This window comes from Candidatus Villigracilis sp. (assembly GCF_057083605.1).
The window spans coordinates 1-47,390 of sequence record NZ_JBXMTI010000005.1; the positions used below are offsets into that span (position 1 = coordinate 1).

A 47,390-nucleotide genomic window follows, 5' to 3' on the forward strand; every position below is an offset into this window, starting at 1 on the left:
TTGCCAAAATGTTGCCAAAGTGTTGTGCGGAACACCAAAAACCAGACGCCTTTCAGCGTTTCTGTCCCACTTTTCAAAAATTATTTTTGAAAAGTGACTTTTTCGACAGTCTCAACGGCTGGCGTTAGCCGCAAGTGGGAGCGCGTGACGAAGGGGATAGCTTTGTCGGGCGTTCTTTTATTGCTAAGACTCCATACCTGAAAATACAACGGAAATTATTTGAGTTCATAATCTCACTTAATCACCTGCATAAAGTGACAAAGCCTTGTCAAATATTGAAGAGGCTATCATTATGCCCAAAGTTACAGGTATGGAGGCAAGAACTGTTTCTCCTAACGAAACCCAAGGAGATGCCATCCCTCCTGTATATGCTGCATCAATGGCTCTCATGTAGATAAGAGTTAAAGGAAATGTGATTACAAGGGTAAAGCAAAAGTCTCTTATAAACATAAAATAGTGAATATGTCCTCGAAAGAAAAGAGATCTGATGTCGTCGCCAAAACGCCGCTCTTCAACTCCAGCCTGCTGTAGTTTACCTCGCCATCTCCTCTTAAATCTTGCACTTAAAAGTCCCAATGTATAAATAGCAGCCACTAATGACCAAACAAAGAACTCTTGATTATTAATGTAAAAGTTTGGAGATTCTTTAGGAGTGTTAGTTGCTCCAAAAAACGTAATAATAGCGATGATATTTGCAATTAACCCCATGCCCTCGAGAAAAACCGTCACGTAAGTTTTGAAGGGAATGCTTCTGAAGAATTCCCCGATTTTATCGAAAAAGTTTCTTGTCAATTTCATGTTTTCCCTATGATTTGCACGGTGAACGCCCAATAATGATTTATACGGAGTGATTCCTTAGAACACCCACAAGGGGATTTTACAGAATTATACGCCAACCCTCTTTACATTTCCCCATTCCACTCGATATCGAAAGTGGAGGCTTCGAGCGCGCTGATCTTATTTTTCCGCGCGAGGTTTAGATAGCTGAAGATGCTGCGGAATTGTAGAAAGTAAGGGAGCAGGTCCTTGAAATCCATGATGACATCGTCACTGGTGAAGAATGTTTTGATCCATTGCATTACGTTCTTTTTCCTGAATGCGGCGGGGAGTCCATAGATCAGCATGGCAGTGGCGAGCATGTGGGAATGATGGTCAATTGGTGTGATGCATTGTAGCTGGGGGTTTGTGAATGCTTCAACGAAGTGCGGATGCGAAGCCAGCAAATGCACGCCGCTGGTCGCGCGCGGGTTACATTCCAATGCGCAGATATGTCCCTCGGGGGTTTCGATGAAATCAAATGCGATCTGCCCGGTGAAGTGATTCTTTTGCACGAAAGTCCTTACCCAATTAAAAATGGCAGAGTGTTCCACATGTTTGAAAACAATGGCCGCGCCCTGTCCTGCCGTGAAATGGGATGGATAAGTCGTGTGTGCGGTGATGTGTCCATTGTGGCAAACGGAGTAAGTGCAAAATTGCTTCCCAACAATATATTCCTGCGCGATCCACGGCAGCTTCGGGCTGATCGCCAGCGTGGATAATGACTTTCGAAGCGGAGGCAGGATGAGGGTCCGCGCGGCGAAGCGTGAATACACAGGTTTCAAAACCAGCTCGCGCCAATGTGCATATGCGTGCAGCAGGTCATCTTGCGAGTTGATCAGCATCGTCTCAGGCGCATACAGATCATGCTCGATGGCGTTGATCACGAAATGCCATTTGTTATGAAGCTGATTTAATTTATTGATCGATTCAGAAAATATGGTGCATGGAATTTCATTCCGACCCTTCGAAATGTGGAAGATTTCCTCGCAGGTGGGAATCAGCAAGTCGATTTGATTCTCCGCCACGATATTTTTCAACGCGAGCAGAAACGCCTCTTTTTCCTGACGTGGAGCTGGCACCACAAAATTAGCCTTCACCGCATTGGACGGCTGACTCAAATGTCCGCGCAAACTCTCCGCCATGAAGACGTTATGCCCAGCGCTATGGAATGCGCGGGCCAGGTCAAGCGTTGCGGGAGCTCGCCCGCCAGTGAGGAGGATATTCATATTGTAATTATGTCATTGCGAGGAGGGTGCTCTCCCCGACGAAGCAATCTCATGGTTAAAGTTGGAGATTGCTTCGGGCAAGAACAAGAGCGCCCTCGCAATGACATGCTAGTAAGTTAACACCAAACCGCCGATGGACAATCCCGCGCCGGTACCAACCAGTAAAACCTTGTGACCGCGTTCGATCCTTCCATCGCGCACACCTTGATACAGTGTAGCAGGTATTGAGGCTGCCACGCAATTGCCAAGTGTTTCAATTGTCTTGATGATCCTGTCTTCGGGCCAGCCGAAACGCTCCAGCATCATCAAGCCGACCTTGCTAGCCTGGTGCGGAACGATCACATCAATATCCAACATGCCTTTTGAAAGCCCTGGGTACAACTCATCCAAAAATCCATGCGCAATGCCGCGCACCATGCGCAACACAGCAGGGCCGTCCATGTGAAAGAGATCGTCCTCTGGCTTATGCCCCACAAAGCGCGGATGCATCCGCGAGCCGCCACCCATGATCGTGGTGAGGTAAGCCCCGTCTCCATACGTTTTAAAATGTGCGTGATGCACAACAGACTTATCGCCATTATCAGGTCTTGTGACGACAACCGCCGCCGCCGCATCCCCGACCAGTGAAGCAGATTCTGGTTCCTTCGGGTTGATGCCGCAGGAGCCAATGTCACAACTGGTGATGAGAATATTTTTATATCTTCCGTTCTGTAAAAAGTTCGCGGCCACGTCCATGCCTGCCACAAAACTCAAGCAAGTCGTATGCACGGTCATGGCAGGGATGCCCGAATTCCCCAACCCAAGCTGGCGTTGGATCAAAGCGCCCGTATCTGGAATGGCCTGCTCTCCTGTACCGGATGCATTGATGATCAGGTCCAGTTGATTCGGCTTGAGCTTCGCTTCGTCCAACGCTTCACACGCCGCCTCGGCCGACATGAACGATGAGGTTTCATCCGTCACCCACCTGCGCTCACGCACACCATTACGCCGCTCCACCCACCCCGCTGGAACTCCACACAAGGCTTCAAGCTCGGAACTTGGTACGATTCGTTTTGGTAAATATCTTCCTAAACCAATAATTTTGAGAGGTAGGTCAACTTGCATTAATTCTCCAATTTTATGTCGTTGCGAGGAGGGTGCTCTTCCCGACGAAGCAATCTCCAACGATGAAGAGATTGCTTCGTCGCAAAAGCAAAGGCGCTCCTCGCAATGACATGATGTTTAGCTAAAAATCATTCTTCTTAAAATACGGGATCGCCATCTTCGATACCGCCTTGATCAACTTCCACGGCATTTGCCTTTTACGAGGCAGGTGTTTCGAGAATACAGCATTGTACTCAATAACCGACCTTCCGCCGCGCACCTTTTTGAATTTTCCCACTCCGCCGCTTGCATGCACAAGCAAGTTTCGCTGCAAGCCCTCCTGCAAAGTGATGAGCGTCAACAATCGATATAAACCATCTTCCTGCGGCCGGGATGTATCATAACCAAACAAAGGCTGTGTCATCGCGCCATTGCGGATAAAGAATCCCATCATCGCATTTATTTTTCCATCACGCTTCAAAGCACGCAGGTAAAGAATCTCTTCATCTCGCGCAAGTTTCATAAAATCAAAAGTGAATTGCGGGTTGTAATAGGAATATTTTTCAAGATACAACAGGTTGTATAAATGCAAACAGCGCTGCAGGTCGTCATCACTTAAGTCCCTGCCTTCGATCACCTCATAATCATGCTTGCGCAGCACACGCATGTCCTCTTTGTATTGTCGCGTGTGTGCTGCCTCAACAGGGTCCATGTACCAGACTTGACGGCTTAGAACCATTTCGTAATTTAACTTTTCCAATGTCTGGATGATGTGCGGATTCTTGCGCTCATCCACCGAGCGGAATACGATGACTCGATCCGGGAACCAGACTGGCAGCGCTTCGCTCAACGCCGATAACTGGTCGCTGTGTACTGACGGATATAGATTCGTCGAAAGCAGGTAGTTATTGACGTAAACGACCTTGTCCAATTCTGTGCGCCTGAAATACCATGCCACAGAACTCATGAGGAGCTTGATCAATGCTTCAAGCGGCGGATTGTGGAGATGCTTCACTTCTTCATATCCACCATAAGAGACGTAATGGCTATATGGTGAAACCGTGTAAGTGTTCTGTGGGTGAAAATCCGAGATTGTGATGGGAATAATGGTCTCGTCAATTTTTGCGACCATCAGCTTGGTATTGTGGATGTTGCTGATATATCTTTGCGTATCATCCAATATCATCGGCAAAAGATAACGGCGTGCATAATCCCCATCTGGTGTGGATGGCCATTTGATGGTGTGGATGTTTTCTTTGGTAAATAATTCAGGTTTCATAATAATTTCGGTGGTCGAGTAGCCCCGAGTGTTTTTTCGAGGGGCATATCGAGACCACCAATCTGATGTTTACAATTCGTCGTTGGTTTCGATACGCCTTTCGCTGTCGCTCAAGGCTACTCAACCAACAGGGTGCTTTCAAAACTGCGAATCGTCTCATCACAATGAGATGGAATGACATGCGTATCGGGATGGGTAAGATAATACGTGTGTAAGCTACCTAACGTCTCGCGATAAGCTTCGGGGTCTGCAAAAATAAAATTGGCAATTTTATGCGGCGGACGGTTTTCCACGACAGATCGTTTGAGCCAGGCTGCATCTGCCACGAAGAAAAATAACTTTCCATCATCATCCCGTGCGAATAGTCCCATTTGACCGAGGGCATGGCCTGGCAACTCCACACCAATGATTGAGTCGTCACCAAGCAGGTCGTAGCCTGTTTTGAAGGGAGCATATTCTTCTGATAAGAAAACGGGTTTGCTCATATCTACTTCATGTGAACGGGAGTCGAAATCTGAGGGGATGAGTCCGCGCAGGAAGGCGTGTTTCATATCTTCGGATGATGGTGAATTACGGAGATGGCTAAAGGCGTGAGGCATGTATATGAAACGGGACCAACTCAAATCGGGGAGAGAGGCGATGTGGTCCGCGTGGAAGTGGGAGATGAAAACGTGGGAAATATCTTTGGGTTGAAGGTCAAAGGTCAGGAGTTGATTGACGAGCAAATCTTCCTCGTGCAATGTGACTGGGGTCATCCAGCGATAAAAACGTTTGGGGAATTTTTTGGTCTCATCGAAAAAACGATAGGAGTAACCCGTGTCAAACAGCATTGCGCCAAAACGCGGATGCCGCAGCAGCACGAACATGGCAGGGAAATGAATGCTACGCCAGCGCCCACCATGGATGGCGATGTGTTCCGGTGCGGTGCAATATCCCGCGTGGAGGATGTTGATTTTCATGATGTGTATTATGTCATTGCGAGGAGCGCACTTGTTCTTCGCGACGAAGCAATCTCCCAATTGCGTTAGAGATTGCTTTGGGCGGAAAATCATCGCCCTCGCAATGACGGGGGATTTTCCTTCCACCATTGCATGAATTTATCAAAGCCTTCATCCACTGAAACGCGCGGTTGAAAGCCAAGTTCGTTTTTTGCGGCGCTGATATCAAGCGTGGTGCTGTTCGCCATCATGCTGACAGAGATGCGCGTGAGCGGCGGCTCGGGGTGCGTGGGGATGAACGTATAGATCAACTCAAGTGCGCTGGCAAGTACATTTGCGGTTCGATATGAAATCTTTCGCTTCGGGTATGGCAAATCAAGTTCTGTGCAAATCCGTTTAACCAATTTCCAGAGTTTGATGGGCTCTCCATTTGAAATATTATATTTTTTACCAAGCGTATTGGCAGGTGATTCGGCGCATAATAGAAGCGCATCTACAACATTTTCGATGTACGTGATGTCAACGATATTTTCACCGTCACCCAAAATTGGAAGCCTGCCTGATTGCAAGCGCGGAATCAAACGCGGGAAGATGACAGTATCGCCAGGTCCAAAGATCGCACGCGGACGAATGGCTATGGTGGCGAGACCGCGCGCAAAAGCTTCATCTAGTTCCTGCTCGGCCAGAATTTTTGTGGCCGCGTAATTGGTGACAGGCTCAGGCAGGGAGTCTGTTTCTTTTACATTCATACGCGATGCATATCCAAAGTAAAGACTGGGCGTAGAAACATACACGAGTCGTTTTACTTTATACTGCTCGCATCCGCGGATAATATTGCGCGTGCCGATGACGTTGACCTGATAAAACGTCTCGAAATTGCCCCAGGGTGATGGAAGCGCCGCGCAATGAAAAACGATCTCCTGATTTTTACAAGCATCCGCTATTGCAGGTTTATCTTTGAGGTCAAGTTGAAATGTACGAATTCCTTCGCTTTCAAGTTGACCTAATCTGGTTGTGTTGCGTCCAAGTGCAGTGACATCCCAGCTCATGCTGTGAAGCCTGCGAGTGAGTGCGCCGCCGAGGAAACCTGTTGCGCCTGTAACAAGTGCTTTCATCATTAATCCTTTGAACCGCTAAGCTCGCTAAGAGCGCCAAGATTTTTTAAGATTTTCTTTGCGGCCTTTGCGGTTAATTCCTCGCGGATGATTTTTGAGTTATGTCTTACGTCTGTGGGGAATCTTTTCATGAACAGAAATGTTTTTATCTTTGAGGCTTGTGGATGGTCTTTCGCAAGTTTAATTAATTCCTGTTTTATTTTATCCTTCTTTGCGCGCGCACCACGTTCGAGTTCGATCCATAAAACAGGCTCTTGGTTTGCGCCAACCAACGCGGTTCTATACACAGATGGATGCGCGTTGAAGATATTTTCAATTTGTTCGGTAAATAAGACGCCATTCTTCGTTATCACGCGATGCGATTTTCTTCCGCAATACCACAACCGTCCTTCCTCATCGAAATATCCCACGTCTCCCATGCGATGGATGACATCATCTCCGTTTTTGATTTTGGATAAATGATTTGCGTAAGTCGGGTTGTCAATCCAACTTACATAAGACCGCGTCGTGGCCGCACTTTGAACCGTGATCTCGCCAACGACATTTGATTCCACTACAAGCGAATCCTGCCACTCTTCGACTGGTTCATCGGTGATTTTGATGATCCTAACTTTTACACCGTCAACAGGTTTTCCCAAACAGACTCCTGCGCCTTGTTCAGTTTTTTCTTTTATTGAGAATATCTCGCGGCTTTCAACTACGGCAATGGGCAATGTCTCTGTTGCTCCATAGATGCCATAGAGACTGGTCTCATCGCTTAGTAATTTTCGAAAGCGTTGCTGCAATGGAATGGTCGCAGGTGCGCCCGCGGTGATTACTCGTTTGAGACTCTGGAGTCCAGCCGCTCGCTGCTGGCGGGAGCAAGCTCCAGCACTCCAGAATTTTTCGAGAATATCCAATACCACTGGTGAGGCGAACATGTTGGTGACGTTGAATCTTTGAATGGCGTCGATCACTTTTTGAGGGTCCGTCTTGCTTGGAACTGGGAAACTGATATCAGGAATCACAGATGTGACGCCGAGTAGAACATCGATCATGGCGTAGAGCGGGAAGGCGGGCAGGTCGATTTCATCGGACGAGATGTTAAAGGTTTTTTGAAGCATATTCAGTTGAGCGGAAAAATTCTCGCGGGTGTATAAGACGCCTTTAGGAATTCCTGTGCTTCCACTGGTGAAGATGATGGCGGCGGGGGAATGAGAGATTAGAGATTCGAGATTGGAGCCAGGTAATTCGTAATTGGTTCCTTCGACTTTGCTCAGGACAGGAATTCGTAATAATCGATTGATAGTCAAGTTGTGTTTGATGGATGTTTTTCCCCATCCAAAGATGACTCGCAGGATATGTGTGAGCGGATTGCCGATAAAAATATCAGGTTGGGATTCGTTGAGGCAGGCGCTGAGTTTTTTGAGTCCGATGGCAGGGTCAACGATGATGGGGACAATGCCCAACTTGAGAAGTGCGAAAGCCAGAGCAAAGAATTCTGGGGAGGGAGGAGTCATCACAGCGGCGCGAAGGCCCGGGGTTAGCGAGCAGGCTTGAAGTCCAAGAATGAAACGGTGGATTGAATCCAGCAATTGTCCGTAGGTAAAAACATCCCATCCTTTTGTGCGCGAAGAGAAGTAGATAAAGGCGGGTTTAGTGGGTTGGGATTTTGCGGTTTGCTCAAATTTAGCAAAGAGGTTCATGTTGTGATTGTATCTGTGAAATATGACGTTTGTCAGGATTGTATGATTATGTTTAGTACTATATGTTGTGATTTATTTCACTAGTATTGTGGATGAGGGGCATTTCACTTTTACTGCGAATGGACGACCTTGTCGTACCGAGCAGCAACTTTTTTATGGCCTGTTGTTTTGAGAAACCGCAGGTTGGTTGCAGAGCACGGAGGCATTATGCCCCATATGACCGATGAACGAGTTCGAGCGGGTTTGGCCCGTGAGGAAGATTTATCCCTTTTGAATGAAGTCAGCATGAAGACCGCAGGTGTTTCGCATTTGGAGATGTGCATCCAGTGCGGAACTTGTGGGGGCTCCTGCCCCGCCGCGATGGATATGGATCATACACCGCGTATGTTGTTCGCGATGTTAAGGGCAGGCATGCGCGATGAAGTGCTGCGCAGCAATGCTCCGTGGATATGCGTTTCATGCTACCACTGCGTGGTGCGTTGCCCGCAGGAAGTGCATATCGCGGATGTGATGTATACGCTCAAAGGCATGGCGATCAAAGCCAAACTGTACCAGGACTCCACTGCACCGCATTTTTCGCAGACCTTTGTGGGCATGGTGGAAACGTATGGACGCGGCTTTGAGCTTGGCCTAGCCTCACGGCATTACCTGAGATATTTCCCCCTGCGCCTGCCTGGGATGATGCCGATGGGCTTTGGCATGATCACCAAAGGCCGTATGCCGATCACACCGCGCAAGATCAAGCACATGGACCAATTAAAAGCCATTCTCAAACGCGCCAAGGGACTGGAGCTAACCTCATGAACAAATATCTTTTGTATCCCGGTTGTTCACTCGAATCCAGCGCGAAGGCTTACATGGAATCGCTTAATACGATCCTTGAACCTTTGGACATTCAACTCGAAGTAATCGAGGACTGGAACTGCTGCGGCGCGACGGAATATCTCGGCATTAACCTGATCCCTGCGTATTCGTTGATCGCACGCAACCTTGCACTGGCAACGCAACAGATGAACGGCACTCGCACGGTAGTGGCCCCATGCTCGGCTTGTTATCTCAACCTTGCCAAAGCGGATTACTACATGCAGGAGCGGCCTTCGCTGAGTGTGAAGGTGAATGAAGCACTTGAAGCAGGCGGGTTGCAATACAAGCCCGGCACGCTGGATGTGCGTCACCTGATCGATATTCTTGTTTATGATGTTGGGCTGGATGCCATTAAAAGCAAAGTGACCCGCCCATTGACCGGTCTGCGCGTTGCGCCCTACATGGGCTGTATGTTACCCCGGCCTGATTATCAGCATAGATGGTCTGATCATGAACACCCTACAGAATTGGATGACCTGTTACGGGCATTAGGCGCGGAGGTGATCGATTATCCGCTCACGACCAGTTGCTGCGGCGGACACATGACTCAGATCGGACCTGAAACTGCTTTTGAATTAATCCGCCGACTCGTGGCTGACGCGGATGAGCGCGGCGCACACCTGATGGCAACGGTTTGCCCGATGTGCCAGTTGAACATTGACGCCTACCAGGGTGAGATGAATCATTTCTTCGGCACGAGTTATCACATGCCGATCCTGTTCTTCACACAGTTGATGGGGCTTGCTTTTGGCAGGGAACCTAAAGAATTGGGTATTGGCGCGGAACTGGTCAGCTCGCGCAAGGCGCTGGCCGCTTCACGCATCAGTGTGGAAGTTCCCGTTACGCCAGAGCCGACTGCGCGCCAGAAAAAGGATGAAGGCCTGCCCATGCCGCGCCGCTTGACGAATGGCCGTAAGCGCAGGAAGGAGGCGGTGAAATGAGTGACAAGCGAAGCAGTCCTATGGAAAAGAAACAGGAACGCGTTGGTGTTTATGTCTGTCACTGCGGCTCGAATATCGCGGGCACAGTGGATGTTGTGGATGTTGCCAATTGGGCGGCGGAAAAACTTAAGCACCAGGGTGTGGTGATCGCGCGTGAATATAAATTTATGTGCTCCAGCCTCGGGCAGGAGTTGATCGAGAAGGATATCAAAGAGTTGGGGTTAACTCGCGTTGTGGTCGCGGCTTGTTCACCGCATTTACATGAAAAAACATTCCGCACGGCAGCCAAGAACGCTGGGCTGAATCCATATTTGGTGGAATTGGCTTCGATTCGCGAACAAGTCTCGTGGGTGCATTCGGATAAAGCTGTCGCCACGGCAAAATCAAAGGCAGTAGTATCAGGTGCGGTATCCAGAGTGATCGAGAATGTTGCGCTGGATGAGATCAAAGTGCCGATCAATCCAGATACATTGATCGTTGGCGGCGGCATTGCGGGGATCCAATCTGCATTGGAGATTGCGAATGCGGGTTTCCATGTGTATCTGGTGGAGCGCGAACCATCCATCGGCGGACACATGGCGCAGTTCGATAAGACTTTCCCGACCCTGGATTGTTCGGCATGTATTCTCACGCCGCGCATGGTGGAGGCGGGGTCGCATCCGAACATCACTTTACTGACGTGGAGCGATGTGGTGAATGTATCGGGCTATGTGGGCAACTTCCATGTGACGATCAAAAAGAAGGCGCGTTTTATCAATGAAGAACTTTGCACAGGCTGCGGAATCTGCCAGGAAAAGTGCCCGAAGAAAGTGATCGATGAAGTATATGAGGCTGGGCTTGGATATCGCAAGGCGGTGTACACGCCGTTTGCACAAGCCGTGCCGAACTTCCCTGTGATGGATAAGGAAAATTGCACGTACTTCATTAAGGGCACATGCAAGGCCTGCGAAAAATTCTGCCCGACAGGCGCGATTGACTTCAAGCAGGAAGATCAATTGATAAATATAGATGTAGGCAATATTGTGCTTGCAACAGGCTATGACCTGTTCGATGCGCGGCGCGTGAGCAACTATGGTTATGGACGTTTGCCGAATGTGTTCACGAGTTTGGAATTTGAGCGATTGTCCAACGCGGCAGGGCCGACCTCAGGCAATATCGTTTTGCGCGATGGCAAGACCACGCCGAAATCGGTAGGCGTTATTCATTGCGTGGGGTCGCGCGACAAAAACTACAACAATTACTGCTCGGTGATCTGTTGTATGCAGGGCTTGAAGTTTGCACACCTCGTCCACGAGCGGACGGGTGCAACAGTTTACAACTTCTACATTGACATGCGCACGGCTTACAAAGCTTACGATGAGTTTTATCAGCGCGTGCTTGAAGAAGGGACTCTCTTCGTGCGCGGCAAAGTGGCTGAGGTCACAAATGCGGCGCGTTATGAAAGTGAAAAAGGAAAACTCATTATTCAAGTGGAAGATACGCTGGCTGGCAAGCAGCGTCGAATCCCTGTCGATATGGTGATCCTCTCCAGCGGTTTGCAGCCACGAAGTGACTCAAAAGAAGTTGGCAAGATGTTCGGCATTTCGTGTTCCACCGATGGCTGGTTCACGGAGAAACATCCAAAGCTTGACCCTGTCGCGACCATGACCGAAGGTGTTTATATCGTTGGGTGTGCACAAGGGCCCAAGGATATTCCATCCAGTGTGGCACAAGGTGCGGCGGCTTCGGCACGCGTGCTGGATAAGATTTTGCAAAAAGAAGTTGCACTGGAACCGATCAAGGCCAGTGTCAATCAAGAGCTGTGCTCAGGTTGCCGCATTTGCAATGGGCTGTGTCCGTTCAACGCGATTGCCTATATCGAAGATGACAAGGTATCCGATATCAATCCCGCACTATGTCAGGGATGCGGCACTTGTGTGGCTGCCTGCCCTGCGGGTGCGATCAGCGGAACGGGCTTTAGCGATGCACAGATCATTGCACAGATTGATGGACTGTTGCTGAGGAATTTGGAAGAGGTCGTTACTGCGTGACATGTCGTTGCGAGGGCGGTGCGCTGCACGGTCCGCCCGAAGCAATCTCCAATTATGAGGAGATTGCTTCGTCGCAAAGAGAAAGGACGCTCCTCGCAACGACATAGTATGGAGACGAACTATGACCGATAATAACTTTGAACCCACAATTATTGGCTTTACCTGTAACTGGTGCAGTTATCGAGCATCGGATCTGGCGGGGACTGCGCGCATGAAGTATGCGCCAAATGTGCGACTCATCCGCATGATGTGTTCAGGCCGCCTCGACCCGACCTTTGTGCTGCGTGCCCTTTCAGGTGGCGCAGACGGCGTGATGATCACGGGCTGTCATCCGGGTGAATGTCATTACATCGAACAAAATTACAAGGCTCTGCGCCGTTTTCTCTTACTCCGAAGAGTGCTCACAGGTCTGGGCATTGAACCTGAACGTGTCAAGCTGGTTTGGGCCAGCGCGGCGGAAGGGGCAAAGTTTGCGGCGGAAACCACAGCCTTTGTGGAAGAGATAAGGAAACTGGGCCCGCTAAATTGGGGCAAAGCAGACGATAGACCGCAGACCATCCCCAAAGGAGACGCTGTAGACGATGGTCAATCGTCCATAGTCCATGGTCAAGAGTTGGAGGTGGCACTATGACCAGCAACTCCAAACCAAAATTCGCAATGTACTGGGCGGCTTCCTGTGGTGGATGTGAGATCGCTGTACTCAATACGCACGAAAAGATTCTGGATGTGGATGCCAACTTCGATGTCGTCTTCTGGCCCGTTGCAATGGACGCGAAGTACAAAGATGTAGAAGCTATGGAGGATGGCTCGATTCTGCTCACGCTCTTTAACGGCAGTATCCGCAACGACGAGAATGAACACATTGCCAAACTTCTACGCCAGAAATCAAAGCTGCTGGTTGCCTTCGGCTCATGTGCCTGTGAAGGATGTATTCCAGGGTTGGCGAATCTCAGTCCAGTGGGTGATGTTGTCCATACGGCCTTCAATACCATCACAACCGATAACCCGAATGAGATTTATCCGCGCACAACCTTTGATGTACCTGAAGGTGAACTGCATATTCCAACACTGGCAAAAGTTTTGCGTCCGCTCGAACAGGTAGTTGATGTGGATTACTACATGCCGGGCTGCCCACCTGAAAGTCATCAGATCGCGGCGGTGATAGACCTGGTGATCAAAGTAGTCAAAGGTGAAGCGGAACTGCCTCCCAAAGGTTCCGTGATTGGAGTGGGTAATTCAACTGTGTGTGATGAATGTCCACGGGCGCGCAATGTGAAAACAATCAAAGAGTTCAAACGCATTCAGGATATCGCACCGGTTGACCCGACTCTCTGCATCCTCGAACAAGGCATCCCATGCAACGGCCCCGCCACCCGCAGTGGATGTGATGCGCGCTGTCCGCAGGCGGGCGCGCAGTGCATTGGCTGTTATGGCCCCGCCGAGGGTGTGATGGATTACGGCGCGCGGTTGATTACTGCATTTTCATCGGTGATCGATGCGACTACACCTGAAGAGATAGATCGCATTCTGGATGGAATCCCTGACCCCACAGGACAAGTCTATCGTTTTAATTTAGCTGGGTCCCTTCTCAAAGCGAATAAGGAAGCCTGGAGGGTCAAGTAAAAGGATGAAGGCGGAAGGATGAAGGATAAAAAATTTCAAGCAATAAAAATGCTGAAATATTCCTTCTTCATCCGTTATCCTTCATCATTCATCCTTTCCCAAAGGAGGATGACATGACTACGAAAAAGACTGAACAAACTGAACCCGTTGAAGATCGCAATGCGATTTTGGAAAAAGCCCTGATCGAAGAATACCTGCACGAGAAGGGCTATTCATTGGAAACCATAAAGAAACTGCCTGCCGAACTTGCAGAAAAATTGATGAAGGAAGCCTCACAGTATGCTTCGCTCAAAATGGAAGAGGTCGAAGCGCGGGCGCACCTCATCAAGGAATTGCACGACGACGCCTCATCGCTTGAGAAATAAAAGTGTAATGCCTATTACGCATTACGGACTGGAGCTGCCATGCAGAGAATAACAATTGATCCCATTACCCGCCTTGAAGGTCACGGCAAGATCGAGATCTTTCTGGATGACAAAGGCAATGTTGCCAACTCGTATTTCCAGATCCCTGAATTGCGCGGCTTTGAACGATTCTGCGTTGGCCGTCCGGTTGAGGAAATGCCGCTTCTAACGAACCGTATCTGCGGGGTGTGCCCTGAGGCGCATCACATGGCTGCTGCCAAAGCGGCAGATGCGGCCTATCACGTTGACCCGCCGCGTACAGCAAAGATGCTGCGTGAGCTGTTATACAGCGCATTCTATTGCACCGATCACACCACACACTTCTACGCTCTGGGCGGCCCAGATTTTGTGATGGGCCCTGATGCGCCCGTTGCTGAAAGAAATATCCTTGGTGTGATTCATAAAGTGGGTCTGGAAATTGGCGGCAAAGTTATCCAAATGCGAAAGTATGGGCACACCGTGGTCGAGATGATCGGCGGACGCAAGGTGCATCCCTGCACATCGATCCCTGGCGGAATTACGAAAGGTATTACCGAAGAACAGCGTAAAGAGATCGAAGAAATGGGGCGCTGGGCAATTGACTTCGCACAATTCAGCCTCAAGCTTTTCAATGACATTGTGCTTGGCAACAAGGCTTATGTCGATCTTATCCTTGGCGATGTTTACACTCATCATACCTATTACATGGGCCTGATGGATGAGAATAACAAAGTTAACTTCTACGATGGCAAAGTCCGCGTGGTGGACCCGAATGGCAGGGAGTTCGTCAAATATGCGCCGAAAGATTATGCCGAACATATTGCCGAACACGTCGAGCCGTGGACCTATCTCAAGTTCCCATATCTGAAAAAGGTCGGCTGGAAAGGCTTTGTGGATGGCGAAGACTCTGGCATTTACATGGCAACACCGCTTTCACGCCTCAACGCTTCAGATGGCATGGCCACGCCGCTTGCACAGGAGGAATTTGACAGGTTCTACAAGACCCTTGGCGGCAAGCCTGTGCATCAACGCCTCGCCATCCATTGGGCACGCCTGATCGAATTGTTGTACGCGGCAGAACGCTGGGTGGAATTGGTGACTGACCCTGAGATCACATCACCGAACGTACATACCAAGCCGACTGAGACTCCAACGGAAGGGATCGGCATCGTCGAAGCGCCGCGTGGCACTCTCACGCATCATTACTGGACCGATGAACGGGGCGTCGTGACCAAGGTGAATCTCATCGTTGGCACCACCAATAATTATGCGCCGATTCAAATGTCCACCCACAAGGCGGCGACGAGTCTCATCAAAGATGGAAATGTGAATGAAGGCCTGCTCAACATGGTCGAGATGGCCTTCCGCGCCTATGACCCATGCTTTGGGTGTGCAACGCACTCGTTACCCGGCCAGATGCCTTTGCAGATTACCATCCACGATGCAGATGGTAATCCGATTGAAGTGTTGAAGCAGTATTGTTAACTGTTATGTCATTGCGAGGGTCGAGTAGCCCGTGTTCGTCGGGCGTATCGAGACCCGAAGCTATCTCCAACTCATGAGGGGATTGCTTCGTCGGGACGAGCAAGTGCCCTCCTTGCAATGACATAATTCACAAGGAGCCTGACATGATCCCTATTGAACTTTTACACCGCTTCTCTTTTTTCTCCTTTATGGACAATAAAGAGTTAAGGGCCGTTACCAGAATTGCGGATGAATTGCATCTCAATGCTGGCGATGTGCTGTGCGAGGCAAACATGCCTGCCAATGCGCTGTATTTCCTTACCAAGGGGCATCTGCCTTATTACATGGTTGTTAAAACTGAGCATATCCCAGACTATAACAAGGAATACTTCATCGGGTACATCAATCCTGAGGAGATCTTCGGGATCTCGGCCTTGATCGAGCCGTATCAATACACTGCCACCTTGCGTGCCGACAAACCCTGCCGCGTTATAAAAATTGACGCGCCCGCACTGCGTGCCTTGTGTGAAGTGGATTCACATCTATCTGTTGGGTTGATGAATGCGATAGCCAAAGCTGCCATGGAACGGCTGCAAATGACACGCGTTCAACTGATTGCGGAAATGGCAGAAAAATTCAACGAACCAGCCAAGTGAAAACTTGATAGTGCTCTTGTCATTGGATGGCGGCGAAGCGGATTGCCTGAGGCGTCGTATCAGTATTGTTAATCGGGAGCAGGCTTGAGGTGCGAAAAGAAGCGGAACTTTATCCAATGAAAACTTTGGTGGTTGGGCTCGGTAATCCGATCCTCGGCGATGACGGTGTCGGCTGGAAAGTCGCTGAGGAAGTCAAAAAGCAATTGCCCGCAAATACGCTTGTGGATGTGACCTGTCTTTCACTTGGCGGCATCAGTTTAATGGAGAGTCTGATCGGTTATCAACGCGCGATTTTGATCGACGCGTTTGCATTGGATGAACCGCTTGGTTCCATATTGATTTTGAAGTTAAGCGACCTGCCAAATTATTCAGCATTTCATACCACCAACGCGCATGATACCTCCCTGCAAAACGCATTTGAGTTTGGCAGGTCGATGGGCGCGCGGCTTCCAGATGAGGTTGAGATCGTGGGCATCGCCACCCGGCGGGTTTATGATTTCAGCGAAGAGCTTTCGCCGCCTGTTGCAGATGCGGTTCCTTTTGCTGCAAGAGTTGTGCTCGATCTTTTGAAACAGGTAACAAAGTACAAAGAAGAAAATCAGCCGCAGGGGTGACTTTATCCATATTGGATTAAGTTCTCAAAGGGGGTAAGTTTAAAGCACGATGCATGAACTTTCGCTCACCCAAAACCTTCTTGATATCGCGCTGGAGCACGCTGGCGCAAAAAAGATCATTCACGTTAATTTATTGATCGGTGAATTTTCGGATGAGCGTGAAGAATCGATCCAATTCTATTGGAATGACCTTGCAAAAGGCACAAGGGCAGAAAATGCAAAACTGAACTTTCAGCGGGTGGATGCGGAAATGAAGTGCCTTGAATGTGAGGCGGTCTTTCACCCACAAGAGGAAGCATTGTCCTGCCCAAATTGCCAAGGGCATCGTTTGAAATTGATCTGCGGAGATGATGTAAAGCTCGAGAGCATAGACGTGGAATAAAGATAAAGACCATTGGGTCTGGGTTGGCCGCATGGCGCAAAAAATTCACATCACAGGCGTAGTGCAAGGAGTTGGATTCCGCCCGTTCGTTTATGGGCTGGCAGTTCAATTGGGTTTGCGCGGCTGGGTGGTCAACACATCGGGCGGAGTGGATATCCTTGTTGAAGGTAAAACAAGTAACATCGAGCGATTTGTAAAATTGCTATCCTCTGAAAAACCGCTGCTCGCGAAGATCGATTCCATCCAGTTGGAAAATGTTGAACAGGCGGGTGAGAATTTAACAAGTTTCGAGATTCTCGAATCCGAATCAATTATGGGCGAATACCAGCCCATTTCTGTAGATGCAGCCATCTGCCCAGATTGTGAACGGGAATTGTTCGACCCCAATGACAGGCGTTACCTGTATCCTTTTATCAACTGTACCAATTGCGGCCCGCGCTTCACGATCATCAAGGATATTCCGTATGACCGTCCAATGACGACCATGGCGGGTTTTCAACTTTGCGCGCAATGCCGCTCCGAATATGAAAACCCATTGGATAGGCGTTTTCATGCACAGCCAGTCGCATGCCCGCAATGCGGACCGTTCATGGAATTGCGCAAGGCGGGAACTGGCAATCTTGATTCGAAAGTAGATGCTCCAGCAAATGTTTCTCGAATATCAACCATTGACCTTCGCACCTCTGCCATCCTCAAAACCCGCAGACTGCTTCGCGAGGGACATATCGTTGCCATCAAAGGGCTTGGAGGGTTTCACCTCGCTTGCGATGCGGCCAATCCGTATGCGGTGGATGAACTGCGCCGCCGCAAAGGACGCGCAGAGAAACCATTTGCTCTCATGGCTGCGGATTTGTACACAATAAAATCGATCTGTGAAATCAATGATGATGAACACAGTTTATTGACAGGCCATCAAAAGCCGATTGTTCTGCTGGTAAAGAAAGCCCTGAAAGCCTCCGAGTCTCCCAGGGTCTGTGATGCAATTGCCCCGAATATGGATACTCTTGGCATGATGCTTCCATACACACCATTGCATTATCTTTTGTTGAATCAAACAGACCCTGTGCTGAGAAAAGAGCCTGCTCCGCCTGTGCTGGTGATGACGAGCGGAAACTTTAGCGAAGAACCCATTGCAATAGAAAATAAGGATGCGCTTGAACGTCTCGCTCCACTGGCGGATGCATTCCTGCTGCACAACCGCGATATTCATATTCGCTGCGATGATTCGGTGGTGCGCGTTGAACGTCCAACGTTGAACGTCCAACATCAAGCGACCTTCGACGTTCGACCTGAGACGGTGTTTCTGCGTCGTTCACGCGGCTATGCTCCCTACCCTGTTCAACTTCCATTCGAGGCCAAACCCACGCTTGCCGTGGGCGGTGAATTAAAAAATACATTTTGTCTCGCGCGCGATCATTACGCATTCCTCAGCCATTACATTGGCGATATAGAAAATGTTGAAACCTATGAATCTTTTGAGCGGGGTGTTGCACATCTCTCACACATGTTCCGCTGCCAGCCTGAAGTCATCGCGCATGATCTGCACCCAAATTATTTCACCACACACTATGCCAAAAAAATGGACATGCAACGCATCGCCGTCCAGCATCATCACGCGCACATCGCCTCTTGCATGGCAGATAATGGTTTGGATAACAAACAGTTGATCGGCCTCTCCTTCGATGGCACTGGATACGGAACAGACGGCGCGACCTGGGGTGGGGAAGTATTGCTCGCTTCCTATTTAAACTGTGAGCGGTTCGCACATCTTGAATATTTGCCCCTCCCTGGCGGTGACTCTGCCATCCGCCACCCCTGGCGCATCGCCGTTGGATACGCTCATGCCCTCGGCGTGGACATTGGTGATCTGCCATTCCTGAAGAAGATAGGCAAACAGGTCATTAAGGTCGTGCAACAACAGGTGGACAGGAAATTCAACAGCCCACTCACATCTTCGATGGGCCGTTTATTTGATGCAGTTGCCAGTTTAATTGGCATTCGCAATGACGTCACCTACGAAGCCCAGGCCGCCATTGAAATGGAAGTGTTGTCACGGCCCTTTGTTTCGTCGGCGAAGCCATATCCATATTTGATTGAGGCGTGTCACTCTGAGGAAGCGGAGCGACTGACACTTGCACCTGGCGCAAGCGCAGGTGAGAGTCCCTTACTTTCGAGGGAAGAGATCCTTCGCTACGCTCAGGATGACACAAAATTTACTATCCACTTAGAAGAATTGATCAACGCAATTATTGCTGATGTCCGCACGAATAAATCGGCAGGCATGATCGGCGCACGCTTCCATAAAACTATTGCCGCAATCGCAATTGAAGTTTGCAAGCAAGCCCGTATTAAAACAAACCTGAACGAAGTCGCCCTCTCCGGTGGTGTCTGGCAGAACCAGATTCTGCTAAGCCTTGTCCGTGATGGATTGGAGCAAGATGGCTTTGTTGTGTATTTCCATAAACAAGTCCCAACCAATGATGGCGGGCTGGCCTTGGGTCAGGCCGTGATTGCGAACTTTCAGAACATGAACCGCGAAGAGCGCTAAGAACGCGAAGAAAAAAACATCAAAAAGCTTTGCGCTCTTGGTGTGCTTGGCGGTAAGGAGCATTGTATGTGCCTAGCCATTCCAGGAAAAATAACGGAGATCTACCAAAAAGATTCCCTTCGCATGGCAAAAATTGACTTTGGCGGAATCGCCAGGGAAATATGCCTTGCCTACACACCCGAAGCTAAAATTGGAGATTACGCCCTTATTCATGTTGGCTTTGCCATCAGCTTGATGGATGAAGATGAAGCAAAGGAAACCTTGAAGCTGATCAAAGATGTGGAAGAGTTTGAACTATAACCCGCTCTTTCGGGGCTAAGCCCTCGAAAGAGCAGAAACCCATAATATGAAATACCTCGATGAATACCGCGACCCCGCAAAAGTAAAATCTTTGCTGCATGAGATCGAATCCATCGTGACCCGAAACTGGGTCATCATGGAAATCTGCGGCGGGCAGACTCATGCTTTCCTGCATCACGGGCTGGATGCCATGCTTCCGCCACAAATTGAACTCGTGCATGGGCCAGGCTGTCCCGTGTGTGTCACATCACTCGAACAAATTGACCGTGCCATCGCGATTGCATCTCAACCCAACGTCATCTTCACATCTTATGGGGATATGCTGCGTGTGCCGGGTTCATCGAAGGATTTATTCGCTGTCCGTGCGGCGGGCGGGGATGTGCGCGTGGTTTATTCGCCATTGGAAGCTGTTCAAATTGCCGAGGCGAATCCCGATAAGCAGGTTGTCTTCTTTGCAATCGGGTTTGAGACGACTGCGCCTGCGAATGCGATGGCTGTGTTGCAGGCAAAGAATAAAAACATCAAGAATTTTTCAGTGCTGATATCGCACGTCCGTGTGCCGCCTGCGATGGAAGCGATTCTCAGTTCGAAGAAAAACCGTGTGCAGGCTTTTCTTGCGGCGGGTCATGTCTGTGCTGTGATGGGATTCCACGAATACCCGCCAGTTGCAGAGAAATATCATGTGCCGATCATAGTCACTGGCTTTGAGCCGATAGACTTGCTAAATGGTTTATGTGCGGCGGTTAAACAATTGGAATCAGGGAATGCCGTCGCGGAGAATCAGTATCAGCGGGCTGTCAAGCTTGAAGGAAATCAATCAGCTCAAAAGGCGATAAGAAGCGTCTTTGAACCTGTCGATAGAAAGTGGCGTGGTATCGGAGTCATCACACAAAGCGGCTGGGGTTTGAGTCCGCAATTCGCAGAGTTCGATGCAGAAAAAAGATTTGATGTGGAAAATATTTTTACGCAAGAGTCGTCATTGTGTATTGCAGGCGAAATTTTGCAGGGATTGAAAAAGCCTTTGCAATGCCCAGCCTTCGGAAAACAATGCACGCAACAGACGCCGCTCGGTGCGCCGATGGTTTCGGCGGAGGGCGCGTGCGCGGCATATTACAAATATCATCGGGATGTGGTTTATGGATGAGTTTGGTTTTGAAGGATATACCTGCCCGGTGCCGATCAGCCCAACAGAAACGGTAATCCTCGGTCACGGCTCCGGCGGGACATTGAGCCGTGATCTGCTGAATAGATTATTCCTGCCGAAATTGGGAAAAGCCGCTCCACGTGCATTGGATGATTCTGCTGTTGTGATAATGGATGGTCAACGCTATGCGCTCACAACGGACTCGCATGTTGTCTCGCCCTTGTTTTTCCCCGGTGGCGATATTGGACGATTGGCAATTTGTGGAACGGTGAACGATCTGGCAATGGTCGGCGCGACTCCGATTGCCCTTACTTGTGGATTCGTTTTGGAGGAAGGCTTGCCATTCGATGTGTTGCAGCGCGTGGTTAATTCAATGAAAGAAGCCGCAAAAGAAGCAGGGATTTATATCGCGGCAGGCGACACGAAAATTGTGCAAAAAGGCGGCGCGGACAAATTATTCATCAATACATCTGGAATTGGGAAAATAAATGAAGGGGTATGTATCTCTGGCGCAAATGCGAAAGACGGAGATGTAATTATTGTTTCAGGAACTATCGGAGATCATGGTATTGCTGTATTATCCACCCGTGAAAACCTGGGGTTTGAAACGACTCTTGAAAGTGATGTTGCCCCGTTAAACCACCTTGTAACTGCAATGATCGGTGCTGGTGAAACCCATGTTCTGCGTGACCCCACGCGCGGCGGACTCGCTACTTCACTTGTCGAAATTTCAGAGCAATCGAATGTTGTGATTCAAATTGACGAACAGGCTTTGCCGGTGAAGCCTGCTGTAAAAGCCGCCTGCGAAATGCTGGGGTTTGATCCAATGTTTGTGGCGAATGAAGGGAAGTTGGTCGCGTTCGTGAAAGAGGCTGATGCTGAAAAAATTCTGGATGTGATGAAGAAAACAAATTATGGCGGAGATGCCGCCATAATTGGGAGAGTGATCGGGGTCGGAAAATCTCAGGTGAGGATGCGAACTGCAATCGGGGGAACAAGATTGGTAGATATGTTGCCCGGGGAAATGCTGCCGAGAATTTGTTAATTTTCTTACACCACGAATCGTGATTCCCTGAGCGACACTGCGCCGCACTGCGTTTGTTGCAGTGCAGGTGTAGCGAAGGGTCTCTACGATAATGACAGAGATTCTTCGCTATCGCTCAGAATGACACTTCATAAGTTGACTTATTAATTCTCCTTATGCTTGGTCAATTCAACATATTGTGGATTCCTGCGGATATAAGCTGCGGCGTAGGCACACATGGGAATTACACGCAGGGATTTTCCCTTGGCATATTCGAGCGCGAACTGGGTTAGTTTGCCTGCCACACCATGTCCCCTCAAATCAGGGTGGACTCCCACGTGTGTGATGACAAAAGTATCTTCATCTTCAATATAGTCCAGTTTTGAAGGCAGATCGTTTATAAGCGTTTCAAAATGCTTTTCTGCCTCGTTATTTTTAATTTCGAGTCCTTCGAGATCGATTTCCATGATAGACCTTATTTCTGCTTTTCGCGCGCAATGACCGCGATATATTCCATGATGATCTTCAGACCTGCAAAGACTGTGGCTTCAGATGGGTCGAGTGGAGGCGCAATCTCTACAACATCCAAGCCGACCAGCGAAAGCCCTTGCATGGTTTTGAGCAGGGTCAATACGTCACGTGATGTGAGGCCGCCGAATTCAGGGATGCCCGTACCCGGCGCAGCGGATGGGTCGAGGCAGTCAATATCAAGTGAAATATGGATCGCATCGCAATCGTTGAGGATATTGCGAATGCTATCTCCCACTTTTCTCATGCCGCGTTCTGCCACATCTGCGGCGGTGTAAACGTGCACACCACCGTTTTCGATGATGTCAATTTCCTGATCTTCCCATGAGCGCAAGCCGACCATGCAAATGTCGTGAGGTTCGATGCCAAATTCGAGGCCGCGCCGCAATACACAGGCATGTGAAAGTTTTGAGCCGTCAAACGTATTGCACAGGTCGGGGTGGGCATCCACCCACAATACACCCAGGCGCTGGTTTTTGTATCGCTCGCGTTGTCCCTCAAGGATGGGAATGGTGACAGAATGATCGCCGCCCAAAAGAATAGGCATATTGCGTAGAGTCGCTACTCGTTGGCGCACCATGTTGAAGTCCGATTCGGGGCGGGTGATTGGGATATCCCCCAGATCGCAGACAGTTAAATCCTTCAATCGAGTCCTATCCTCGCTAAAAGGAGTCGCATGGCGTGACCAGAATCGCAGGCGCTCAGGGGCCAGGGCCGCACCTTTTCTTGCGCTGGCAAGCCCATCAAAAGGAATGCCGATCACACTGAAATCGGTTTGCTCGGGAGTAAGGTCTGGGCGGTGCAGGTCTCCCCATAATCCGTGAGTGCCTTCAAGGGTCATATTGGTCTCCTGTTTAACCCAATTGTACTCTCGAAAAATAAGCTCATTGACCCGCGTTCCGTTTGCTTTTACAATGATAATATGACCCTAATGTTCGCCGGCTTCTTTCGCCCCGACCATGACCCTCCACACAGGCTTTAGTCCGCGTGTTGTTTAACTTTAATGATTTAACTTTCGGAGGAAAAAACCATGCCTACCCCTATCATTTCCAAGCGTGCGCCGATCTACGCCGATGTTCCCGATGAAAAGTGGAACGATTGGCGTTGGCAGTTAAGCCACCGCTTGAATACTGCTGAAGATATAGAAAAAGTGATCCCGATCACCGACTCGGAACGAAAGGCATTGCAAACACAAGGCTTGTTTCGCGTGGATGTGACGCCCTACTTTATTTCGCTGATTGACCCTGATGACCCAAATGACCCCGTCCGCAAGCAGATCATTCCTGTGGCGGAGGAATTGAATGCCTTCACCGCGATGATGGAAGATTCACTTGCGGAAGACCGTCACTCTCCCGTGCCGGGGCTGGTTCACCGGTATCCTGACAGAGTGCTTATGCTGGTAACGACTCAATGCGCCTCGTACTGCCGTTATTGCACGCGCTCGCGCATCGTCGGTGACCCCGGCCAAACCTTCAACCGCCACGATTTTGAGATGCAGATCGAATATCTCAAACGCACACCGCAAGTACGTGACGTGCTGCTCTCCGGCGGTGACCCGCTGGTGCTGGCTCCAAAAATTCTCGAAGAACTGCTCACTCGTCTGCGCGAGATCCCACATATTGAGATCATACGCATCGGTTCGCGTGTGCCGGTCTTCATGCCCATGCGCATTACACAGGAACTGTGTGACATGCTCGCCAGGTTCCATCCGCTGTGGCTGAATATCCATGTGAACCACCCGAACGAAATTACAAAAGAACTCGCCGAGGCTTGTGACCGCATGAGCCGCGTGGGTATTCCTTTGGGTAACCAATCTGTGCTGCTGGCTGGCGTAAACGACTGTGTGCATATGCAGCGCGAACTTGTCCAGAAGCTGACCCGCATTCGTGTGCGCCCCTATTACTTGTATCAATGTGACCTGGTGGAAGGCTCCGGTCACTTCCGTACACCTGTCGCAAAAGGCATCGAGATCATCGAAGGCTTGCGCGGACATACTTCCGGGTACGCCGTCCCACAATTCATTGTGGATGCGCCCGGCGGAGGTGGTAAGATTCCTGTCATGCCGAACTACCTGTTGAGCATGTCAGACCACAAGGTCATTGTGCGAAACTATGAGGGCTTTGTAACCACTTACGAAGAGCCGACCGAGTACAAATCGCATGACCCGAAGACTTGCAAATTCTGCCAGAGCAAGCGCCCCGAACCTGGCCAGGCTGGTCTCACGGGCATGTTGGATGGCGAGCAGATGTTCATCAAGCCTGAAGGTTTCGATGAGCTTCACGAGCGCGGTGGTCTTCAACACCGTTTGAAAGATGAAAGCAAGTGGAAACCGCTCGGGATCGGCTCCGGCGAAACAGACTAGGATGAAGAGACCTGACAGGTTTCTACGAAGTCCCCGAAGGGGGAAAACCTGTCAGGTCTGCATAAAAAGGAGATTGATATGCGTAAAAATATGATTATTTTGGTCACCCTTGTTTTTCTGCTGACCGCCTGCCTGCCAGGCCAGGGTTCACAAGATCAAGATTTGGAATCACGGGTCAATACGGCCGTGGCGCAGACCATGCAAGCCAACGAGCAGATCGCAAATTCTGTGGAACAAACCGTTGCTGCACAAGCCCCGCTGGCAACACAAACTGCTGTTGATCAGGCAACTGAAACGCCTCTGACACCTCCCCAATTTACATTCACGCCGGTCTCGACTATTACGCCGCTCGTATTAAATCCCACGGCAACTTTCGTTCCTGCCGTCCAGCCATTATATGCCTGTAGCGTGGCTGTTCAGAAGCCTGCCAATTACACCGAAATTAAAAAAGGCGCAAAATTCGACATCAGGTGGACCATTGTCAATGTGGGTCAACGGCCCTGGCCTGCTGGTATTGACGTGAAGTATTCGAGCGGCACAAAAATGACGAACCCCAACCGGGTCGAGATTCCCAAGGAAATATTGCCGGGCCGCAAATATGTGGTCGATGTGGACGCAACTGCCCCAAGCAAGAAAGGCACCTATGCCATGTCCTGGGTTGTAGACGGCCCGATGTGTTACCCATCCGTCATCATTGTTGTCAAATAAAACTCCAGGGGAACGAAGATGATCCGGCGCAATACCAGGATATTTGCCTTTTTGGCGATCACAGCCGTGATGCTTGCATGCGTGCCAACACTTGTGCCTGCCCCTGCGCCTATTCCCACATTCGACCCGAAATCGATCGACACGATGATCGCTCTGACTGCCAATGCGGCGGCCACCCAAACTGCGCTTGTGCTGCCGCCCACGTTTACCCCCACGGTCACATCCCTGCCTACCAATACGCCCACTGGAACCGCCACACCCACCTTCCTCTTCCTGCTGCCCACCATTACAGTCCCACCGACGCTGGTTACACCGGGCAGTTCAGGCTTACAGTATGATTGCCAGGTTACTTCACAGGAACCTCCCAACGACAGCAAGTTCTCATCGAATGAGAAGTTTCAAATGATCTGGCATGTGGTGAACACAGGTACGAGTACCTGGTTTTCATCGGATACAGATTACCGTTATTCAAGCGGCGAAAAATTGCATACCGCATCGATCTATGACCTTCCCTCATCCGTTATATCCGGCGGCAAGGTTGATCTCACTGTCAGTATGGAGGCTCCCAAAGAAGCGGGGGATTATAAGACAAACTGGAGAATAAATATTGGGAAGAACGAGTTCTGCGCTCTCAGGCTGACCATTACCGTAAAATAAAAAAAATTCTCCGAGCAAAACTCGGAGAATTTTTTTCAAAACTACGAAGCAGGCGGAAGCGGTTCGTCGCTGGCTGGTGCAGGTAGGTCGCCTGGTTTCTTGCGGAGCAGGAAAAAGCCAGCCACAACCGGAACGAGGATAATAATAAAAGAAAGACAAAGAAGCGCATATCCTGCCGTTGGGGGCATGGGTTGTTCCACGCCGCCGAACTGGTAAGTTCCGTTTCCGGTGATGCCGCCAAACCCCATGATGCAGGTGAATAAACTGCAACAGGAACACAATAATGCAAGGACAACTGTAATGATCATGCTGGTATTCTTATTCATTCGTTTTTCTCCTTAAAAATTTTACTAGGTATTTCGTCGAAAATAATTTTACAACTTATTCCTGCTCTTTCGGGGGCTTAGCCCCCAAAAAGCCAAAGATACGTCCAAAAACTTTCGACCGACTACTTAGTATACAGAAATAAAAAATGGGACGCAAGTTCAAACCTGCATCCCATTGGTACTAACTTCTTAACTTTGCGCCAACTGTCTGTTCCAGTCGTTTGACGATCTTGTTGCGGATCGCGGCGGCATCGGCGTCGGTCATCGTTTTGTCTGATTGATAGGTGAGACTATACGCCAAAGACTTTTTCCCGGCGCCGATCTGATCACCTTTATAAACATCGAACAAGCGGACATCGGTGACGGTTCCTCCTCCTGTCTGCCTGATGAGGCTTTCAACAGCAGACGCTTCCACTGAATCATCCACGATGATGGCGATGTCCTCGTAAATGGGCGGAGTCTCGGGCACGGATTTAATGCCGTAGGTGGGATTCAATTTGCGCAGCAGGTCGAGGTCAAATTCTGTGACGATGACCGGTGACTCTCCGAACTCGAATTTCTCTTTCACCAGCGGATGCAATTCACCGAATACGCCCACCACTTGTCCGCTCACTTTGACTTGCGCGGCTTTGCCCGGGTGCAGGTATTGAGTGGATTCTGCCGCAGTGTAGGAAATATCAGTGAGGCGCAACCCACTCAAAAGGAGTTCGAGGCGTCCTTTCATATCGAAGAAGTCAAAAGCGGACGAGTCTTTCACGTCCCAGGCCGAGGCGAGACGGGCCCCGCTCATCACAATGGCAAGTTTGCGCGGCTCGAGGGGTAAATCATTTTTGTTGGGTTCAAAGACGGGACCGATTTCATATAGCGCAATAGATTCGGCGCGCGCATTTTTCTCTGCGATCTCAAGCACAGAAGTAAGCAGACTCTTTCGCAGAACACTGCGCTCAGGTGCAATTGGATTTGCAACGCGAACATAATTTTCGCTCGCGTTCAAACGTGCTTCGCGTTCGGGCGAGGTCATGCGATACGTGACAACCTCCTGCAAGCCAACTGCAACCAGCAAGTCACGCAGATGCTCTTCCCATTCATGAACGGGATTGCCGACCTGAGGCGGAAGCGCATCGGCCATAGTGGTGGTGGGAATGTTATCGTAGCCGTAACTGCGCGCGACTTCTTCGAGCACATCGGCCAGGCCGATAACGCCTTCATCGATATCCATGCGGTGAGAGGGAGCGGTAACCCGCAGGCCGTGCTTCATAATTTTGCATTTGAATTCGAGGCGGGTTAAGAGATCGGAGATCTGTTCAAGCGTGAGATCAATGCCAAGTAGTCTCTTAACATCCTGTGACGTAACATCCACAACTGAATCTTTAGGCTTGAGTGGATACTCATCCACTAGTCCGGGCGCGATGCTGCCGCCTGACCATTGAGCCATGTAATACAGGCCGAGCTTTACGCCCTGATCTGCCATGGCAGGATGCACGCCGCGCGAAAAACGGAATGATGCTTCAGATGGAAGATTATGCTGCTTGGCTGTGCGGCGAATGTTTATGAAATTCCACGCCGCGCCTTCGAGCAAAACATTGACCGTGCTCTTTCCACGCATGGTGATTTTTCCAACTGGCGTTTCACCTGGTTTTGTTTCGATGCCCTTCGCATCCAGCACTTCTTTTGAAGCATCGTACACTTCAGATTCAGAGCCGCCCATCACGCCTGCGAGCCCGAGTGACCCTTTTTTATCACTGACGAGGACGTTCATGGAGGTAAGTGTACGGTGGACTCCGTCCAACGTGGTGAGTTTTTCGCTATCTTTTGCGGCACGGGTGATGATTTTGATTTTCGCTTCGCCTGCTCGTTCTTTCAACACATCATAATCAAATGCGTGCAACGGCTCGCCAAGTTCGAGCATGGCATAGTTGGTTGCATCCACAATATTGTTGATGGGGCGTTGACCCGCAAGCTTAAGCCTGAGCTGAATATGATATGGACTAGGCTTGATCTCCACATTTCGAATTAATCCAGCTACGAAACGCGGATTGAGTTCAGGGTTGGTAATTTCGACCTCGACCAAATCTTCAACAGGGTCACCGGTTGTTTTGAGTTTAATGGTCTGCTTCTTTAGTTCGCGGCCTGTAAGCGCTGCTAGCTCACGGGCGATGCCGATCACATTTGCATTGCGTGCCATGTTGGGCAAAATGGAAATATCCAACACCGCGTCACCGATGTAATCGGCAAGCGGCATGCCCACAGGTGCATCGTCATCCAGGATGATGATGCCGTCGCTTTCGTCTGTGATGCCGAGTTCTTTTTCAGAACAGACCATCGAATACGAATCAACGCCGCGAATTTTTGCTCGTTTGAGAGTCATCAATTGCTGTCCCTCGGCGTGACCATCATATAGAGTCGAGCCTTCTTTGGCATAGGCAACCTTGATTGGCTTTTCGAGTTTGCCTGTGCCTTTCAAATGGAAGATATTCGGCGCGCCCGTCAGCACAACCTGCTCCTGTTGACCATCATACAAGTCAAGGAGAGTCAGACGGTCTGCGTTGGGATGCGGCTTCACCTCGCGGATTTCTGCCACGACAATCTTTTCACGATCCCATGCAATGCCGTTCGTTTTAAACTCGTGCTTCTCGCCTTCCTTATAGACAGGCATTTGAAGACCGGCATAAAGAATCTCATCTACTTCCAAGCCAGCTAATGTTAATTTACGAGCTATATCTTCAACAGATATGCCGTCGAGGTCAATGAAATCTTTCATCCATGATAGAGGTATTTTCATATTCGCTTCCTTATAAGAACTTAACCACGAAGAGCACTAAGGTCACAAAGGTTTAATGCTTTGTGTATTTAATGACTTGCTTTTGATTTTCCTTCGTGTACTTTGTGTCCTTTGTGTTTGAAAATCTAGAATTGCTCCAAAAATCTCACATCGTTACCCCAGAAGTAACGGATGTCGTTGATCTTGTTGCGCAGCATCAACTGGCGTTCGGGTCCCATGCCCCAGGCGAAACCTGAATACATTTTGGGGTCGTAACCGCCGTTTTGTAGAACAACGGGATGCACCATGCCGCAACCGAGGATTTCAAGCCAGCCTGAATTCTTGCAGACTTGGCATCCCTTGCCGCCGCAGACGAAACATTCCACGTCCACTTCGGCAGATGGTTCCGTGAATGGGAAGTACGAAGCGCGGAAGCGCAGCCTTGCGCCTTCACCGAACATACGGCGGACAAAGTCTGCAATCGTTCCCTTCAGATCAGCGAAGGTGATGTTCTTGCCAACGGCGAGTCCTTCCACTTGATTGAACTGAATCTCAGAGCGAGCCGTAATCTGTTCGTAACGGAAGCACATACCGGGTAGTGCGATGCGGATCGGCGGCGGGTTCTGCGGATTCGTCGCAGCGTATTCACGCATGGCGCGGATCTGCCCAGGCGATGTATGCGTCCGCATCAAGACCGGGTTATCGCCGCGATCTCCCGCCTCCACGAAAAATGTATCCTGCATATCGCGTGCGGGATGATGCGGCGGGAAATTGAGTAGTTGAAAATTCATCTCGTCAGTTTCAACTTCGCGCGATGTATAAACTTGAAAGCCCATTTCGGCGAGAATATCCAGCACGCGCCGCAACTGCTGCGTGGATGGATGCAGCCTGCCGATATGTTGAGTACGGCCAGGTAAAGTCACATCCAGTTTTTCTTCCTCGAGGGATTTCGCCAACGTGGCATTCTTGATCGCCTCGGCCCGTTCGGCCAAAGCGGATTCCAGCGCCACCTTCACACGGTTCGCTTCCGCGCCGATAACTGGTTTCTCCTCCTTTGAGAGTTTTCCAAACCCGGCAAAGACCTGCATCAATGGCGAACTGCGCCCAACATTTGCCACACGCCAAGCCTCAAGCGCGGCCTGGTCTTTTACGGATTGCAAAGACTCCAAAGCAGATTTTTCGATCTCGTTTAATTTATCTAGCATTCGTGCCTCCAAATTTTCTCGTCATTGCGAGGGCAATGTTCTTTTGCCCGAAGCAATCTCCAACTATGTATGAGATTGCTTCGTCGCGAAAAACAAGAACGCTCCTCGCAATGACGAAATGATACAAACAAAAACCTCCCGTCCACAATTGGGACGAGAGGGAGTTCTCGCGGTACCACCCAAGTTAGTCACACTCACCGTTTAAGGTTTGTGACTCGCTTTGTGCTGACTAGCATCAGCCTCTCGAATAACGTTGAGAAAACGGTTCAGACTAATAGGTTCACATTCACCTGAACGGCTCAAGAGGGAACTTCAACTGATTTCGGTCGAGTGCAATTTCACCATTTGCTTTGCACGTCTCTGGCGGCTTCTGCCAGCCTACTTTCCTCTGTCACTGCCTTTAAATTTGATTACCATAATTATCTGCGGAATCGGGGCGATGTCAAGGCTTGGATTCTATTCGAGTTGGCGCATCAGTTTTCAGATTAAGCAGGATGCGTTACTCAGCCTTAACGAGTTGATAAGACCAGTAAATCCGCTCGCCACTTACGAAGCTGTTGTAAATGCTGGTTCCCTCCACGGCAGCGAAAGTTTCCATCATGCGATGAAGAATTTTTGGAACCAATTTGTGCGCCAGGCTTCGATAACGTGCGCTGGTTTTTTGAAGAGCGCGGAGGACATCAGGCGTGATGTTGGTTTTTGATTTGACTTGAAAGCCTGCTTCCGCAATATCGCGGTCAAGTTGAGTGGATTGCGCAGGCGGGCGAAAATCAGCATAAAGCAGATGTCCGCCCGCACGAAGAACGCGATAGACCGATTTAAAGAAAGCATCTTGCCGAGGATAGCAATGAGATGCTTCAACGTTGATAACGGCATCAAAATGATCGTCAGGGAAATCAAGTGCCTGGGCATCGCCAACACGAAAATCGATTCCCAGCACACTATGTGTTTTGCGATTGCTTTCAATGGCCGTTGGGTTTTGGTCGATTGCAGTATATGTTTTGGGATGATGATAACGTTTGACGAATGAAGCACCACCGCCATGCCCGCAACTCACTTCTAGAACATTTTTCCCAGTTAAGTTCGCGCCGCTTGCAACATGATGATAAAGTTGAATGGCAGGGCGGTTGGGCTCATCTTGGGGTTTAAGAAAAATCGTCTCGCCCTCGGGCGGCCAATACCCATAATTCAAAAAGGTGACAGGGTCATTGCCAATACGGCTGCTGATATATTGATACCAAATTTTCCAGAATGTTTGTTGAATGGGTGGCATGATTATCCTCAATTCTAAAGGAGGGGCGCTTCAGCTAATTAACTTAAGTTGCTACCTTGAAATAAAAAGAAACGTGTCACCCTCCCGAAGGACATCGGGAAGATGTGAGGGAGCGTGCTCTTCGCGACTGAAGGGTCTCTTGCTCACGGTCTCAGAGATGCTCACCGCACGGGCGTACGGCGCAAGTGTCGGGGCAAGAGCGCCCCTCAGCATGACACAACGGGAGTATGGTAGCAACTTGGAGTAATTATCTGTGTAAGCTGCATACCGTCAAGTGCGCTGCGAATTGACCTGATTCCCGCCCTGATTCTTGGCTGAATAGAGTGAAAAATCCGCCTCCCGCAGGAGTTCATCCTCATTGTTTGTTGCATCCGAAAGCGATGCTGTTCCTGCGCTTACCCGAATCTTTATGATGTCATCCCCATATTGAAGCGGATTTTGGAGCAATGCATCGAGAATTCGCTCAAGACATTCCAAGGCACGCGGCGCATCCGTTTCGGGAAATAGAAATATAAACTCATCCCCGCCATATCTTGCAAAAACATCCGCCTCGCGAATATTATTCCCGCAGATCTGGCTGACATGCCTGAGGACGGCATCCCCGGCAAGATGTCCATGTCGATCATTGATCTGCTTGAAATCATCGAAATCTATCAAGGCAATCGAAAGCGGATGGTTATGTCGCCGTGCGCGTGAAAACTCCTGGGCCACCCGTTCAAAGAAATGTCTGCGGTTGTAAGCTTGAGTAAGTTCATCCGTGATGGTAAGCTGACGTAGACGCTCCTCAGCCAGGTCCAGTTTGTGAATGAGTTGGAAGTTCCTGCCTGAGAATATTGGCGCCAAGGTGGCCGGGATCAATGCGGCAAGCAGCAAACCGAGCAATGATAGTTCACCTTCTACAACATAAAGAGTGATCGCAGTAATTAAAACGGAAGTCATCACTGCAAGGAGAGTGATAACTCCTGTAACGCTTCGTACCCCATATCGACGGAGCAGGGTGCGCAATACGGGCTTGCCATGGTCGAACATGATGATCCAATTATAGGGTAAAAACGGATAGAATCGAAACCATGAATCGCAAACTCAACCTCCCCTCATTGTTGCTTATCACGGCCCTGTTATTTGGCGCGATCATTCGCTTTTATCCTGTTGCCTCAAACGGCTTCCCCCTCAACGACGGCGGCATGTTCTACACGATGATTCATGACCTGAAAGCCAACGGTTATGCCTTGTCGCAATTCACCACGTATAACCATGCGGATATTCCCTTTGCCTATCCGCCCTTGGGATTTTATATCGCCGCGCTTCTTTCCGCGCTCACACCTGATTCTGATCTATGGGTCTTGCTTTACATCCCAGCCTTGATCAACACCATCTCCATCCTTATCTTTTATCTATTTGCAAAAGAAACTCTAAACTCGCGTATATCCGCTTCACTGGCTGTACTGATCTTTGCGCTTTCGCCGCGTTCTTTTCTTTGGCAGGTAATGGGTGGAGGGATCACGCGTTCATTCGGCGCGTTGTTCATGATGCTTTTCTTTTATAAAGCCATACAATTATTTAAAAACTATAGCCACAAGGAACTTATCCTTACTATCCTCTTTGGCGCAGGCGCAGTGACGAGTCATCCGCAGACCGCTTTGCACGCGGCTCTGGGTGGCTTGCTGATCTTCATTTTTTACGGCTTCAACAAACGTGGATTCATTTCCGCTTTATTGTTAGGCCTGGGTGTGGCCTTAATCACCGCCCCCTGGTGGCTGACTGTGCTAACCCGTCACGGCTTGGATCCATTTATTTCTGCAGGCCAAACCAGCCAGCGGACACTTGCATCATATCTCGGCCTCCTTTATTTTGATGGGCTTGGAGATTACCTTTTTCTCCCCGTATTATTGCTTGCATTCATTGGTATATTCATCTCACTCAGAAAACGCGAATTCTTTTTGGTCACATGGATTGTGCTGGCCTATCTAATCGACCCGCGCGGTGGCGATGGCATTGCTTTGCTCGCGCTATCTATTCTGGCGGGTGCAGGCTTGCTAAAACTATCAGCATGGATTGGACGCTTGGACGGCGACCAGGCTGAAGTGGCGTTTATGAAGCCCGGTGTTCAAATCTTGTTATTTGTATTGACCATTTACTTCATCCTGACTGCCAGCATTTTTGATTTTCAACTGGTCAACACAAGTTTGAAAGCGGATGATCTTGCGATGATCGAGTGGGTGAATAAGAATGTGGAAATAGATAAGACTTTTTTGCTTGCAACAGGTCGCGAGTTTTCCATGTCTGACCCGCTGCAAGAATGGTTCCCCGCGTTGACGGGTCAATACAGCGTGACAACTATGCAGGGTTTGGAATGGACTCTGGGCGAAAACTTTTTCCCCTGGTATGCGCAATTGGTAAAGTTTCAACATTGCGCGGATATGAATTGTGTAAGTGAATGGTCAGCCCGCAATGGAGTGAACTATGACTATTTGGTTGTGATGATTCCCGCAGAAAATGATAATGGTGCATTGGCAAAGTCATTAAGAGACCTCGGCGTTTCCGTCCGTAGTTCGGCTTTGCATTTGTTAGTGTATGAGACCGAACGAGTATTGGTGTTTGAATTAAAGAGGTAATTATGTCGTTGCGAGGCGGCGCATTTCCGCCGAAGCAATCCCCTCATTGTTGAGGGTTGCTTCGGACAAAAACAGGAACGCCCTCGCAACGACATTTACTTAATTCCCTTCCCATTCATTCATAAATTGATCTAAAAATTTAACCATCACTTCGTGCCGTTGCTCCGCAATTCGTTTTGCGTTTTTTGTATTCATCATGTCTTTTAACAAAAGCAGTTTTTCATAAAAGTGATTGATGGTGGTGCTTTTGCTATTTTTATATTCTTCAAAGCTGGCGTGCATTTTGGGCGGCGAGTCTGGGTCGTACATCATCCTGTTTTGGTAGCCGCCATAAGCGAAAGCACGCGCGATACCAATGGCGCCGATAGCGTCGAGTCTATCTGCATCCTGCACGATGAAGCCTTCTATTGAATCCATTTTGTTTTCCACACCTGCACCTTTGTATGAGATGTGCATGATGATCTCGCAGACGGCGTCAGCGATGGGAATGTCTACGGAGCAGGATTCAAGCCAGGCACGCGCGCGACGCGGAGTCTCATCTTCGACCTCGTTGAATTTCCAGTCGTCAAGATCGTGCAGCAGCGCAGCAAGTTGAACGATGAACATATCCGCCCGCCCCGCGTCATGTTCGCAGATAGTGATGGCATTCTTCCACACGCGATAGATGTGCCACCAATCGTGCCCCGAGGAATCGTCTGAAAATTCCTGCTTGATGTATTCGGCTGTTTTTTGGATGATTTCTTGTTGATTCATTCCCCTATTTTCCCACAAAATAATTCAGGCATCTCGCATTTTTCAAAGGGTGTTTTTCAACAGGACTTTACGCAGTTCTTCTTCCAAACGCCTGCGCGCACGGATCGCAATTGGCGCATGTAGAAACCTGCGGAGTGTGGACTCATCCTTCTCTTTCTCATACCAATATCGAAATATCTCGATTACGCCCGCATTATTTCCGAGTCGTTGAACTGCCACTACATCCCCGGCTTTGATCTCCCCTTCAGCGAGGACACGACAATAAAAGCCTGGCCGTTCCGCATCACGATACTTTTTAACGAACTGTGGATCACCCATACGCGCCGCCAAAGTTCCACACGGGATGCGCGGCGCGGTCACTTCAAGGATTACATTGCCGATCTGTAATCGATCGCCGATGTTGAAGTCTGCGCTTTCAAGATCAGAAATGGTGATATTTTCTCCAAATGTGCCGGGCGTCAATTCATATCCCAATTCATTTGACCACCAGGCATAATCCGCCGCGCCGAAGACGTACACAGCCTGGTCGGGTCCACCATGATGTTTCTTGCTGTGGATGACATCATCCTTCAAGCCAAGCGTTGAAACATGAACTGCATTCTGAACAGGTGACTTGTAAATGCCTGTTTTGTCCAGCGAGTTTGCAGTTTGCAACTCGCGTTCCACGCCAATGTTTACACTGATAATTTTCATAAGCATATTAAGTAATCGGTCGAAAGGTTTTTAAGCATATCTTTGGCTTTTCGGGGGCTGCCCTAAAGGGTGCTTCGCGAAGCCCCCGAAGGAGCAGGAATGTTTACACTGATGATGTTCATGAGAATAACAATGCCACGTTTCTATTGATTCAACAACCCGAGTAATTTTGTTGTATCCGCAAGGATCGCATTCGCGCCCATTTTCTTTAACTCGGGTTCTTCGCCGAAGCCACAAAGTACCCCCACAGTTTGCGTGCCAGCCGATTTGCCCGCGCGGATATCCACTGTGGTATCGCCGATCATCAGGCAGTTTTCAGGAGCGGTATTCATTTTTTGCGCGGCGAGCAAAACTGGATCGGGATATGGTTTTGTATATTTGGCCGATAAACCGGTAACAACTACGTCAAAATATTTCAGCAGATCGAATTTCTCAAGGAAAGCCAGTGTACCGCGTTCATCCCTGGCACTGACAACCGACATCGGATAACGCCCATGCAGTTGTTTGAGCATTTCATCCACGCCGGGGATAAGCAGAAATTCTTTTGAGGAGTAGTTGCGATGACGGGACATCCAATTGATGATAGCCACCATCTCATCGTCGATGCCCGCTGTATCAGCCAGGCCGAGCAGGGCATTGCCGGGGGCCTCGACCCACATCACAAAACGGCGGGCAAAATGATCGGGGTCTTCAAAGAGGAATCTCGGAATAAAACGCGAAATTTTTCGTGCGTACAGGTCATCTGTGTCACTGAGTGTGCCGTCCACATCAAAACACAGGGCTTTTACTTGGGTAATTTCAAAGGACATGGATTAATTGTACCAAAAGGGCTATACTTAACTCTGTACCGACCATGGCTGAAGAAACCCGCGCACGCTCCCTCCTTGAACTATTAATCAGCGTTAGCCGTGAGGTTGCCACAGCATTAGACCTTCGCACTGTTTTGCAACGCCTGCTCTTTGCCGCCATTCAAAACGTGGGCGGAGAGCGCGGCAGCATTGTTGTGATGGATGATCTTGGCAAGCCGGTGGATGCCACCATTGTTTACGGCAGGCAGTTCCATGAGCATACCACGCAGCAGCTTCGTGATACTGTGGAGCGTGGTCTGGCCGGATGGGTGGTACAGCATCGCAAATCGGCGCTGCTTCCAGATACCAGTAAGGATGAACGTTGGTTGCGCCGCGCAGATGATGCCATTGAAAAGACCGGTGCCAAGTCTGCGATTTGCGTGCCGTTGATGGCGCGAGAGCGTTTGGTGGGGGTATTGACGCTGGTCCATTCGGTTCCACATGCATTTACAGATGAACATTTGGAATTAATGCAAGCCATTGCTGACCAGGCCAGTGTGGCAGTTTTGAATGCACGCCTATACACCGAGAGCCAGCGGACTGCGCGCGTGATGACCGCCCTGGCAGAGGGTGCGGCAGCTATTAATACCTCGCTCGAAATGGCGGATGTATGGCGGCGCATCCTTAACCAGACCATGCAGGCGCTCCAGGTGGAGACCGTGGCTCTGGCTTTGATAGACCATACCAGCAATGACTTGATCTTCCACGCCGCTGCCGGGCATAACTCCGGGAATATTCCAGGCCGGCACATTCCCGCCGGGCAGGGGCTTGCAGGCTTAGTGATCGGTGATGGGCACGGGCTGGTGGTACCAGACGTCAAACAGGATTCGCGTTATAGCGAAGTGGACAGGTTCGGAGGAATCGAGATGCGGGCTGTTGCCATTGCTCCGATCCAGTCACAGGGAAGAGTGATCGGCGTGCTGGAGGCGATCAATCCCGTCTCCGGTTCGTTCGACCCGGATGCGATGGTGGTGATGACTGGCCTGGGAAGCCTGGCAGGCACGACCATCCAAAACGCGGAACTTTTTGATCGTTTGCAAAAAGCACACAAACATTATCGTGAGTTGTTCGAAGACAGTGTGGATACAATCCTGATCACAGACTGGGATGGTAAGGTGTTGGAAGCGAACCGCCAAGCTGTAAAATTGAGCGGCTATAATGTTGAGCAGTTGCATTCGATGAGCATTGAACAACTGCATGAAGTCAATTGGAATAAAACAGGTTTAAGTTTTGAATCGCTCAAGCGCGACCAGGAATGCGATTATGAATCCAACCTGCATCGGCAGGATGGCCGCGCAACGCCCATCGAAGTATATGCGCGCCGTGTGGAATTTGAAGAGACCGACTCGATCCAATGGATCTTGAGGGACATCACCGAACGCAAAGAGCTGGATGCCTTGCGTGAGGATATGACATCCATGATCTATCATGACCTGCGCTCACCGCTTGGAAATATTGTTTCAAGCCTTGAGATGATGAGTGGTTTGATGCCTGTGGATGATACGCTGAACACCATGTTTAATATCGCGCGGAATTCCACTGCCCGCATTCAGCGCCTGGTGAATTCACTGCTGGATATCAACCGTCTTGAATCCGGGCAGCCGATTGCAGACCAGGATGCAGTGGACCCGATGGCTTTGATCCGTGAATCCATCCGTGATGTGGAACCAACCGCAGCCGGACGGCAGCAAACGATTGAGAATAAAACAAATACCGTGCTCCCACTCATTTGGGTGGATGTGGATATGATCCACCGTGTCATCATTAATCTGCTGGAAAATGCGATCAAATTTACGCCGGTGAATGGTCACATTGAGGTCGGTGCGCAAACCTCCGATGGCGTTTTTGTAAAATTCTGGATTCGTGATAACGGCCCTGGCATTTCAAAACCAGACCAGGATCGTATTTTTGATAAATTCACTCGTTTGCGCGGCAAGGACCGGCCCACCGGACTGGGGGTCGGCCTTGCGTTTTGTCGGCTGGCAGTGCTTGGGCATGGCGGCGAGATCTGGGTGGAAAGCGAGCCCGGAAAAGGTACAACTTTCTGTCTTACTTTACCTGTGGCGCAAAAGAAACCAACAGGCGAACTTAAACGGCAAACCGGTAAATTGGTTATGAAACAACCCAGGCCATAATTTTCCATCCATTCATAAATTGATTTTTTTTATTTCTTTTTTTCCAGGAGTAACATGCAGGAAGTAGCAAAAAACATTCTGATCGAAGACCAGTTTCCCGGCGTCACCCTTGGCGTGATTGCCACACAGCGCGGATTGATTCAAATAGATGCGCCACCCTCCCCTGAAGATGCCCGTTCATGGCGCGCAGCATTGATGAACCTGGGCGGCGGCATGGAACGTGTTCTGGTCAATCTGGATGCGCATCCAGACCGAACCCTCGGCGCGCGTGCCATGGATTGCACAGTCATTGCACATGAAAAAACAGCCAATACCTTTCGCACACGTCCCAGCACTTTCAAAGCACAAGGCGAGGAAACAGGCGCAGATTGGGAATCAATTGCCGGGCTCGGCAGTGTGCGCTGGTCTCCTCCTGAAATCTCTTTTACAGATCAAATGACCCTGCATTGGAGCGAGTCACCTGTGTATCTTGAGCATCACCCCGGCCCATCCAATGGCTCCATTTGGGTGCACCTGCCGCAGGAAAAGGTTTTGTTCATTGGTGACGCCGTGTTAAAGAACCAGCCGCCTTTCCTGGCAGGTTCAAACCTCAGAGCCTGGCTTGACTCATTGAATGCGCTGCTTGACCCGTCCTTTAAAGGATATACATTTATTAGCAGCCGCGGCGGCATCGTAAATGCGAGTGCGATAAAAACACAACACGATTTTCTCAAGCACGTCAACGACAAGCTGGATAAGATCACAGCCAAAAAGCCGAATCCCGCTGCGACCGAGAAACTGGTCACCTCACTATTGACCTGGTACAAGGCCCCGGCTGCCCGCCAAAAACAATTCGCCCAGCGCCTGCGCTATGGTCTGCTTCACTACAATTCGCGCCATCACCATGCTTCCACCCAGCCTTATGAGGATTAATGACTCTCGCACAACCCATCCTTGAGCTGACTCGCGGCTCGATCATTGAATCCACTCACTTTGGCTCCATCGCAATCGTGGATTCAAGCGGAAAACTCCTGCACTCCCACGGCGACCCTCACACGGTCGCCTTTTTGCGCTCATCCGCCAAGCCTTTCCAGGCTATTCCCTTCGTTGAACATGGTGGCGTGGAACATTTCGGGTTCACACAAAAGGAACTTTCCATTTCCTGTGCCTCGCATGAAACATCACAGATGCATCTTAATACCGTTGCAGGAATGCAGAAAAAGGTTGGGATTCAGGAAAGTCATCTGCAATGCGGCGGACATTTACCCGGCGATCCGAACAAATTGAAACAGGTCATTAAAGAAGATATTAAACCAACCTCTAATTTCAATAACTGCTCAGGCAAACATACTGCCATGCTGGCCTATGCCAAAATGCGCGGACTGCCTCTCGAAAATTATCTGGCCTTTGATCATCCCATCCAAAAAGCGATATTGAAAACTTTCTCTGAAATGTGCGGCATTGAAACGGGTAAGATCGAACTCGGCATCGACGGTTGCTCTGCGCCCAATTTTGCCATTCCATTAATCAATGCCGCCCTCGGCATGGCGCGGATTTGTGATCCACGTGACTTGAATGAAACACGTGTCATTGCATGCAAGAAGATAACAACCGCCATGACCACACATCCCGAAATGATCAGTAATTACGGTGAGTTCGATTGTGAGCTTATGAAAGTTGGCGAAGGTAGAATCATCACAAAACGCGGCGCGGAGGGATTCCAGATCATCGGCCTCATGCCCGGCGTATATACCCAAAACGGCGTAGGCATTGCCTTCAAAGTAATGGATGGCGATAAAGCCTCGATGAATGACAAACTTGAAACAAGCACACGTGTAAGACCCGCTGTTACGCTTGAAATTCTGCGCCAACTGCATGTGTTGAATGAGAAGCAATTACAATCCCTCGCGAACTTTGGTCCCGAAAAAATATTGAAGAATTATGCAGGGCTTGATACTGGGAAGTCACAGCCTGTTTTCAAACTTGCATGAAATGAATCTTCTTGAAGACCCTTTGATCCAAAATCTTGTCGCCCGGTTGAATCAGCCGGGCGTTGTTGGCCTTGCTCTCGTAGGCAGTTATGCACGTGGGCAGAACACACCGCACAGCGATGTGGATGTGGATATCTTCGTTGAAACTCTTCCATCCGAACCCTATATACTGCGCCATCTCGATGGTCACTTGATTAGCTTGAAATTCATAACAATTGAAAAAGAATACGAATCCCTCGCACAGCCTGAAAAAGCGGTTTGGGCTGTTCCAGGATTAAAACAAATGGCAATTCTTGTCGATGATTTTGGTCGTTTGGCTGGTCTGAAGCAGGCAGCCCGGGATTTCAACTGGCAAAGCCTGCAATCCGTCGCGGATGAATACGCCATGGAGGAATTAATGGGGTGTGCCGAAGAAGCGCAGAAGATCATCAATGGTTTGCTGCACAGTAATGAATCAAAGGTGTTGTATGCGGTCTTGGGCCTGTTCAATGGGCTGGCAAATGCGGTGGCTGTTCAACGCGGATTAATGATGGAGAGCGAAAATCGTTATTTCGAGATCATCCAGGAAAGCGTGGGCCGATCTCATGCATGGACGCAGGCATTTCGCCTTACGCTGGGCGCAGATCCAGGTGATGTAAAAATCCCTGCCTACATAACACGCGGACAGGCTGCGCTTGCGCTATATCAACAGACTGCGCAATTATTCAAAAACATCATCACTGAGAAACATTATGATGTCATTGAGAATACGCTACAATTGGTTAAACAATATGAAGAATCTGAAAACACGCGCACTCAAGATCCATCAAACACTGATTGAAGCCTTTGGCGAACCAACCTGGCGCAACCCTTTGCCTGCCATTGACGAACTCATTTCAACCATCCTTTCACAAAACACAAACGACATCAACCGTGACCGCGCTTTCAATTCCTTGCGTGCCAAATTTCCAACATGGGAAGCAGTGCGCGACGCCATGCAAGAGGATGTGATCAATGCGATTAGACCGGCAGGACTCGCGAATCAAAAGGGACCGCGCATGCAACAAGTCTTGCGCGCCATCACGGAGGAACGCGGCTCGCTCAATCTGGACTTTTTAGCTGGTCTGCCCATCGAAGAAGCGCGCACCTGGCTGACAAAGTTCAACGGCGTGGGACCCAAGACTGCTGCCATCGTTCTATGTTTTTCATTGAACATGCCCGCCTTCCCGGTCGATACGCATGTATACCGCGTCACTGGACGTATCGGCCTCCGCCCCGAGAAGATGACCGTGGAACAAGCACACACGCATCTCGAATCGATCTTCCCACCTGAGACGTATTACGCAGCGCATTTGAATTTGATCCGTTTGGGGCGGGAGGTTTGCAATGCTAGAAAACCGAAATGTCCGCAGTGTCCAATAAATGAGTTATGTGATTACAAGGATAAAACGAAGTAGCATGTCATTGCGAGGAAGCGGAGCGACGAAGCAATCTCAGTCACAGCGCAAGAGATTGCTTCGGGCGTACAAACACTGCCCTCGCAATGACCGGAAAGCAACATGAACGAAACCCCTCCCGTCAGTATTGCCCTTGAAAAGATAGGCATACCGCATAAAGTCTTTCGTCACGAGAATCCTGTCGCCTCGTTTGAGCAGGCCGCGAGTGACCGTGGACAGCGTCCCTCGCAGGTGGTGCGGAGTATTTTGTTCCGCATCGCGGAGGATGAATTTATAATGGCTCTTGTAGCTGGGCCTGACCAGATCTCGTGGAAGACCTTGCGGAAATATCTTGGGCGTTCGCGCGTTTCGATGGCAACGGAAGATGAAGTCCTGGCCGTGACGGGATATCGAATCGGGACGGTGGGGCCTTTCGGATTGCATCGCCAACTCAAAGTCCTGATCGAAGCGGGTGTGATGAAAGAGGAAGAAGTGTCCATCGGGTCGGGGATGCGAAATACCGCGGTCATCTTGAAGAGTGATGATTTGCGTCGCGCTTTGAAGGATGCAGAGATTGTTGAATTGATCATGGAGAATTGATGTCGGACTACAAGCAACGTACCCTGGATTTTCTTGAAATTGAATGGGCAACATACATTGAGCGAATCAACCGCTTGCCTGTGGATGAAGGTATCAAGCGCGTGAACAAGCAAGGCTATGAGCGGTTTCGCGATATGCTGGCACATATACTGGCCTGGTGGGAGGAGGCGATGCCGATCATCATGGCAATTGCCGAGGGACGCGAATATGAACGCAAAAAATATGATTTTGCCGTTTTCAACGCCGCGGCGGTTGCAGAATATAAAAGCTGGGATGAAGCTGAATTTCTGGCCCATTTTGAGAAAACGCGTCAGAAAGCCGGGGCAGAACTAAGGTCCATGAATGAAGCGGCCTGGGAGAATCGGCGTGTGCGCGCGTGGATCAACGGAGTCTTTATCGAGCACGCGCGCGAGCATCTGGTCGCGTTGGATCGTTTTCTTGTTTTGGACACACTTCAACATGAATGGAATACGTACATCGAGAGATTTGCGAAGATCGAAGATAAGGAAGCGTTCCTGAAAAAACAGGGCGTGGAGAATCTTCGTGAACTGCTTGGGCATGTGATCGGCTGGTGGGAGGAAGGTAAACGCATTATCACAGGAATTTTGAATGACCCGAACTTCAAATGGCAGGAGCCCGATACAGATGCCTTCAATGCCGAATTGATCGTAAAATATAAAAAACTTTCTGATGCAGAAGTACAGAATCAATTTGAAAACAAAAGATTGGATATGATAAAGCTCGTAAACGATCTTCCAGAGGATGCCTTTATGAATTCTGATATTGAAGACTGGCTGGCGGCGGATGTGGTTGAACATTTTGATGAGCACCTCATCAAGGGATAAATTATGGAACACATTGTTTACCTTGCGCTTGGAAGTAATATCGGCAACCGCCTTGCCAATTTGAAGAATGCGATCAGCAATCTCACGCCGCAATTGAACGTGAAGAAGAAATCGCCTGTGTATGAGACGCCGCCCTGGGGCTACAAGGAGCAGGCCGCGTTTTTGAATCAAGTGGTGATGGCTGAAACCTACCTTGAACCTGAAGAATTACTGGCACACCTAAAACGGCTGGAAATTGCGTTGGGACGCGAGGAAAGTTTTCAGAACGGCCCGCGCTTGATCGATATTGATATTTTGTTCTTCGATGACTTGATCATTGATTCACCTCCACTGGTGATTCCCCATCCGCGTTTGCATCAACGCGCTTTTGTGCTCGTGCCGTTGAATGACATTGCGCCCAATCTCTTTCATCCCCTGCTGGGCAAACCTATCCGTGAGCTGCTACTGGATGTGGATCGGATCAATATCAATTTGTATGAAGGAAAGTAATTAAAAACTCCGGCGGTTGAGTAGCCCCGCGTGTTTTTCGCGGGGCGTATCGAAACCACAAATGAATGGAAAATCAATATCTTCCCTAAACTTGTTGGTTTCGACACTTGCACCTGGTGCAAGTGCAGGTGTACGAGCGGGAAGAACGCCCACTCTACTCAACCAACGAGCTGACTTGTAAAGGAAACAGTGCATGAAAATCGTTCGTTATCAAAGCAATAGCGACCTGCCAAAATACGGCTGGATGCTGGAAGACAAGATCGGTGAAATTCAGGGGAATATCTTTGGCGAGTATCGCCGCCGTGAGGCAAGAACTCCCGTGGCCGAATTGAAACTGCTCGCACCTTGTGAACCGAGCAAGATCATATGCGTGGGACGCAACTATGTGGAACATGCCAAAGAGTTGGGTAATGAAATTCCCAAAGTGCCGCTCATCTTTTTAAAGCCGCCTTCATCGATCATCTCCAACGGAGAGAATATCTATTTGCCCCCGCAATCCAGCCAGGTGGAGCATGAAGCGGAACTGGTGGTCGTCATCGGCAAGCGTGCAAAAAATATCACCACTGAAACTGCCAAAGAATACATTTTCGGGTACACCATCGGTAATGACATCACCGCGCGCGACCTGCAAAAGACGGACGGTCAATGGACTCGCGCGAAAGGCTTCGATACATTTTGTTCCTTCGGCCCGTGGATCGACACTGAGTTCGATGCATCGGATGCGGTGGTGACCTGCCGCGTGAACGGGCAGATGCGCCAGATGGCATCCACGCGAGACATGGTTTTCAACGTTGCTACATTGATCGCATACATTTCATCTGTGATGACGCTTGAGCCCGGCGACCTTATCTTCACCGGCACGCCCGCAGGGGTGGGTGAATTGAAGAACGGCGATGTGGTGGATGTGGAAATTGAAGGGCTTGGGAAGTTGAGTAATCCGGTGAAAGTATGATTTTTCCGTCATTGCGAGGGCGATGCTCTTTCGCCCAAAGCAATCTCAAGATCAAAGTTGGAGATTGCTTCGCCGCTTAGTGCAAGTGCGCGGCTCGCAATGACGACATTATCGTTAGGAGTTTGTTATGCCAACAAAAGAATTTCAAACCTTTCTCGAAAAATACCCCACCTACAAGCAAACCGAATCGATTGATGTGTTACGCAAGAAGGAATATGCACGACTTGATGCGGGTGAGCATATTTATCTTGATTACACGGGTGGCGGAATTTATGCTGAGTCGCAGATCAAAAAGCATCATCAACTACTGCACGAGAATGTATATGGCAACCCGCATTCATCCAACCCCACATCGCTTGCGGCTACTGAGCTTGTGGAAGGCACGCGCGAATACATCCTCAAATTTTTCAACGCTGACCCAAATGAATATCTCGCCATCTTTACATCCAATGCCAGCGGCGCGCTGAAACTGATCGGCGAGTCTTATCCATTTTCAAATGGGCGTTATCTTTTAACTTTCGATAATCACAATTCGGTCAATGGGATTCGGGAATTCGCCCACGCGCGCGGCGCAGAGGTGACCTATATCCCCGTCATGCTGCCAGACATGCGAGTGGACGCTTCGCAACTGGACCTTGAACTGGCCCGGCCTTCGACGGCTGGCCACAATCTTTTTGCATACCCCGCGCAATCGAACTTCTCCTCGGTCAAACATCCATTGGAGTGGATCGAGAAGGCCCACGCTCACGGCTGGGATGTATTGGTCGATGCTGCCGCTTACGTCCCCACTAATAAATTGGACTTGAGCAAAGTCAAACCTGATTTTGTGCCGATCTCATTTTATAAAATATTCGGCTACCCCACGGGACTTGGCGCATTGATCGCGCGCAAATCTGCGTTGGCAAAATTGCATCGTCCCTGGTTCGCGGGTGGGACAATTACCGTCGCATCCGTGCAGGGTGATAAATATTATCTGGCCGATGGCGCCGCCGCCTTTGAAGATGGCACGCTGGATTACCTCAATATCCCCGCGCTTGAGATCGGACTCAGACACATCGAATCGATTGGCTATGATGTCATCAGCGAAAGAGTTAAAACATTAACAAGCTGGCTGTTGGAGAATCTTACAGCCATGAAACACAGCAACGGGAAACCCCTTGTGCGAGTCTTTGGACCAACTTCCAGTGAGGGAAGAGGCGGAGCGGTCACTGTCAATTTTTATGATAAAGATGGAGAGGCCTTCGATCATCGTTTTATCGAAAGCGAAGCCAACAAGGTCAACATATCGCTGCGCACGGGCTGTTTCTGTAATCCTGGCGCTGGCGAAATTGCCCTCGGCATCTCCCGCGTGGAGTTGGATGTCTGCTTCACATCCCCCGAGCACGAGAATAGATTATCCATTGATGATTTCCGCTTGTGCATTGATGGTAAATCATCTGGGGCAGTAAGAATCTCCGTAGGTATGGTCACAAACTTTAATGACGTGCAGGCGTTTTTATCGTTTGCGAGAGGGCTGTTGAGTTAGTCAAGCCACGTGATGACAGTCACCTTTAAGGTGACTGTCACGTTTGGTCATAATTTGCAGCCGTTTCGCCGTTGCTGAAAGGGTTATTAGGATAAATGATAATGAAACAGAAAGATAGTGCCATTGAAAAAATTGTTGCATTAACCATTAAGTTGTTTGAAACCTTAAAAAGCATGGGCATACACGACCACAATACAGCATGGCTAGACTTTCTTCATTGGGATCAAAAAATAGATAAAAAGCAAAAGCAGGCACGTTTATTGATGGATAAAATTACATCAGCAATTCTTCAAGAAACCCAGCAGGTTTCATCCAGATTAATACATACTAGAGTGATTTATCATTTACTTGCTAGCGCCATATGTGAACTGCAATGACATCCGTTACAAAAAAACTGCAATGTGATCCGTTACAGTTCTAACGCCAAAAACTGCAATGACATATGTTACACCTTCTGGTGGAAGAGCTAGGAGGTGGAACGATGGAGACCGAGATTACGCTTCGCAAACGAGCCGTTGCCCTGCATCTGCAAGGCTGGAAGAAGAGTGAGATCGCCCGGAAACTCGAGCGATCCCGCCCCTGGGTCGATCGGTGGATCGATCGGTATTGTCC

At 49.5% G+C, this 47,390-nt stretch carries 46 protein-coding genes, 1 pseudogene and 1 other annotated feature; of the genes and pseudogenes, 30 read left to right on the plus strand and 17 right to left on the minus strand.

Annotated elements, in window-relative coordinates; translation table 11 throughout:
* Nucleotides 1–237 precede the first annotated feature (237 nt).
* The 7 genes from AC14M5_RS01125 to AC14M5_RS01155 form a co-directional block, all read right to left on the minus strand.
* Nucleotides 238–798: a hypothetical protein gene (locus tag AC14M5_RS01125; protein ID WP_484027778.1), complete on the minus strand. Its 561-nt coding sequence runs from the start codon at nucleotides 796–798 to the stop codon at nucleotides 238–240.
* 104 nt (nucleotides 799–902) lie between these two features.
* Nucleotides 903–2,045, minus strand: coding sequence for an ATP-grasp domain-containing protein (locus AC14M5_RS01130; RefSeq protein WP_484027779.1), 1,143 nt, complete (start codon nucleotides 2,043–2,045; stop codon nucleotides 903–905).
* Between the two features lie 108 nt (nucleotides 2,046–2,153).
* On the minus strand, nucleotides 2,154–3,149 hold the full coding sequence (locus AC14M5_RS01135) for a 3-oxoacyl-[acyl-carrier-protein] synthase III C-terminal domain-containing protein (RefSeq protein WP_484027780.1): 996 nt from the start codon (nucleotides 3,147–3,149) through the stop codon (nucleotides 2,154–2,156).
* A 121-nt stretch (nucleotides 3,150–3,270) separates the two neighbouring features.
* Nucleotides 3,271–4,407, minus strand: a complete 1,137-nt coding sequence (locus AC14M5_RS01140) for a GNAT family N-acetyltransferase (RefSeq protein ID WP_484027781.1) — start codon at nucleotides 4,405–4,407, stop codon at nucleotides 3,271–3,273.
* Nucleotides 4,408–4,523: 116 nt separating this feature from the next.
* On the minus strand, nucleotides 4,524–5,366 hold the full coding sequence (locus AC14M5_RS01145; protein ID WP_484027782.1) for an MBL fold metallo-hydrolase: 843 nt from the start codon (nucleotides 5,364–5,366) through the stop codon (nucleotides 4,524–4,526).
* Between the two features lie 89 nt (nucleotides 5,367–5,455).
* On the minus strand, nucleotides 5,456–6,460 hold the full coding sequence (locus AC14M5_RS01150) for an NAD-dependent epimerase/dehydratase family protein (RefSeq protein ID WP_484027783.1): 1,005 nt from the start codon (nucleotides 6,458–6,460) through the stop codon (nucleotides 5,456–5,458).
* Between the two features lie 2 nt (nucleotides 6,461–6,462).
* Nucleotides 6,463–8,145: a fatty acid CoA ligase family protein gene (locus AC14M5_RS01155; protein WP_484027784.1), complete on the minus strand. Its 1,683-nt coding sequence runs from the start codon at nucleotides 8,143–8,145 to the stop codon at nucleotides 6,463–6,465.
* A 207-nt stretch (nucleotides 8,146–8,352) separates the two neighbouring features.
* Between AC14M5_RS01155 and AC14M5_RS01160 the strand changes: the two genes are divergently transcribed.
* From AC14M5_RS01160 to hypE, 14 genes and pseudogenes are all read left to right on the plus strand, one after another.
* Complete coding sequence (locus AC14M5_RS01160) at nucleotides 8,353–8,949, plus strand: 4Fe-4S dicluster domain-containing protein (RefSeq protein ID WP_484027785.1); 597 nt, start codon at nucleotides 8,353–8,355, stop codon at nucleotides 8,947–8,949.
* The gene (locus tag AC14M5_RS01165; protein ID WP_484027786.1) at nucleotides 8,946–9,950 is read left to right on the plus strand and encodes a CoB--CoM heterodisulfide reductase iron-sulfur subunit B family protein; all 1,005 of its coding nucleotides are present in this window, start codon (nucleotides 8,946–8,948) and stop codon (nucleotides 9,948–9,950) included. The genes AC14M5_RS01160 and AC14M5_RS01165 overlap by 4 nt, the downstream gene beginning before the upstream one ends.
* Nucleotides 9,947–11,980: a 4Fe-4S binding protein gene (locus AC14M5_RS01170; RefSeq protein ID WP_484027787.1), complete on the plus strand. Its 2,034-nt coding sequence runs from the start codon at nucleotides 9,947–9,949 to the stop codon at nucleotides 11,978–11,980. Before AC14M5_RS01165 ends, AC14M5_RS01170 begins: the two co-directional genes overlap by 4 nt.
* A gap of 121 nt (nucleotides 11,981–12,101) precedes the next feature.
* A pseudogene (locus AC14M5_RS01175) lies at nucleotides 12,102–12,500 on the plus strand (hydrogenase iron-sulfur subunit); the annotation flags it as partial.
* A gap of 107 nt (nucleotides 12,501–12,607) precedes the next feature.
* Nucleotides 12,608–13,603 (plus strand): NADH-quinone oxidoreductase subunit B family protein, encoded by a 996-nt coding sequence (locus AC14M5_RS01180; RefSeq protein ID WP_484027788.1) that lies wholly within the window; start codon nucleotides 12,608–12,610, stop codon nucleotides 13,601–13,603.
* A gap of 113 nt (nucleotides 13,604–13,716) precedes the next feature.
* The gene (locus AC14M5_RS01185; protein WP_484027789.1) at nucleotides 13,717–13,968 is read left to right on the plus strand and encodes a hypothetical protein; all 252 of its coding nucleotides are present in this window, start codon (nucleotides 13,717–13,719) and stop codon (nucleotides 13,966–13,968) included.
* Nucleotides 13,969–14,007: 39 nt separating this feature from the next.
* Complete coding sequence (locus AC14M5_RS01190; protein ID WP_484027790.1) at nucleotides 14,008–15,471, plus strand: Ni/Fe hydrogenase subunit alpha; 1,464 nt, start codon at nucleotides 14,008–14,010, stop codon at nucleotides 15,469–15,471.
* 143 nt (nucleotides 15,472–15,614) lie between these two features.
* Complete coding sequence (locus AC14M5_RS01195) at nucleotides 15,615–16,106, plus strand: Crp/Fnr family transcriptional regulator (protein WP_484027791.1); 492 nt, start codon at nucleotides 15,615–15,617, stop codon at nucleotides 16,104–16,106.
* 116 nt (nucleotides 16,107–16,222) lie between these two features.
* Entirely contained in the window at nucleotides 16,223–16,720 is a 498-nt protein-coding gene (locus AC14M5_RS01200) for a hydrogenase maturation protease (RefSeq protein ID WP_484027792.1), read from the plus strand.
* 49 nt (nucleotides 16,721–16,769) lie between these two features.
* Nucleotides 16,770–17,102, plus strand: coding sequence for a hydrogenase maturation nickel metallochaperone HypA/HybF (locus AC14M5_RS01205; protein WP_484027793.1), 333 nt, complete (start codon nucleotides 16,770–16,772; stop codon nucleotides 17,100–17,102).
* A 31-nt stretch (nucleotides 17,103–17,133) separates the two neighbouring features.
* Nucleotides 17,134–19,650, plus strand: a complete 2,517-nt coding sequence (hypF, locus tag AC14M5_RS01210; RefSeq protein ID WP_484027794.1) for a carbamoyltransferase HypF — start codon at nucleotides 17,134–17,136, stop codon at nucleotides 19,648–19,650.
* A gap of 66 nt (nucleotides 19,651–19,716) precedes the next feature.
* Nucleotides 19,717–19,950, plus strand: a complete 234-nt coding sequence (locus AC14M5_RS01215) for a HypC/HybG/HupF family hydrogenase formation chaperone (RefSeq protein ID WP_484027795.1) — start codon at nucleotides 19,717–19,719, stop codon at nucleotides 19,948–19,950.
* A gap of 46 nt (nucleotides 19,951–19,996) precedes the next feature.
* A complete protein-coding gene (gene hypD, locus AC14M5_RS01220) occupies nucleotides 19,997–21,094 on the plus strand; it encodes a hydrogenase formation protein HypD (protein WP_484027796.1) in 1,098 nt (365 codons plus the stop codon).
* Nucleotides 21,087–22,139 (plus strand): hydrogenase expression/formation protein HypE, encoded by a 1,053-nt coding sequence (hypE, locus tag AC14M5_RS01225; protein WP_484027797.1) that lies wholly within the window; start codon nucleotides 21,087–21,089, stop codon nucleotides 22,137–22,139. Before hypD ends, hypE begins: the two co-directional genes overlap by 8 nt.
* 143 nt (nucleotides 22,140–22,282) lie before the next feature.
* Here the strand turns inward: hypE and AC14M5_RS01230 are convergent, their stop codons facing one another.
* Nucleotides 22,283–22,585 (minus strand): GNAT family N-acetyltransferase, encoded by a 303-nt coding sequence (locus AC14M5_RS01230; protein ID WP_484027798.1) that lies wholly within the window; start codon nucleotides 22,583–22,585, stop codon nucleotides 22,283–22,285.
* 8 nt (nucleotides 22,586–22,593) lie between these two features.
* On the minus strand, nucleotides 22,594–23,487 hold the full coding sequence (locus tag AC14M5_RS01235) for an arginase family protein (protein WP_484027799.1): 894 nt from the start codon (nucleotides 23,485–23,487) through the stop codon (nucleotides 22,594–22,596).
* A 189-nt stretch (nucleotides 23,488–23,676) separates the two neighbouring features.
* Between AC14M5_RS01235 and kamA the strand changes: the two genes are divergently transcribed.
* From kamA to AC14M5_RS01250, 3 genes are all read left to right on the plus strand, one after another.
* Nucleotides 23,677–25,008: a lysine 2,3-aminomutase gene (gene kamA, locus AC14M5_RS01240; protein ID WP_484027800.1), complete on the plus strand. Its 1,332-nt coding sequence runs from the start codon at nucleotides 23,677–23,679 to the stop codon at nucleotides 25,006–25,008.
* Between the two features lie 78 nt (nucleotides 25,009–25,086).
* Nucleotides 25,087–25,716: an NBR1-Ig-like domain-containing protein gene (locus tag AC14M5_RS01245; RefSeq protein WP_484027801.1), complete on the plus strand. Its 630-nt coding sequence runs from the start codon at nucleotides 25,087–25,089 to the stop codon at nucleotides 25,714–25,716.
* An 18-nt stretch (nucleotides 25,717–25,734) separates the two neighbouring features.
* Complete coding sequence (locus AC14M5_RS01250; protein WP_484027802.1) at nucleotides 25,735–26,373, plus strand: NBR1-Ig-like domain-containing protein; 639 nt, start codon at nucleotides 25,735–25,737, stop codon at nucleotides 26,371–26,373.
* A gap of 41 nt (nucleotides 26,374–26,414) precedes the next feature.
* On the opposite strand, the gene AC14M5_RS01255 is transcribed toward AC14M5_RS01250, so the two are convergent.
* From AC14M5_RS01255 to AC14M5_RS01275, 5 genes are all read right to left on the minus strand, one after another.
* Nucleotides 26,415–26,699, minus strand: a complete 285-nt coding sequence (locus AC14M5_RS01255; protein ID WP_484027803.1) for a hypothetical protein — start codon at nucleotides 26,697–26,699, stop codon at nucleotides 26,415–26,417.
* Between the two features lie 181 nt (nucleotides 26,700–26,880).
* Nucleotides 26,881–29,481 (minus strand): phenylalanine--tRNA ligase subunit beta, encoded by a 2,601-nt coding sequence (locus AC14M5_RS01260; protein ID WP_484027804.1) that lies wholly within the window; start codon nucleotides 29,479–29,481, stop codon nucleotides 26,881–26,883.
* Nucleotides 29,482–29,606: 125 nt separating this feature from the next.
* Nucleotides 29,607–30,665, minus strand: coding sequence for a phenylalanine--tRNA ligase subunit alpha (pheS, locus tag AC14M5_RS01265; RefSeq protein WP_484027805.1), 1,059 nt, complete (start codon nucleotides 30,663–30,665; stop codon nucleotides 29,607–29,609).
* A gap of 146 nt (nucleotides 30,666–30,811) precedes the next feature.
* Nucleotides 30,812–31,069 (minus strand) — a binding site (T-box leader).
* Between the two features lie 95 nt (nucleotides 31,070–31,164).
* On the minus strand, nucleotides 31,165–31,938 hold the full coding sequence (locus tag AC14M5_RS01270; RefSeq protein WP_484027806.1) for a class I SAM-dependent methyltransferase: 774 nt from the start codon (nucleotides 31,936–31,938) through the stop codon (nucleotides 31,165–31,167).
* Nucleotides 31,939–32,208: 270 nt separating this feature from the next.
* Complete coding sequence (locus AC14M5_RS01275) at nucleotides 32,209–32,967, minus strand: GGDEF domain-containing protein (protein ID WP_484027807.1); 759 nt, start codon at nucleotides 32,965–32,967, stop codon at nucleotides 32,209–32,211.
* Nucleotides 32,968–33,008: 41 nt separating this feature from the next.
* Here AC14M5_RS01275 and AC14M5_RS01280 point away from each other — a divergent pair, with 41 nt between their 5' ends.
* Nucleotides 33,009–34,553, plus strand: a complete 1,545-nt coding sequence (locus AC14M5_RS01280; RefSeq protein ID WP_484027808.1) for a hypothetical protein — start codon at nucleotides 33,009–33,011, stop codon at nucleotides 34,551–34,553.
* Between the two features lie 99 nt (nucleotides 34,554–34,652).
* On the opposite strand, the gene AC14M5_RS01285 is transcribed toward AC14M5_RS01280, so the two are convergent.
* From AC14M5_RS01285 to AC14M5_RS01295, 3 genes are all read right to left on the minus strand, one after another.
* Complete coding sequence (locus AC14M5_RS01285) at nucleotides 34,653–35,306, minus strand: HD domain-containing protein (RefSeq protein ID WP_484027809.1); 654 nt, start codon at nucleotides 35,304–35,306, stop codon at nucleotides 34,653–34,655.
* 42 nt (nucleotides 35,307–35,348) lie between these two features.
* On the minus strand, nucleotides 35,349–35,999 hold the full coding sequence (locus tag AC14M5_RS01290; RefSeq protein WP_484027810.1) for an MOSC domain-containing protein: 651 nt from the start codon (nucleotides 35,997–35,999) through the stop codon (nucleotides 35,349–35,351).
* A 143-nt stretch (nucleotides 36,000–36,142) separates the two neighbouring features.
* A complete protein-coding gene (locus AC14M5_RS01295; RefSeq protein WP_484027811.1) occupies nucleotides 36,143–36,808 on the minus strand; it encodes an HAD family hydrolase in 666 nt (221 codons plus the stop codon).
* 44 nt (nucleotides 36,809–36,852) lie between these two features.
* Here AC14M5_RS01295 and AC14M5_RS01300 point away from each other — a divergent pair, with 44 nt between their 5' ends.
* The 12 genes from AC14M5_RS01300 to AC14M5_RS01355 all read left to right on the plus strand — a co-directional run.
* Nucleotides 36,853–38,982, plus strand: a complete 2,130-nt coding sequence (locus AC14M5_RS01300; RefSeq protein WP_484027812.1) for a GAF domain-containing sensor histidine kinase — start codon at nucleotides 36,853–36,855, stop codon at nucleotides 38,980–38,982.
* Between the two features lie 54 nt (nucleotides 38,983–39,036).
* Complete coding sequence (locus AC14M5_RS01305; protein ID WP_484027813.1) at nucleotides 39,037–39,894, plus strand: MBL fold metallo-hydrolase; 858 nt, start codon at nucleotides 39,037–39,039, stop codon at nucleotides 39,892–39,894.
* The gene (locus AC14M5_RS01310) at nucleotides 39,894–40,952 is read left to right on the plus strand and encodes an asparaginase (protein WP_484027814.1); all 1,059 of its coding nucleotides are present in this window, start codon (nucleotides 39,894–39,896) and stop codon (nucleotides 40,950–40,952) included. Before AC14M5_RS01305 ends, AC14M5_RS01310 begins: the two co-directional genes overlap by 1 nt.
* 1 nt (nucleotide 40,953) lies before the next feature.
* Nucleotides 40,954–41,772: a nucleotidyltransferase domain-containing protein gene (locus AC14M5_RS01315; protein WP_484027815.1), complete on the plus strand. Its 819-nt coding sequence runs from the start codon at nucleotides 40,954–40,956 to the stop codon at nucleotides 41,770–41,772.
* A complete protein-coding gene (locus tag AC14M5_RS01320) occupies nucleotides 41,723–42,388 on the plus strand; it encodes an endonuclease III domain-containing protein (protein WP_484027816.1) in 666 nt (221 codons plus the stop codon). The genes AC14M5_RS01315 and AC14M5_RS01320 overlap by 50 nt, the downstream gene beginning before the upstream one ends.
* Before the next feature lie 102 nt (nucleotides 42,389–42,490).
* On the plus strand, nucleotides 42,491–42,967 hold the full coding sequence (locus tag AC14M5_RS01325; RefSeq protein ID WP_484027817.1) for an aminoacyl-tRNA deacylase: 477 nt from the start codon (nucleotides 42,491–42,493) through the stop codon (nucleotides 42,965–42,967).
* Nucleotides 42,967–43,812, plus strand: a complete 846-nt coding sequence (locus tag AC14M5_RS01330; RefSeq protein WP_484027818.1) for a ClbS/DfsB family four-helix bundle protein — start codon at nucleotides 42,967–42,969, stop codon at nucleotides 43,810–43,812. The genes AC14M5_RS01325 and AC14M5_RS01330 overlap by 1 nt, the downstream gene beginning before the upstream one ends.
* Nucleotides 43,813–43,815: 3 nt before the next feature.
* On the plus strand, nucleotides 43,816–44,301 hold the full coding sequence (folK, locus tag AC14M5_RS01335) for a 2-amino-4-hydroxy-6-hydroxymethyldihydropteridine diphosphokinase (RefSeq protein WP_484027819.1): 486 nt from the start codon (nucleotides 43,816–43,818) through the stop codon (nucleotides 44,299–44,301).
* A gap of 193 nt (nucleotides 44,302–44,494) precedes the next feature.
* The gene (locus tag AC14M5_RS01340; RefSeq protein WP_484027820.1) at nucleotides 44,495–45,253 is read left to right on the plus strand and encodes a fumarylacetoacetate hydrolase family protein; all 759 of its coding nucleotides are present in this window, start codon (nucleotides 44,495–44,497) and stop codon (nucleotides 45,251–45,253) included.
* Between the two features lie 127 nt (nucleotides 45,254–45,380).
* A complete protein-coding gene (locus AC14M5_RS01345) occupies nucleotides 45,381–46,778 on the plus strand; it encodes an aminotransferase class V-fold PLP-dependent enzyme (protein WP_484027821.1) in 1,398 nt (465 codons plus the stop codon).
* Between the two features lie 101 nt (nucleotides 46,779–46,879).
* Nucleotides 46,880–47,155, plus strand: a complete 276-nt coding sequence (locus tag AC14M5_RS01350) for a hypothetical protein (protein WP_484027822.1) — start codon at nucleotides 46,880–46,882, stop codon at nucleotides 47,153–47,155.
* Between the two features lie 104 nt (nucleotides 47,156–47,259).
* A partial coding sequence (locus AC14M5_RS01355; protein ID WP_484027823.1) for a helix-turn-helix domain-containing protein occupies nucleotides 47,260–47,390 on the plus strand: 131 nt, incomplete at its 3' end.

Bases quoted from the DNA above. Each gene is read 5' to 3' on its own strand.
- AC14M5_RS01125 (WP_484027778.1), bottom strand. From the start codon at position 798: ATGAAATTGACAAGAAACTTTTTCGATAAAATCGGGGAATTCTTCAGA.
- AC14M5_RS01130 (WP_484027779.1), bottom strand. From the start codon at position 2,045: ATGAATATCCTCCTCACTGGCGGGCGAGCTCCCGCAACGCTTGACCTG.
- AC14M5_RS01135 (WP_484027780.1), bottom strand. From the start codon at position 3,149: ATGCAAGTTGACCTACCTCTCAAAATTATTGGTTTAGGAAGATATTTA.
- AC14M5_RS01140 (WP_484027781.1), bottom strand. From the start codon at position 4,407: ATGAAACCTGAATTATTTACCAAAGAAAACATCCACACCATCAAATGG.
- AC14M5_RS01145 (WP_484027782.1), bottom strand. From the start codon at position 5,366: ATGAAAATCAACATCCTCCACGCGGGATATTGCACCGCACCGGAACAC.
- AC14M5_RS01150 (WP_484027783.1), bottom strand. From the start codon at position 6,460: ATGAAAGCACTTGTTACAGGCGCAACAGGTTTCCTCGGCGGCGCACTC.
- AC14M5_RS01155 (WP_484027784.1), bottom strand. From the start codon at position 8,145: ATGAACCTCTTTGCTAAATTTGAGCAAACCGCAAAATCCCAACCCACT.
- AC14M5_RS01160 (WP_484027785.1), top strand. From the start codon at position 8,353: ATGCCCCATATGACCGATGAACGAGTTCGAGCGGGTTTGGCCCGTGAG.
- AC14M5_RS01165 (WP_484027786.1), top strand. From the start codon at position 8,946: ATGAACAAATATCTTTTGTATCCCGGTTGTTCACTCGAATCCAGCGCG.
- AC14M5_RS01170 (WP_484027787.1), top strand. From the start codon at position 9,947: ATGAGTGACAAGCGAAGCAGTCCTATGGAAAAGAAACAGGAACGCGTT.
- AC14M5_RS01180 (WP_484027788.1), top strand. From the start codon at position 12,608: ATGACCAGCAACTCCAAACCAAAATTCGCAATGTACTGGGCGGCTTCC.
- AC14M5_RS01185 (WP_484027789.1), top strand. From the start codon at position 13,717: ATGACTACGAAAAAGACTGAACAAACTGAACCCGTTGAAGATCGCAAT.
- AC14M5_RS01190 (WP_484027790.1), top strand. From the start codon at position 14,008: ATGCAGAGAATAACAATTGATCCCATTACCCGCCTTGAAGGTCACGGC.
- AC14M5_RS01195 (WP_484027791.1), top strand. From the start codon at position 15,615: ATGATCCCTATTGAACTTTTACACCGCTTCTCTTTTTTCTCCTTTATG.
- AC14M5_RS01200 (WP_484027792.1), top strand. From the start codon at position 16,223: ATGAAAACTTTGGTGGTTGGGCTCGGTAATCCGATCCTCGGCGATGAC.
- AC14M5_RS01205 (WP_484027793.1), top strand. From the start codon at position 16,770: ATGCATGAACTTTCGCTCACCCAAAACCTTCTTGATATCGCGCTGGAG.
- hypF (WP_484027794.1), top strand. From the start codon at position 17,134: ATGGCGCAAAAAATTCACATCACAGGCGTAGTGCAAGGAGTTGGATTC.
- AC14M5_RS01215 (WP_484027795.1), top strand. From the start codon at position 19,717: ATGTGCCTAGCCATTCCAGGAAAAATAACGGAGATCTACCAAAAAGAT.
- hypD (WP_484027796.1), top strand. From the start codon at position 19,997: ATGAAATACCTCGATGAATACCGCGACCCCGCAAAAGTAAAATCTTTG.
- hypE (WP_484027797.1), top strand. From the start codon at position 21,087: ATGGATGAGTTTGGTTTTGAAGGATATACCTGCCCGGTGCCGATCAGC.
- AC14M5_RS01230 (WP_484027798.1), bottom strand. From the start codon at position 22,585: ATGGAAATCGATCTCGAAGGACTCGAAATTAAAAATAACGAGGCAGAA.
- AC14M5_RS01235 (WP_484027799.1), bottom strand. From the start codon at position 23,487: ATGACCCTTGAAGGCACTCACGGATTATGGGGAGACCTGCACCGCCCA.
- kamA (WP_484027800.1), top strand. From the start codon at position 23,677: ATGCCTACCCCTATCATTTCCAAGCGTGCGCCGATCTACGCCGATGTT.
- AC14M5_RS01245 (WP_484027801.1), top strand. From the start codon at position 25,087: ATGCGTAAAAATATGATTATTTTGGTCACCCTTGTTTTTCTGCTGACC.
- AC14M5_RS01250 (WP_484027802.1), top strand. From the start codon at position 25,735: ATGATCCGGCGCAATACCAGGATATTTGCCTTTTTGGCGATCACAGCC.
- AC14M5_RS01255 (WP_484027803.1), bottom strand. From the start codon at position 26,699: ATGAATAAGAATACCAGCATGATCATTACAGTTGTCCTTGCATTATTG.
- AC14M5_RS01260 (WP_484027804.1), bottom strand. From the start codon at position 29,481: ATGAAAATACCTCTATCATGGATGAAAGATTTCATTGACCTCGACGGC.
- pheS (WP_484027805.1), bottom strand. From the start codon at position 30,665: ATGCTAGATAAATTAAACGAGATCGAAAAATCTGCTTTGGAGTCTTTG.
- AC14M5_RS01270 (WP_484027806.1), bottom strand. From the start codon at position 31,938: ATGCCACCCATTCAACAAACATTCTGGAAAATTTGGTATCAATATATC.
- AC14M5_RS01275 (WP_484027807.1), bottom strand. From the start codon at position 32,967: ATGTTCGACCATGGCAAGCCCGTATTGCGCACCCTGCTCCGTCGATAT.
- AC14M5_RS01280 (WP_484027808.1), top strand. From the start codon at position 33,009: ATGAATCGCAAACTCAACCTCCCCTCATTGTTGCTTATCACGGCCCTG.
- AC14M5_RS01285 (WP_484027809.1), bottom strand. From the start codon at position 35,306: ATGAATCAACAAGAAATCATCCAAAAAACAGCCGAATACATCAAGCAG.
- AC14M5_RS01290 (WP_484027810.1), bottom strand. From the start codon at position 35,999: ATGAAAATTATCAGTGTAAACATTGGCGTGGAACGCGAGTTGCAAACT.
- AC14M5_RS01295 (WP_484027811.1), bottom strand. From the start codon at position 36,808: ATGTCCTTTGAAATTACCCAAGTAAAAGCCCTGTGTTTTGATGTGGAC.
- AC14M5_RS01300 (WP_484027812.1), top strand. From the start codon at position 36,853: ATGGCTGAAGAAACCCGCGCACGCTCCCTCCTTGAACTATTAATCAGC.
- AC14M5_RS01305 (WP_484027813.1), top strand. From the start codon at position 39,037: ATGCAGGAAGTAGCAAAAAACATTCTGATCGAAGACCAGTTTCCCGGC.
- AC14M5_RS01310 (WP_484027814.1), top strand. From the start codon at position 39,894: ATGACTCTCGCACAACCCATCCTTGAGCTGACTCGCGGCTCGATCATT.
- AC14M5_RS01315 (WP_484027815.1), top strand. From the start codon at position 40,954: ATGAATCTTCTTGAAGACCCTTTGATCCAAAATCTTGTCGCCCGGTTG.
- AC14M5_RS01320 (WP_484027816.1), top strand. From the start codon at position 41,723: ATGAAGAATCTGAAAACACGCGCACTCAAGATCCATCAAACACTGATT.
- AC14M5_RS01325 (WP_484027817.1), top strand. From the start codon at position 42,491: ATGAACGAAACCCCTCCCGTCAGTATTGCCCTTGAAAAGATAGGCATA.
- AC14M5_RS01330 (WP_484027818.1), top strand. From the start codon at position 42,967: ATGTCGGACTACAAGCAACGTACCCTGGATTTTCTTGAAATTGAATGG.
- folK (WP_484027819.1), top strand. From the start codon at position 43,816: ATGGAACACATTGTTTACCTTGCGCTTGGAAGTAATATCGGCAACCGC.
- AC14M5_RS01340 (WP_484027820.1), top strand. From the start codon at position 44,495: ATGAAAATCGTTCGTTATCAAAGCAATAGCGACCTGCCAAAATACGGC.
- AC14M5_RS01345 (WP_484027821.1), top strand. From the start codon at position 45,381: ATGCCAACAAAAGAATTTCAAACCTTTCTCGAAAAATACCCCACCTAC.
- AC14M5_RS01350 (WP_484027822.1), top strand. From the start codon at position 46,880: ATGAAACAGAAAGATAGTGCCATTGAAAAAATTGTTGCATTAACCATT.